We start from the raw sequence: 56,683 nt of genomic DNA, 5'->3' as shown, positions 1-56,683 counted from the left end.
CGGATAATCTGGTTGCGGCTCTTGGCTCCGAGCGCGGTCACAGCCGCCTCCAAACGCTCCAGCGCATCCACTGGCAAACGTACGGAAAATACGGTGGTGTCAGAAGTTTTGCTCTCGCTCAATTCGCAATCAATCTCTAGTTGCATTTGCAATTTGTAACACAACTACCTTATCCTGTCATACTCTCCAAGAGCAAACCGACGCGATTTGAGAAATCTGTATTTTCTTAAATCTCCGCCGGAACAGTTTTGCTCTTGGAGGCAACCTCCACGCCGGGAAAAGGGTCCCGTCCCTTTTCCAGCCAACAGGCGTGGGTGCCGGTGGACCGGCGCAGGGCAATCACGCAAAGCGTGGGCTGCCCGAACAGCGCCTGTCACTTTCCGGCACGTTAAATGCAATCTGCATTTTCCGCGCGCCTGGGCGCGCTCAACTTCCCGACGCTCTGGCGGTGGGAGTGGCAGGGGTGCAAACTGCCGCACTGCGGCGGGCCACCTCCCCTGCCCGGCCGTTAGGCTTTGCGCCACGCGTGGCGCATATGTGATCCGGTTCTTTGGCCGGAGCAGAAGAAAGGGCGGCTTACGCCGCCCTGCCCTCGTGTCATTCGGTGACGGGCTCGTCATCGGTGCGCTTCGGGAAGGCCACCATCTCGACGCCGGGGAACATGCTGTGCCGGACCTGGATCGAGGTGATGTTGCCGGTCTCATCGGTATTGACGAAGAGAACCCCGCAGCGATCCCAGAAAGTCTTGCCTTCTTTTTCACCGGTCTTGACGTTCAGTTTCAGAGTTTGAGTTGCCATTGTTTGATCCTCGCTATGACGTGTTTCGATGAACATGGGAAATGCGGGCATCAAGGGGATGTCAGCAGGGAATTTGGTCCGCGCGGAATGCGACGCAGGCGCAGGGGAAATTCCCTGTTGAAGCGCAGCGCCCGTTCCGGGCACCGCGCGTCTTCCCCGACTGCCCGCTTATGTTCCTCCCTTCGGAAACACGGCAGCCGAGGATCATCTCCGGCAACAGGTTTGAAACTGTCAGGCCAAGTGAAAAGGCAAGACTTTCTGGGATCGCTGCGCACGGGTCATCTGAACAAAGCGATACCGATGAGACCGGCAACATCGCCTCGATCCATCATAGGCGCGTTGCTCAATTCGGAGTGCGTGTGGCCTTTATGGGTCAGAATGACCCTCGAGGCAAAGAATGAAAGATCGCTGGTGGTGCAGGTCGCCCTTTTCAGAAGGCGGAGGCCAAAGACCGGACGGTCCGGCCCTGGTCCGCGCTTGAGTGGACCAGGTTATCAGGCGGACTCAATTTAGCGGAGTGGATATCGCGGTGACATAACCACGACCCGTGCGCCTGGCGGCAGGACCCGCGCATGGAAAAAGGCGGCGCGATGTCGCCCCAAGAAAGAGGCCCACCGAAGCGGGCCACAAGTTTAACCGAAGGAAAATCTGGAGGTATTGAGTACAGGCTAACGCTTGCGCGCGCGATCGACAACACCGTCGGCTGTTATCGTAGCAATCCGGTCCTCAGTGCGCCGGGTCATTTCCACGCCGTCACCCGTCATATGCGCCTCGGCAAATTCAGTGAACTTGAAGATACTGCCATCGGCTTCAACATGGGTTTCATCTTCCGCTGAGCGGCGTTTCACCGACCCGTCATGGCGGATTTCAATGATTGTATTGTCGGCCATGCGGACGGTCACGGAATGCTCGTCAACGGCCACGCCTTGCCACCACATATCCGCGTCGCGCCGAACAACAATTCGGTTTGGATGCAGCTTGATCTGCACGTCCTGTGCGGCTTCCGGGTCAGCGGCTTTGACAACAACAATTGCCTCTTGTGCACTTGGGTCATTGTGGATCGACGCACTTCCGTTCTTGGGGGGCCAGAGCTTTGGCTGCTCGCGCGGCTTGCCTGTCTGATCCGTATGGAAACCGACAAACATCTGCGCGGACTTCCAAACGCGGCGGGCCGCTTTCTCGAGCTTGTTTGATGGGGTTTCCATGGGTCTATCCAAATCCGTTTTGACCAAGTGATCGCTTTTGAGAATGAGCCGGGTGGCCGACCTCTGATAGCTATGCGCGACAGGGTGCTCGCGCAATGCCACTTTGAGTTTTCATCATTGAGGCTGACACAGCCAGAGATTGATAGGCAGGGCGCAAAGCGCCCTGCCCCGTCGGGTTCAGAAGCAATCCGGCACCCAGGCATCGATCCGGGCTTTCTGTGCCTCGGTCACGCCCAGTGCATCCTGATGCTCTTTGTCATTGAAGAGCTTGTGCAGCGCTTCGTTCTTCGTACCTTTCTTGGATTTCGCGAAGGCTTTGAACATGTCGGTATCGACATGCAGGTCCAGCAGCTCTTTGTAGAGATCATCAAGTTGCCAAACTTTTAGACGTTTGAAGCAGTTCTCAGCAGACGGTGTCCAGATCGCACGCATGTCGGCACCAATCTCAGCCTCGATCTCGACCATGAACTCCGGGCGCTGGGTCAGGAACCGCCGGGCCAGAAAGGTTGTGATCTCTCCGTTGCGGGTCTTCTTGCCCAGATCGCGAAACGCTTTGAACGCCTCCACGCAGCCTTTTGCGGCCATCTCCTGGAATTGGACATAAGCTGCCTCTGCCGCAGCGTCCCGTTCCCCGCCAAGACGCGGGTCGAGGATGAACTGGTCGTCGATCTCCGGCGTGTTCCGCTCAGCGCCACCATAGCCAAACCCAAACAGGGTGCTGGTTAGTCCGGAGGCCGGGGTCGCATAGAAGGCAAACAGGCTCAGCACATAATCAGGCTTGTCCAGCAGGGCCGTTTGAACCGCCGCCAGCCGGATCGCCACCATGTCATTGATGAACTTTTGCGAATAGGCCGGTTTTGGCTTCTCTACGGTCTCTGGCTTTTCGACTTGGGCCAGAACCCCGGCCTCAATGGCGGCCTGCACATGTTCTGCCGCGACATAGGCCGACGATGTTTTGATCTCACCACTGTTGCTGACATAGAGGAACACACCGGACAGCTTACGCTGATCGTCGGAATAATACGGCGCGGCATAGTCCTCGAGCGCGGCCAGCTCCTTTTCGCCCTCCGCGTCCAGAGCCTCAGCCTCATAGAGTTCGACAAGTTCGTCATACCGCTCGGCCTGCTCTTCGGTGAACTCCCGGCTCACCATCTCCAGACGGTGCATGCCTTCACTCCCCGAAAACCCAAAGGGAATGTAGCTTTCATCATGGGTTTCCACCCAGTCCCAGCCTTCCGCTTCACGCAGCTTTTCCGCTTCTGCCGCCAGTTTCTCAGCAAACAGACGGTCCAGCAACGCGCCATCATTGAACAGGGTTTCATCGGCAAAGAGATCAGCGGTGACGGTGCCACCTGCTTCAACATAGGCCTCCTGACCCACAAACACGGCCTTGCGGTTGGTGCTGCGGACAGCCTCCGATGTCAGGGCCTGTTTGACATCATGCTCACTGAACCACCGGCATTCCTTGGCCTGTTCCAGCACCTCCAGAATTTTCTCTTCTTCGGTGCTGACGGTCATGGCTTTCGCCAGACCCATGCTGATCTCACCCGCCTTGAGCGCGTCCAATACGGCGGCAGGCAGACCGGCCAATGCGAGGCGACGGCGCACATGGGCTTCGGTCACTCCAAACGCGTTGCTGATCTTGGCAACAGACAGGGATTTCTCCGCCATCTTGCCATAGGCGCGGACCTCGTCCACCGGGTCCAGTTCTTCCCGGGCGGTGTTTTCCGCGTTGGCCCACTGCTCGGCCACAAAGGGGTTATCCGTGACCTTCACCGGAACCTGTCCCAGATCAGCGCGCTCGGACACGGCGATATTCAGAGCCCGCAGGCGACGGCCACCGGCGACAACAGCGACTTTGCCATCGGCATCGCGCAGACCGCTGAGGTTCTGGATAAGGCCGCACATGACCAGACTATCAGCCAGCAGAGCAATGCCTTCCTCAGCAACCTCTTGTCGTGGGTTCAGGTCAGACAGATAGAGATCGGAGAGCGAGATGGTTTCGATGGTTTCCGGTGCGGTGAATGTTTCGACTTTGCTCATTGGGCAAATCCTTGTTTGAGAGTTTCGCTTCGTGTTAAGGGTGCCCTACCCCTCTCGGGGTAGAGCGGGGCCGCTTATGCGGCTGCGTGTTGTTTCAAGAAGCGGAGTGCGATGTTGGCTGACAGGCCTCCCTTCTTGAGCAGCTCAAAGGCTTCGTGCCGTCGTTGCTGCAAAGTTTCCTGACTTATTGTGATCACCCCCTTTCAGGTTTTTGCGGGCATAGGTTCACCCATTGCCCGGCAGGGCATGCTTGCATGTCCCGAGAGGGACCTTTCCTGCGCGGGTTGCGCATGCAGACCCTGCCCCTTTGGGACAGGGCTGGTTTCAGTATTCGCTGGGGCACATGATGGTCAGGACGCGGCGCGTCACTGACGTGTCAAACGGGCGGTCGGACCCGTATGTGTAATCCTTGTCGTAAAGATCGATCTTCCAGAACAGCTTTTGATCGCTGACTGTCACCGTCCCGAATGTGTGATCGCCATAGGGGTCATTGCTTTCGTCGAACTGGTCGTCCGATGCCACTGCCTTCAAAGCTGCGGTCTGGAACTCCATCCCTTCACCTGACACACCGGGCGTGACAAACACCTGTCCCTGAATGCCTTTTGTCTGCATCTCGATCGCCGTTGCCGGATCGATCAGGGCTTTCCGAAACAGGTCATTCTGCGCTGCAATCTCTGCCGCCTGAAGGGTCGCGTCATTTTCGATGTCATTTGTCGCTTCACTGTTCAAAACCGTCTCTCCTTTTGTGGTTCGACCTCCGGGGCTGGTCCCCTTTTGGTGCTGGTTTTGAGCCGAGCCCTGAAAGGGCGTCGTCTCTAAAACCTGCCTCGTGGCGAACGCGGAGAGGGGCGAGACAGGACAAATCGACAAGAGTGGTGCGGCCCGCAGCGCAACGCGCGAGGACACGGTCTTATCTATTTGTCTTGTCCGAGGGGGGAGGCCGCGCCTTCCCCCTGGCGTCGGGGGGCGTTTGGCTTGTCCAAATCCTGCCCGACCACCAAAAGAAGCCAAAGGATCTTCGATCCTGCGGAAGCGCAGAAGGGATCGTCACCCGAATGGGCAGATCACCACGGCGTGGAGCGACCATGACCCAAAGCCCCTGCCCCGGCTCGCAAGAGACGGTTCAGGGGCTACTGGGACAGGGAGATCATGCTGGGGTGTTCTGGGTGGAAGCCGATACGTCGGCTGGAACCTAGAGCCCGGTCACGAGCCAGCAGGCGCGGGATTTGCTACGGAAACAGATTGCAACCCGAAGTCACTCACCGACCGGAACATACCCTCGACGGCGCTTTTTCTTTTCGAGTTTCTGGAGTGCATCAGCAGCCTGGGTTTCATCTTCGTACGTCACCATCATGGCTTGCCCGTTCGTGCCAATACGTCCCCAGGTGCGAAGAACGGACACTTCGCCAAACAGCGTCGGCTGCAACTCTATTCCGTAGAACCGCGCCACGTTGACGTCCGAGTCTACATGGATCAGGTGGACAGGTGTGGTTGCCGTCAGCTCCATGACGCGATTGTCGGCGAACTCAGCCCGTCTGTCCAATGACTTTGCGAAATCAATTCCCGTGAAAGGATTCTGATCCTGAATGGAAAATGACATCGAATGCATCCGCTACTACTATAGCTGACCAATATGCAGGTAATAGGATCGGGATCGAGCCACTCGCTAGTTAAGCAATCAGGAACCAACCGGCTTGTTGGGCAAAGTCGACGGGCTCAACGGACACTGCCGCACTGTTTAAACGCTTCGTAGGGAGCGGTGCGTAAAAGCCGGTACACTTAATGCTAACATCAAACTTGAAAGCTAACAATATCAGTGTTAGCGTTTCGAGATCATGTTAGATACGGATGCGAAACCCTCTCAGGACCTCTTAAAGGCTGCGCAGTCCCACCTGCGCGCGGCTCTACATGTCTCCGCCAGCTTGAAGACCTGGGAGAATGAGAAAGGGCTGCCGCTTTTCCTTGCGAACGGATTCGAGTACCGACAAATAGAGCTCTTAGGGCATTCGATCCTGCTCACAGTACCGAAATCTGACGACACAAAAAATCCTACGGGTCTTGCCAAGCAACTTGGAGTCATCCAGCGCCACTTTGAGGGAATCCTCGTATTGGTCCTGGACCATCTATCCTCCTATCAGCGCAGTCGGCTCATCGAGGAGTCCGCGGCTTTCATTGTACCTGGCAATCAGCTCTTCATCCCGCAGCTTGCAATGGACCTCAGGGAGCACTTTCGACGCAGACGTGACTTCGCGGAGGACCAACTTTCTCCCGCTTCGCAGGCGCTCTTTCTGCGGCACCTGAATCTAAGGGACGTGGAAGACGCGCGACCGAGCGACCTCGCGGAAATCTTGCGATACTCGGCTATGTCGATCGGCCGCGCATTCGAAGAGCTGGAGTCCAGCGAGCTAGCGCATGTGGAAACGCGAGGGCGTAGCAAGCATATCCAGTTTTCCGAAGCTCCTCGCGAACTTTTCGAAGCGGCGGTTCACAAACTGCGTTCGCCCGTCAAGGCCGAGCATTGGTTTCATGCACCCTCCCTGCCGAAGGGCTTCCACGGCAGCCCATTGCCTGAGTATCTGCCAACTGGTGGCGAAAGTGCGCTCTCGGAGCGTTCGACGATGTCCAAACCCCGCATCCTGTGTTTTGCTGCCGGGCCAAAGGACTGGAAGCGAATTCAAAGTGGCGAGTTTGGAAAAGAGGTCGAAAAGGACGAGGAGCCGAACTTCTCGATCGACGTTTGGTGGTACGACCCCGATATCGTGTCAGGTACGCGTGAGGTCGATGTGCTGTCGCTCTACCTGCAGTTCCGCGACAACCCCGACGAGCGGCTGGAAGCCGCTGCGGAACAATTGTTGGAGGAGTTCGCATGGTAGTCGGTCTGGACAAGTTTCGTGAGCATTTTGCGGAACATGCCGACCATTATGCGGTTATCGGCGGCACCGCATGTTCGATGATTCTCGAGGAGGTCGGCATCGATTTCCGTCAGACCAACGACATCGACATGGTGCTTTGCGTCGAAATCGTGGATCCGTCTTTCGCGCAGTCCCTGAAAGCCTTCCTCGATGGGGGGGGTTACCAGGCGCGCGAACGCAGCAACGGGCGACGCGAGTTCTACAGATTCCATAAGCCAACCGACCCAGCGTATCCGGCAATGCTCGAGCTTTTTGCACGAAAGCCCGAAGCGCTGGAAATCCCGGAGGATGCTGGGCTGACGGTAGTAGAGGTTTCGGACGAAACTCTCAGTCTCTCCGCGATCCTGTTGGACACAGACTATTACGAGGCACTCCTCGGGAGCCGTCGCGCTATTGACGATGTTCTTGTTCTCGACGAGCGCCTGCTGATCCCGTTCAAGGCCAGAGCGTTCGTCGACTTGTCTCAGCGAAAGGACGAAGGCGACGCGAATGCCAAGGGGAACGATATCAGGAAGCATCGAAACGATGTGTTTCGATTGCTTCAGCTTCTCCCCACCGATCAGCTAATCGAGGTTACTGACCCTTTGAAGGCTGATCTCAGGGCCTATGTGGAGAGGGTGAACGAACTGCCGGACTTCGACCCGAACGCGTTCGGTGTCCCCATCGATCGAGAAACTGGCCTCGGCCTGATCTCCAGTCTCTACCAGCTCTGACGACCGTTAGCAGACACGTCTGCGAGCCAAGCCGAGAACGTCGCGGGAGCGAAACTCAACGCATACGGCGCAGGCTGCGGCGCAACGCGCGGTTGCCCTCGTCTGGGTCATCCTCTCCAGGGTGTTTTCCCCCGCCTTTCCAGTCGCCCGACACGAGCCATTCCTCGAAATAGATCAGCCATAGATAGGTCCAGGGGATGATGGTGAGGTCCAGACGCTTGCTAGCGTCCCATTGCCCGGTCCCGGGTAAATAGAGACAGAGCCGATCCGGGTTGTGGTAGATATGCGGCAGCTCGCGTCCACCGGCGAGCAACCTCAAGTCAGGTTCTACGACCCGAACATCCGGCGTCCCGTCCCTCTCCAGGAATAGAGTGACCTGATACGACCGGGAAAGCGGCGTCGGTTGCGCCTGAAAACGCCATTCCAACCGGCGCGGACCAAGCACCCCCGCGCCGGCTATCGTCTTGGACCTCCGCAGAAACAGATACTGCTGGGGCAGTGACAGCCGGTTTCTCGTGGTCGATCCCGCCATCGCGCCTAGTCCCCGAAAAACTCGTTCTTGAGAACGGGCGTCGAAGCGGCCGATTTTTGGGTGGTCAGGCCAACACCCGCGCCGAGCATGAGAGCGCCCGTTTTGCGCCCTTCGTTCAGCGCATCCATCCGCCGGTTCATGGTCCGGGCAACAAGTTTGTCGCCCAGGCTGTCCTTCATGGAGCCTACAATCGCGTCGAGGCCAACGAGGTCACGCAGGGATTCGAAATCCGCAAGCGCCTTGCCGTGCCATTTGTAGAAAGCCTCTACCCGCGCGGGTTCTTCATTCCAACGCTCGGCAAAATTTTCGCCCTGCGTGGTCTCGTTCCAGACCGCGTAGATCTGACGACCATTGACCAGCGGGCGTTCGATGAAGACCGGCATCAGACGGATCGTGTCGATCAGCACCTGGAGCTCGTCTGCGAAAACGTAGCGCCTGACGCACATCTCATAGGATCGCATGGCCAGGGTCGTGATGATGATCGAGATCGGCGCGATTTCTTCCTGAACATGCAGGAATTCCAGATCCCGGTGACGCTTCAGGAGCTGCACGGTCCGCCGCAGAATACCCTTGACGGACTGACGTACCGGGAAAGGCTCTGTCGTCGCCGCGTCGCGCTGTGCCGCGATGATCGACTGCGTCATCCTCGGAACCAGGGCCGCCCGTTCGTCGAAGAGGGCCCGATAGGCCCGAGGATTCGTAGCATGCCAGTCTCGCAGCTTGCGATCGGGCACCAGCTCACCACCGTTCATGCAGTTCGGATTTGCAATGGTCGGAGAGATGTCGAGGTGAAAATCACCGGCGTAGTTCAGGCGCCAGCAGCGCTTCTTTTCTTCCAGGATCGACGTGTAGTAGGCATGTTCGCGCAAGCGCTTGCCGATTGCAGCCTTCAGGCGCGCCGGTGCGATTTCCGGGCCGAGGCCGAGGATGAAGCTGATCAGGTCGACATCGAACTCGTCGCGCCCGATCGGTTTGATCGAGGTGCCGAGTGCGCCAGAGCCGTGCAGGTAGACATGAAGGGAGGCAAGCATCGGGTCACTCGATCCGGCCAACCAGTCCGCGACCGCTTCGTAGCTGGTGCCGGCCTTCTCGAACTGGGCCTGGGTCCATTCCAGCTCCTGGCAGATTTCTTCAAGGATCGTGAAGACCTGCGCCCGCCGCTGAATGGCGGTATCGGTGAGAGGGTGCGAGAAGATCTGGTTCATGCTGCGTTCCGTTCGAGTTGATGCACGGGCTCGAACGGCTCGGCAGGTTGCTGGAAGAAGATGGGGGTCAGGGTGGGGCTCGCGTGCCGAGCACTCGAGGCGCCAAGCCCTTTGAGTCTCTGGATCTTGGTGGTGTCGTCGAGGGAAAAGAAACCCTCAGGCACGCTCGGCGAATACCGGTGAACAGCGGTCCGGTCGTGCGGATCGCCTGTCAGATGACGGGCAATGCCGAGCGCTCCACGGGATTGCCCGTCCATGAGAAGACTGAGGGCCTTCAACCCGAGACCGGCCTTGCCGGGGGATTCAGGCAGCATGTAGACCTCGTCGACACAGCCGAGGCTCAGGATGTGCAGGTCCTGCGGAGACCAGCCAAGCATCGAGATCGCTTCTACGGTCGCGACGCCCACCGGATTGTTGCACCAGGTGCCGCCATCGAGAAGCCCGACATCATCCACCGTCTTGTGGCGTGCGAAATAAGTCGGAGCGGCTGACGTCGCCATCGCGGCGTCGAGGGCAGGCTTCCGGTAATCCTTGGTGAGCCGCAGATGATGTGACGTCTTGTAGATGTAGACGCTGCGCTGATCGGCATCCCAGGCCGGGATCAGCAACCGGGTCTCCGCTTCGCCGATGAGCTTGTCACCGAGGACGGCGCGGAGCTCGTCCCGAAGCGTGGATGCTTCGTGCTTGGGCTTGACCAGGTGACGCAGGGCGGCACGCGCATCTCGAGCTTTTTGTCCGAGCCAACTCTTGTCTCCGACTTGCCCGAAAATCGTCGGCCCGCGATTTTCGTAGAGTTCGAGGAGGGTTTTGGCCGGGATTCCGAGGGCAAGGCCGATCGCGAGAATGCCCCCGGTTGACGTTCCCGCAATCAGATCGAAGTAGCGGCCAATCGGTTCATCAAGGTCTTCTTCCAAACCCGCCAGAAAAGCCGCGGGTTGGGTGCCTTTGATGCCACCGCCATCGATGCACAGGATACGTCTCATGGTTCACTTAGCCTTCCGGGGGATAGGGGTCTTTGCCGTAGGTGTTGCGCTCACGGATGCGACCGTTGGTTCCGTGGATCAGCATTTCCGAGCCCTGATTGCGGGCGATGTCCCGCGCCTGGGTGATCGCGGCTTGCTGCGTCGGGTGGATAGCCGTTGCCTTTGCATTGCCGGCGCCTTTCACGGCCCAACCATCTTTGTGAGGAACAACATGCTGATTTTTCTTGGTCATTTTATTCTCCAAGTGTCATTTTTCCTTGACAATTCGTCAATCCTGTGTTGATATATACTACAATAAATGTCGCATATCAACCGACGTTTTCACGGGAGCAGACCATGTTTGGACAACGGTTGCGACTGGCCCGCAAGAAGGCGGGCTTGTCGATGCAGGGGCTTGCCCACCGCACCTCGCCAAGGATCACCGCACAAGCCATCAGCAAGTACGAGGCAGACAAGATGAATCCGTCCTCCTCGGTGTTGGTCGGTCTGAGCAAGGCTCTGGGCGTGTCGCTCGATTTCCTGATGGGAGGTCAGGTCGAAGAGCTGGTCGGTGTCGAATTCCGCAAACATTCCAGCACCTCCGCGAGGGACCGCGCCCATGCGGAAGCCGTCGTCATAGAGAGGTTGGAAGACTATCTGGCGATCGAAGACATCCTGGAAATCGCGCCGCCGGATGACCCGTTCGGCGATCTGGTTAGGGATGTCATCGAGAGCTACGAAGAGCTGGACCTGTTGGCACAAGAGCTGCGAAGGCATTGGAAGCTCGGAAACGATCCAATTCCCAGCATGTCGCGGCTGCTCGAGGACAAGGGCATCAAGGTCATCGAAGTCGATTTCGCCGAGCGCTTCGATGGGCTGGCCTGCGAGGTACGTCGCAGTGCAGGCAGAAGTTCCACCGATGTCGTGGTGGTTTCAAGCCGCACCAATGTCGAGCGCAGGCGGTTCAATCTGGCCCATGAGCTGTCGCACCGTGTCGTTCGAGCGACCGGAAACTCGGCAATCAAGCTCGAGAAGGCGATGAACCGTTTCGCCGGTGCGTTCCTGATACCCACCGATCACCTGATCGAGGAGGCGGGTCCCTCGCGCAGAGGCATGACCTATATGGAGATCATGCGACTGAAGCGGCTCTATGGCGTGTCGGCAGCAGCGATGCTGATGCGCCTCGGACAGGTTGGCATCCTGCCCCAGTCGATGATCGACTATGCGTTCCGGACCTACGCGCGGCGCTGGCGCACCAGCGAACCGGACGAGATACGGGATGACGAAGGGTTCGGTGCTTTCGAGCATCCGCAGCGGTTTGAGCGCCTGGTCTGGCGTGCGCTCGGTGAGGAACTGATCTCGCCGGTACGCGCGGCTCAGATGCTGCACCTCTCTCTGTCCACCGTCGAAGAGAACATCAGGGGATAATCCGTCTCGTGGCCCGCGTGATCGTCAACGATGCTAGCTGCTTGATCGATCTTCGGAAGGGTCGGTTGCTGCACGTCCTGTGCGCCCTTCCCTACGAATTCATCGTGCCACTGCCTGTGCGTGCCAGCGAGATTCTGGATTTTACACCTCAGGAATGGGCGCTCCTCGACGGAAGCGGCATGGCGACGTATGACCTGCCGCCTGCCCAAGTTGGCCAGGCATTCGACATCAAGAAACGGCACGGGCGTCTGTCGGCGAACGATTGCTTCTGCCTCGTGACGGCACAGTCGCACGCGGAAGCTATTTTGCTCACCGGAGACCGTTTGCTGCGGCGCGTGGCGGAGGACAACGGGATCGCAGCGCATGGCGTTCTATGGGTGGTCGACCAACTACTGAGTGAGAGCCTTTGCGATTCTAAACTGCTTGAAACGGCATTGACGCTCTGGCGGGATGACAAGGCGGTCTTCCTACCAAATCAGCTCATCGATAACCTGCTGCGCCGGGTGCGGTAGCCCCAGTCTATCGTTCATCCGAGTTGCGGCGACACGGACTCAGTGCCTCCAAGCAAACTCTGTCTCCTAAGATCCAGTAAGCACAGGCGACGGAGGCTCAACTTCGACAAGCCGCAGCCATGCACCATCTTTAGACGCATCAGCATCGACGACATTGTCAGGGCCGGCAAACAGCACCACATTGGCGGCCGTAGACCCCAAAGCCGAAACGTAGCGAATGCCGTGGGGGTTCCCTCTGGAGAATAACCAGTCCCTGATGAACTCCGTAATGATCTGGGTCGGGATGTAGTCGACATTCACACGATCATCCTGCGCGACCGGCTCCGCCATCTCGCGAGTCAGTTTGTGCAGAAACGACAGGCCTTGACGAACCCGCCGAGGCGCCGTCGAAAAGAACCCCGGAATCCGTGGAAGCTCGGCAAGATCGACCAAGGTCATCGGAATCTCGGTTTGGAAACGCGCCAAAACAGGCTTATCCGCGCGAGCCTCGGCGATTGCGGAGGGTCCATCTTCCGCCCCGTAGAACATGGGGATTCCAGGGGGGTTCATTCGGTTTGACTGCAGACAGATGCGGGAGGGCGGCGGGCCAAGGGCGGCAGCCGAGGGATCGAACGGCGGAACGGTCTGATTCCGCACCCGATAGAACGATTGGCCGACAGGTACCGTGCGCACCAATCCCAGTTCTTCGATAAGCTTTGCGAGTTCCACAAGAAACATGGCGGCAGAGCGTTCATCCGGATGCGACATATCGCTTGCACCGACGGAGTGAAAGAAGAATCTTCGCTCCGACATCGTAATTCGCCGAAAATCACGCCAGCTAAACGCCATGCTGTCGTCGAATTCGAGGGAAAGGTAGTCGTAGTCGCACCAGACATCGTCCTCAATCTCGCCGAGCAGATCGTCCATCAGCCGGTTGTGATCTCGAGCTTCGATCACCAGACCAATCTCATCAAAAAGCAGTTCTTGCGTATCCCAATGCGACCCTAAGTAACCACCTTCACGGGAATTGTAGGGCAGCTGGTCGACCGCAGTGCCGTAGAATGTTCTCATCCGGCCCTCAATGAACTCCGCGATCTCTTCAAGGGGCAAAACCTTCTGGCGACGTGCGCGGCAATAGCTGCACCGGCCGGGGTACCCATCATTCCGTATGATGCCCTTGAGATCTTCTTCACCAAAGCATTTTGTGCAGACGTATCTGTCAGAAACGCTGTCTAGTTGGAAGTTGGCGGGGTCGATGCGGCTCATTTTACTAGGTTATCAACGAATTGGGGGCTCGATAAACTCTGGTGGAAAATATCTTTCTAGTTACATGGATTCGACAACATCCGAAAGCTGGAATGCCAGATCCAGCCGCTCCAGTATCCGGGCAGCCAGAGTCTCGGTCGCCGTCTAGCCCGGTGTGTTGCTATTCGGCGTCAGGCAAAGTGTCAGAACACCGATCTTGCCACGATCCATCGAACCCTTGGGGAACATGATCCTTAAGCGAGAATTCCCAGAACAATGCCGCCCACGCTTCCTGTTTCGGCCCCATCATCGCTCAGTCCTCCCATCATCGGGGAGAATTGATTCAGCAATTTACCTCACGATCGAGCAAGATTTTTCAACGAAGTACGCCCGTTCTTTGGTTTATTAGTTTGTTTAGAACCCTAGGTTTGACGATCTGGGCTGAGCGCAAGTTTTTCATAACTAAGAAATCTGATAATAGATTGATTGCGTCAAATTTCTTGGCGTAAGTTGATGGACGATCTTTGCAGTTTGCTGAGGGGAACCTTAAATCGGATTGGCCTCAGCGAATTTCCGAATGTACGCGAGAAATGCACGGTCGGGGTCTTTAGGTGGTTCCATTCCTGCTGACCAGTCACGCCATTGGCCCTCAATGTAGTAGATGTCATACCCCGGATGACGTAGACGAGCAGTTTCGTAGGTTTCGGTCTTTAAGGCGTCACCTCTTTTTTCTAGCCAGGCCGGACGCGGCTTGATGCTTGGAGCAACAGGCACCTGAACGTTTTCTTCCTGTTCTTGAGCTTTTGCCTTACGTCCAACGGACGAAAACTTTAGAGCGCGTTCCGCAGCCCCCTGCCCTTCTCCGTCCTTTTTCCACCAGCGCAATTCGACATGAGTCACACGGCGCCCGGTCTTTATTGGGTCAATCGCCGCCATGTAATCCGACAGCGCATTGACTTCAGCAATTGCAGGTTCGATCGCGCGTAGTTTCAGGTTGCTCCAGTTGGTTAGCTTACCCTTTGGTACACCTAGAATGCCGCGCAAATCATCGACGGAAAATTTCTCGGATGAGCGCCAGCGCAGATTGCCGCGCTTCTGTACGATCTCATACAACGTCAGCGCATATTTCGAACTCAGTGCGAACATGATCTCGCGCTGTAATCGGGCAAAAACTGTCGAATTGGAAATAATTTTGCGCAACCGCGCCGGGATCTCGTATTCAATTAGCCCATCGCTTCGCACTGTTTCCACGTTACCACCCAACAACTGGACCCGCTCGACCGCAGGTTCGCCATCCCATACGACTTCCACCTTCACAATGGCGGACATCAATCGCTCAATAGACTCCCCTACCCTGTCGTTCGAGTTATGCGACCCACGCAGCATGGATTTCTGGATAACATGGCTGACAGGCTTGTCGATCGCATCCCAAGCGTTTTCCAAAAGCTGATTGTAGATCCGCCGATCATTAAGCGTCAGCGGTGTGACCTCAATCACGTCTACAAGCTCACCAGGCTTGACCAGGCTTTCTGAATTTGGCCGTGCGTCCAAAGTGCGGTATGGTTTTTTTGACATGTGCTGCCCAACACCTAATTATTACTTTTGTATGGCGTGTGATGTAAGCATAGCCATCACTGTTGTCCCGGTCCAGCACCCAATCTGTAATTTTTCGAATCAGCATCGAGTCTCGCGTGATTCGAAGGAAGTCTCACAAACCCCAATAAAACAAGGGTTTTTCGAATCACCTCACCCGTCCCCAAAAGTAGGATTTAGGCCCGTCCCGAAATGTAAGCTTTAACCATCCGAAACGTAAGGCAAAGCACCCCAATCTGTAAGGATTTGCGCCCGATATGTAAGGGAAACATACCACAAAGCATTGATTTTAAAGAAATAACACTCGTATGAACAATTGAATCCAAGAATCTTGAACAAGATTGTTTTTTATATTTGGTTTTTTGGGGGATTGGTACGAGGCAACATCGTCAGATATCAACTTTACCCGTATTAGATGTTCTGAGTTAGAATGTTGTTACTAATGACCTCTGGTTACCCCCAATTTCCGCTCCTGTGGCATTTGCCTTCGAATTTCCCATTTTTTACGTGATCTGCCTCAAAAACCACACTTGAGCCGATTCACCATTCCGGGCATGATTCACGAAAGGCAGATTTCTACAGGACAAAACCTATGACCACCTCCCCCTTGCCCCCTGTTGGGCTGGAAGAGATTGAGCAACTATCTGATCGTGCCAGTACCGTGATGGAGCGATTGCGCGATCGAGTATTCTCCCCTGACACTGAGAAAACGCTAAACCTAAATTTTAATGTTCGCTCCGCAGCCGAGATGGTAGGTCGATCAGAGAAGTTAATCCGTGATGCTGAAGCGGACGGCCGCTTGCCTGAGCCGGAAAAAGACCCAGTCACTGGAAGAAGGACCGGGTACTCACTGTCTGACATAAACCGGATGCGGGAAGTGTTCGGTACACTACCTCATCGTGCAACAGATGATCCGACACTGGTTTTGTCAGTTCAGTCATTCAAAGGTGGCGTTGGAAAGTCGACGGTAACGACCCATCTTGCCCAATTCCTCGCGCTTAAGGGCTATAGAGTTTGCGTTATCGATTGCGACAGCCAAGCTTCAACGACATCGATCTTTGGCCTTAATCCTGACGTTGACGTGGATGAAACTGAAGATACGCTTTACCCATTCTTTCAGCATGGTGGGCCGCAGACGCTTCATTATGCTTTACGCGCTACGTATTGGCCTGGCATTGCGCTCATCCCTGCAAACCTCGGTCTCTATGACGCTGAGTATGAATTCGCAGCTCGGATGGCCAGGGATCAAGTTTTTGTGTTGGACCGTTTGCGAGATGGGATCAGCACCATAGCCGATCAATTCGACGTAATCCTTCTGGACCCGCCGCCTGCGCTGGGAATGATTTCTCTTTCAGTGCTTCGAGCAGCAAACGCGATGGTGATCCCTGCCCCGCCGAACAATATCGACTTTGGATCTACTGCCCATTTCTTGAAGATGATGGGCGCAACGTTGAATGAACTAGCTCAACATGGCGGGGCTCGTGATTATTCATTTGTCAAGATTCTGGCCACCAAGATGAACGACAACAAATCTGCGCATGCAGCCATCAAACGAATGATGGACGCGGTTTTTCCCCAAGACATGTTGGCCAGTGTTCTAAAAGACAGCGCCGAGATTGATAACGCCACAGCGAACTTGGGCACGGTGTACGAGATTACGGGACCAGCAGCTCGTACAGAAACCCACAAACGCTGTCGGGCATATCTGGACGCGGTGGGACGCGAGGTTGAAGTTTTGATGCGCAAAACCTGGCCCAGTCACCATGCTGCATTGCGCAAGGAGGGAGTGTTATGAGTAAGAAACATGACGCAATTTTCGATGACGTACTAAGCGGTCTCGATAGCGGCCCTGCCCCCAAAGCCGAACGCGCTGGCGCTCGCTTTCTAAACCGCTCTAACAGGGTTGCGGAACGGATGTCGGGGGATATCGAGGAGAAGTCCCTGAGGTGGGTTGATCCGGGAGAATGCCGTATGTGGGAACGACATAATCGGGCGTATGACCTACTATCGGAGGACAACTGTCGAGATTTGATTGACGGAATCCGCAGTCAGGGTCGGCAAGAGTTTCCAGCTATCGTGCGCAAGACAAGCGATCCAAATCAGCCGTATGAAGTGATTTGCGGTGCACGGCGGCATTTTGCAATCAACTGGCTACGCGCAAATAACTATCCACAGTTTCGCTACTTGGTGGATGTTCGAGAGTTGACCGATGAAGAAGCTTTTCGATTGGGCGATATCGAGAACCGCGACAGAGAAGATATCTCCGACTATGAGCGTGCTCGTGACTATGCAGACGCTGTGACTCGTTACTACGGTGGTAAGCAAAAGGCGATGGCCGTACGGCTAGAGGTCAGTGAGGCTTGGCTTTCACGTTATCTGCAACTGGCCAAGTTGCCGAACGAGATCGTTGAGGCATTCCCTTCGATCCGAGAGATCAAAGAACTGCACGCCCGTACGCTAAAACCGTTTCTGGGTCGGCCCGAGGATCGTGAGAAACTGTTAGAAACTGCGAGGCAGATGGCAACGGATGGGGTCAGCCGTGACGGCGTGCAAGTCATGAATGTCTTCAAGGCAGCGTTGAAACCTCCTGCTTCGACAAAAGCATATCCAGTGACTCTTCAATCGTCACCCGAAAAGCCTGCGATGACATACAAGCGCAAAGGCAAAAAGATCGTGTTAGAGTTTCCGACCGACGTACGCAAAGATGAACTGCAAGAGGTATTTTCGATCTTCTTGGATAGGCATTTTGACACAGATCGAGACTGATCTACTGAAGCGAAACTGGAAATTGCCAATTGGCAATTTCCCTACAATGTCGGTCTTTCGGAAAAAATTGCCAATTGGCAATTTTGGTAATCCCCTCACTCAGAGGTCGTTTTAACCACTCGAACTGGCTGCATATCTGCCGGCGCAACCGAAACATTTGCCTCAGCCATTGAATAGGCTTTCATCCGGGACAAACCCAATAGCTGAAGATTGGAATTTGATCTGCGTAACTTGAATGGAATCCAGATGAGCGATCACGCTTCAGAAACGAATCCAACTAATGCGCAATCGAATTCTTGCCAGCGAATATTCGGGTTCGGAGCTGTTTGCAGGGAGTAGGGCGGCCTTATGGTGCGAGTTGGTTTTTTGGCAAACGGTTACCCCAACAGGTCCGTCGCCGGGTTTTCTGCGATATCGACGTCGTCATAGTACTTCTGCGCCTGGGCCAGGGAGCGGTGCAGCGAGAGGCGCATGGCAGCCTGGATTGGGGCGCCATCCAGTGCGGCTTGGGTCAGGAACCCAGAACGCAGACCATGCGGCGAGGCGAAGTCCTCCGGCAACCCTGCCAACTGGAGGCGATGTTTGACGATCTGATAGATAGCGTCCGGCGAAAGCCGACGTTTCAGCACACGATCCGCTTTTGAGACTGGTCTGAACAGTGGCCCATTCTTAATCTGTCCAACCTCGATCCAATGGACCAGCGCCTGAGCTGCGCGGCCCTTCAGCACCAGCCGCGGCGTTTCACCTTTGGTCGTCGTCTTGGTCTCCAGCAAGGAAATCCAAACCAGGCTTTTCTCGTCGAACTCCTTTAGCGAGACGTCTTCAAACATCAACCCGGTGATCTCCGAGCGCCGTCTGCCACCAGAAGCCCAACCCAGCATCAAGATGGCGCGGTCGCGGCAATCCCGTCGGGACCCTCGACAAGTGGACAGCAACTGCTCCAGCACATCGCGGGTAATCGGGTGCTGCGACTTCGGGGCAGGGGGGCGGGCCGCAGCGCGCCGCGCCTTGGCACGGGCCTGCTTCACCTGCGGCGCACCGAAAGGGCTGGTCAGGTTCTTCATTCGATGAAAGGCAAGCCAGGAGGCGATGCGCCGGTCCAGCGTCGAAGGGGCAGGGCAGGCGAGGGATTTGCGCAGCCCTTGCGCAATCAATGCTTCCGCTGTCCGGCGGGCGCGATCATCCTCCGGCGCGCCCGCCAGGTCGCGCGCGTGGTCAAGAATGAAGGCCAGTGCCGTCGCCTCACTTTCTGGCCAGTCCAGCGCCGTGCCGAACCGCGCAGCCTTCCAGGCGGTGATGTAGAGCAGATCGCGCTCATACGCCCTGAGCGTATTGGCGGGGGTGCCACGGATATAAAGATCTGTCAGCGCCTCCTGGTCCGCAGCGGAGAGGGCAGGGGAGGCAGGAGGGAGATACGGAGCAGGGGGCTTCATGTCGATTTTCCCAAACCTGTAGACTGCTCTTGCTTGTTTTCACCATGTTTCATGGTTGGCCTTACGCTGAGTTGTTCCTTTAAGTGTAGATGCGGACCAGATTTGTGCCGGTACTTGTTTACAAAATTGCAGGTTACTGTGCTGCATCTACTTAGGTTTGCTGCCGGATCGGGGCAGGGGTCTACGGGTTATGGACCAATGCCGTCGCGAGTCCAGTGGTTGAGGAAAACCGACATCATGGGCCAATTCTGCGCCCAATTCTAGGCGAAATCAATCATTGCCGATAAGCGATACTTATCGAGTGTAACTTGAAACTGATAGCGCAACAAAAGTAACGAGCAAAAGTAACAGATTTTGCGCGTAAAGTAGGTAGAGGGCTTGCGGAATAATAAAATCGGAGGTTCTGTCGCAGGTCTGTAAACCAATTGGCATCGACATTGCGCTGGAACCGTTGGCAAACTAAATGAAATGAACAGATATTTTGCCACTGAATTGCCTTTCTGGAAGTTTGCCAGAAACACGCTGATCGTCAGTTGCCTTGCGTTGTTTCCGCTGTTGGCCATCTTCGTTTTGCGCACGCCGGGCTTTGCGACGCACCTCCTGAACAGTGGTCCCGCGTTTGTTCGGTTTTTGCGTCAGGTGGTGACGAATGGGTTGCCGGTCGTTTTCCTTTTAAATTATCTCAGCTTTTTTCTTTTCGCCGTTGGGGTAAGGGCGCGGGGCAGGGGGGCCATCCCGGCCCGGTATCTGCTAATTGACCTGCTGCTACGGGCCGTCCTGTTCATCGCGCTGCACGCGCTGATCTACGCGCTTTCGGCAGACTGGTTCGGGTCTTTCGGCGGTGATCCCGTAGTGGCGTTGCGGGTAGTCGGTCCGACGCTGGTACGCTCCGCCTACTTCGAGAACATCTCAGGCGTTTACCTGTACGCCACGCTGGTCGGAGCGCTGCCGCTATACCTATCCGTCGTTCAGAGCCAGATCGCCCACGGTACTGGATTTGCAGCCCAACTGGCACGTCGCGTACCTGGGCGCGGCGGACCTGTGACATTGGCCCTGCTACTGATGGCGGTGTCAGTGGTCGTTCTGACCACCGCGGCGGCGCTGATTGTCCGTTTACAGTCGGTTTGGGGCTGAAGGGTCAGAACGCCCTGCGTATCGCGAAGGAGACTGCGTAATCGCGTTCAAGCTGGGGCCCATCCAGATCTTGATACACAGGGATCACGCCCTCGATACCCAGGCGCGTGCCCGCCAAAACGCCCGACCCCGGCACAAGGTAATTCACTCCGATTCCGATACTCAGAAACTGGCCGCCGCGCAGGGTCGGATCAGCGGTGGGCACCATGCCTGGGTTCAGGCGCGCATCCGACCCGTCAATGTTTTCCACGATGTCGCCGACCACCCGCAACGAGGAGCTGAACTGGTCATTCCAGCGCCGTGCACCCCAAACTGTTGCTGAATAGACGTCACCCAAGGTGTAACCGGCATCATTCTCACCCATCCGGATCACGGCGGCCAGCTGGGCGCCCCAAGACCAATCCGCGTTCTGGCCCGTATAGGTGACGCCCGGCAGCAGGTCGTAGGTGCCTGAACCCAGTTGCATGGGGTAGGGCAGCAGCTGGTCCGGCCCAGCTGGCGTGGTGTCGGTCTCGTCTATCGAGCCAGTCGGCAGACTGAGGCCAAGAGATAGTTCCAGCACCTGCCCGTCGGATTTGTAGATATCATATCCGCCGATGATCTTCAGATCGCCAAACCCCTGTGCCCTGGTCTTAAAGGTCTGGCCCATGCGGGTCTGGTGCTTCATCGTCTTGCGGGTATAGGGCAGCATCGCCATCACCGAGATCTCGTCGGTCACACCGTACATCAGGCCGACCATCGCCATGTTCATGCTCATGCTGAGCGGCGCGATCGGATACTGCGACAGAACGTTCGAGGTAGACAGCGACTGCGTTCCGGTACGATTTCCGTCCATCTCCATGTTCATGTAAGAGAACACAGGCATCAAAACACCCTCGGGTGGATGCATACCGCCAACGACACCCGTTGGCGGCACCGCGTCGGGGCGCATCATCCTGGACATGCTTCCCATACCTGACATGTTGCTGGAGGCTTGCGGGTTCATCGCCACGTTGTCAGCCGGACGGGTTTCCGGTTGGGCCATGGCAGTTGACCCAAGGCTCAGCCCCCCAGCCAGTATTACAGCCTGGAGGCGTTGCCAGACGCACGTAATCTTGCTGTTGCTCCGTGTCATGATGCCCTCGTGTTCGTTTGTTTCCTGAGTCCCTGCCCTGAAAACAAAGTGTTCGGTACGTCCATCGGTGAAGTCGAAATGGTGGGGGTCTCCAGCGCTGGAAGGTCAAGGCCGCCGGCCAGATTTGCGCTCGTCAAGCATGCATCAGCCGAAGGGGGTGCGGCAATAATGCGCTTGACCCTCCAGCGCTGGATTGTCGGACAAGGCCGCAAAACCGGAAATCCGGAGGGATTGGAATGATACCGGAAATCGGGCAGTTCGCCCTGGCGCTTGCCCTGGCCGTGTCCTTGGTGCAAAGCGTATTTCCCTTGATTGGAGCAGCACGGAACAATGTCATGTGGATGCGATCGGCATCTGCGACCTCGGTCCTACTGACAGCGCTGGTTGCTATCGCCTTCGCCGCTCTGATGTGGTCCTTCGTGGTCAGCGATTTCACTGTGCTAAATGTGGCCAGCAATTCTCATTCGCTGAAACCGATGCTTTTCAAGGTGGCTGCGACCTGGGGTAGCCACGAAGGGTCGCTGCTGTTGTGGATTCTGATATTGGTGATTTTCGGGCTGGGTGTGTCTCTGTTGGCTCGGAACATCCCACTGAAACTCAAGGCGCGCACTCTGGCAGTGCAGGCCTGGATCAGCGCGGGGTTCCTGTCATTCATGCTGTTCACCTCGAACCCGTTTGACCGGGTGTTTCCGGCACCGCTGGATGGTCAGGATTTAAATCCGCTGTTGCAGGATGTCGGCCTGGCTATGCACCCGCCGTTCCTATACCTGGGTTACGTCGGCTTCTCTATCGTATTTTCTTTCGCCGTGGCTGCCCTGATTGAGGGGCGGGTCGATCCGGCATGGGCGCGGTGGGTCCGACCCTGGACATTGGCGGCCTGGGTGTTTCTGACACTTGGTATCGTTCTGGGCAGCTGGTGGGCCTATTACGAACTGGGTTGGGGCGGCTGGTGGTTCTGGGATCCGGTCGAGAATGTCTCGTTTATGCCCTGGCTTGCTGGCACAGCGCTGTTCCATTCGGCCATTGTGACCGAAAAGCGCGGCAGCTTCAAAAGTTGGACGATCCTACTGGCCGTTTTGACCTTCTCGTTGTCCTTGTTGGGGACATTCATTGTCCGCTCAGGCTTGCTTACATCGGTCCATGCGTTTTCGGTCGATCCCGAACGCGGCATTTACATCTTGGCGCTGTTGGCTGTCGCGATCGGTGGTTCATTGACGCTGTTTGCCATACGCGCACCGGAGATGGAGGGCGGCGGTCTTTTTGCCCCGATCAGCCGCGAGGCCGGTTTGCTTATTAACAACCTGCTGCTGGCCACCGCAACGGCGACGGTTCTATTCGGTACGCTTTATCCGCTTTTGCTTGAGGCTGTGACAGGTGAAAAGATTTCGGTTGGACCACCTTATTACAACGCCAGTTTCGTGCCGATCATGCTGGTTCTAGTCGTTGTAATGGGGATTGGGCCGCTGTTGTCATGGAAGCGGGCGGATTTGCGCGGTGTTCTGTCCCGGCTCAAATGGGTGGCCGGGGTTAGCCTGCTCGTAGCGTTGCTTGTGTGGTATCTGGATACCGGCGGCCCAGCCTTGGCGGTAGTGTCGATCGGCCTTGCGGTTTGGTTGCTGGGCGCTGTGCTGACAGAGTGGGCCAGCCGAATTAAGCTGGGTGAGGCACCGTTGGCCGAGTCCCTGCGTCGGGCCCGCAGCCTACCGCGTTCTCATTACGGCATGGTCGTGGCCCATGCGGGGTTGGCTGTCTGTATGATCGGCTTTATCGGGTCCAGCGCTTGGAAATCCGAGGTCGTGACTTTTGCCGAGCCCGGAACACAGATTGAGATAGCAGGGTTCGACGTGCGTTTTGACGGTGTGGAACAGCTTCGCGGTCCGAACTATCTGTCTCGCGCGGCCACACTGACGGTATTTCGCGATGGCGCTTATGTCACCACGCTTCAACCCGAGCGCAGGGCCTATCTCGTGGCGGGTACCAGTACGACCGAGTCAGCAATTCGAACGACGTTGGCAGGGGACCTTTACGCCTCAATATCGGAACCGGCGGCGGAATCAGAACAGAGCAAATGGACCCTGCGTATCTTGTATGAGCCATTGGTGGTCTGGATCTGGATAGGTTCAGGATTGTTAGCATTTGGTGGTGTCTTGTCACTCTCCGATCGGCGTCTACGCGTCGGTGCACCACGAAAACGGACTGGGCAGAGCTCCGTTGCGGTGGCGGCGGAGTAGGGCAATGAAACGTCTATTTGCACTGTTCCCAATTACGATTGCCGGCATCCTGGGTGCCTTCCTGCTATGGGGACTGAATCCCGATCGCGATCCAAACGAAATCCCGTCTGTTTTGATCTCGCAGCCGGTGCCTGAGTTCGACTTGCCGCCGGTCGAAGGGCTGGATACCCACGGGCTGTCCAGTACCGATCTGGTGGAAAATGACGGGTCAGCTCCGATCGTGGTCAACGTGTTTGCGTCCTGGTGCGTGCCCTGCCGGGCCGAACATGCGGTGCTGACGCGTATGGTACGCGATGAGGGCATTCGCCTGATGGGCATTAACTACAAAGACAAGCCGCAGGACGCGCGGAAATGGCTCGACGATCTGGGCAACCCTTATGAGCGCATCGGTTCCGACCTGGACGGCCGAGCCGGGATCGAATGGGGGATTTCCGGCGTGCCGGAGACCTTTGTGATTGATGGCGCGGGCAAGGTCGTATTCCGTTTTGTCGGCCCGGTGCTGGGCGACGAGGCAATTTCAAAGATGCGCACCGCGCTGGATCAGGCGCGGGCGGCCGGAGGAGAGGCGTCATGATACGTCGCATTGTAATTACCGCGGTCACTCTGGCGATGCTGGTGTCGCAGCCGGCATTCGCGGTTGAGCCCGACGAGATACTTGCAGATCCGGTATTGGAAGAGCGGGCCCGGGCGATTTCGAAACAGGTGCGATGCGTGGTGTGCCAGAACCAAGACATCGACAGTTCTAACGCTGGCGTGGCGCGCGACCTTCGTCTGCTTGTGCGCGAACGGCTGGTGGCAGGCGACACGGACCAGCAGGTTATGGACTTTCTGGTTGCGCGTTATGGCGACTATGTTCTGTTCAACCCGCCATGGAAGCCATCAACTTACATTCTGTGGGTTGCGCCTATCGTCATCCTGGGGCTGGGTGGTATCGCGACTGCAGCGGTATTGACCCAAAATGCGCGCCGATATCGGAAGTCGCGAAAACAAGAGACGGAACGCGGCGCGAGCGAAGAACGGAATCCCGAAAACCATTCACTCACGGAGCCGCACGCATGATCTGGATTATCTTTTCATTCATGGCCGTGGCGGTGTTTCTGACGCTCGCCCTCTCCGGCCTGGGGCGCAAGACCTCGGACTTGTCGAGACGCGAAAGCGCCTCTGCCATCTTTTCCGACCAGATCGGCGAAGTGGAGAAGGACCTGGAACGAGGAATTATCTCAGCCGAAGAGGCCAAGGCCGCCAGAGCCGAGATAGAACGTCGCCTGAAGGCGATTGACCGGCAATCGGACGACAAAGCGATAATGGGCCATTCCGGGCGTGCGCTGATTTTACTTGCCGCGCTGGTAGTTCCAGCGCTCGGAGCCGGTCTTTATTGGCAACTGGGTAGTCCCTACATCCCCAGCCAGCCATTTGCCCAACGCGAGGGGGAGCAGGCCGAAGCCCGTGAAATCGCCGACCTTGCCGTGCGCCTGAAGTCGCGGCTTGAGGCGGATGAAACCGGCGGGCCAACCGAGGGATGGGTGTTGTTGGCTCAGACCTATATGCGTATGGGACGCTTTGGAGATGCCGCAGACGCGTTCGAGGGGTTGCTGGACCGACCCAATGCGAATTCAGCGCTGGTGTCGCAATATGGCGAGGCGTTGGTCTATGCCGATGACGGTGTCGTTACGCCCAAGGCCGATCGGGCGTTTGAACGAGCCTTGGAACTGGACCCATCGAACCCAGCAGCGACATTCTACAAAGCCATTGGTCTGGAGCAGGCTGGATCGCCTGATAAGGCCTATGACCTACTGAAGACGCGGATGGACGCCGAAGAGGAGTTCCGGCCATGGATGGAGAGTTTTGTGGCCCAGCTTAACCGCATCGCCCCGTCGATCGGACGGGCTCCGGTGAATCTGGCGGCTTTTGCCCCTTCCATGCCCGGCCCAACTGCCGATCAGGTGGCGGCGGCCGAGGAGATGTCAGACGAAGACCGGCAGGCCTTCATCCGCTCGATGGTCGAACGGCTTGCGAGCCGGATGCAGGAAAACCCAGGCGATCTGGACGGCTGGATGCGGCTGGGCAACGCCTATTCGGTGCTGGGCGAGACCGACGGCGCCCGGAACGCCTATGGCAGGGCAAGGGATCTGGCGGATGACCTGCCGCAGGGGGATCCGCGCAAGGTGGCAATCGACCGGGCATTGCTGGAACTGGGGGGTTGATTCCCGCAGCCCGGCGTGGATCGGGCCGGCGCCGACTTCGCGCTGATGCCCAGTGAGCCATCTGGAAAATTCCGGTTTAGGCTATCGCATGCCGATCTTTAGGAGGTTGAGACCATGAAAGTTGAAACGTTTTCTGATCTAATTGTCTGGACGCGGGAAATGCATCATTGGCTCGCCGAATGTTTGGCCTACTGTTCGACACAGTCAGAGCAGGAGCTGGCCAGGATGTTGCTTACCTACCTCGCCGATCATGAGGCTGCTCTGGAGAAAATCGTCGATGGTTTCGTGAAACGAGCCGATCCCAAAGCGCTCAACACCTGGGTATATGACTATTTGGGCAATGAGCCGATCGACCCACATCGCGCCTGCGACAGGCCGTTCGCACAGATGAGCGTCGATGAGATCTGCGAAGCGGTCTTCGATCTTCACAATCAGGTGATCGACTTATATCGGTATTTGCACGGGCGTGCCGAGATACCCGAGGCACGCGAACTCTTTCAGGCGATACTGGATATGAAAGAGCACGAGACCATGCGTTTAGCGCAGCAGAGCAACCGCGTCCGGGATATGTGAACTCCGGGGTCAGGATCCGCTTTCCACGGCTCCGCCCGCAATCGGCGCGGCCTGTTCCATCGCGTCGAGAATGGCGTTCGTGGTCAAGATCTCTGGCAGGGCGATGCCTTCGGGGGCCGACGGGCCGTAGACGATGTTGAAGGGGATCCCGAACCGTCCATTGTCCTCAAGGAAACGGGCGATCACATCGTCGGGGCGGGTCCAGTCGGCCTGCATCGGAATTGCTTTGTCCGATTGCAGTGTTGCCAGAACCTCGCCGCGTTCCAGCACCAGCGCTTTGTTGGCCTTGCAGGTCAGACACCAGTCGGCTGTGACATCGACGAAAACCACCTCGCCGCGCGACACAAGGCGGGCGATTTCGGGGCGGCTGAAGGTAATCCAAGGGATCTCTCCGGCTGGTTCAAGCAGCCTGGACCGGTCTTTGCCGGCAATCGCAACCGGTGCGGCAAACGCTGCGGTCAGCGTCAGCAACAGGGCTGTCCAGCGCAAAACGGGTGGCATCATCGTACTTTTCCAGATCAACAGGACCAGAACAGTTGCAGCCAGCACGGTAGCAGTTGCAGCAGTGTCTCCGGCCACCCCGACCATCACCCAGACCAACCAGCCGATCGTGGTCAGCAGTGCCGCCGACAGGGCCCATTTTAATCCCACCATCCAACGCCCCGGTTTAGGCAGAGCGGCGGTAAGTTTCGGGTGCACTGCAACCAGCAGGTAAGGAATGGCCAGCCCGACCCCCATTGCGGTGAAGATCGCCACGATATCCACCGGTCGGCCGGTCAGGGCAAAGGCCACCGCCGTGCCGAGGAAGGGGGCCGAGCAGGGCGTCGCCAGAACTGCTGAGAAGGCTCCGGTCAGGAAATCCCCGACCAGCGACACGCGGCCCTTTTCGACATGGGCAAGCCGGGTGTTCAGCGACTGCGGCAGCGTGATCTCGAACAAGCCCGCGAGGCTGGTTGCAAAAACCGCCAGCACCACGATCATCACCGCAAGGAAAAGCGGATTCTGGAACTGGATGCCCCAGCCGACGGAATAGCCCAGCGACCGCGCCGCAATGGTGATAGCCGCCAACAGCCACATGAATGTCAGGATTCCGGCTGCCGAAGCCAGGAACCCGGCGCGAATCTGAGCCGCAGAGCGGTCGCGAGCCTTTACCGCCGAGGAAAGCTTGATCGAAAGCACTGGCAGTACGCAGGGCATGACATTCAGAATCAACCCGCCGCCCACCGCCAGCAAAATGATCCAGACCAGCGCGCTGGCTGAAGTTTCGGCGGCCGCGATCTCATATGGTGGCGGGGTAGGGGGAGCGTCGGTACGGGGCGAAAACTCGGCCACGCGGTTGGTGTCGGTAACCGTGACGGACAAGGCGGGGGGGTCCTGTGCCAGAGCGAGGACCGGGAACTGCACCCATAGCTGACGCCTGTCGCCAGCGAGCCGGATGTCGGGTGCACCAAACGCGGTGTCACGTCCCATGTCGGGAAAGACATCAGGCGCATCAAAGGGCAGGTCGCTGGTGAAATTCAGCGTCAGCATCTCGGACTCGGTATCCAGGGTCGCGGCGTCGGACTTCATTCCGCTTGTGTTTCCCGTGCTTGGCACCCGCGACAGAAAGGCATTTATAAGCCGGGCCGAGTCCTGATCCCGACCCGTTCCCTGAGTCAGCGACAAGTCCAGCGAAAACTCGACCGGCACACAGATATCGGAACAGATCAGCGTTGTCACAGCGGCCTTCAAGTCAACTGGCGCTCCGGGGTTCTCGAGTGTGACGGTCAGCGGAAAGACCACTTCGTCCTTGTACCCGAAATTCTCGATCCCGAAGGCGCGAAAACGGATCGGCGCGGGCCAGTGAAACTGTACGTCGCTGACGTTTTGCGAGCCGTTCCAAGTGATCTTGGGCGGAATTCCCACCTCACCAGGCGACTTCCAGTAGGTTTTCCAATCTTCGCCCAGTTTCAGATGCAGTCCTGCAGTGATCGTCTTGACGTCAGGCGCGATCCCGTCCTGCGCGGTAATTATGTGTGCGACCAGGGGCTCTGATTCATACGCTTGGGATGTAGCTGCAAGGCTTGTCCCGGCGGAAGTCTGGCCAAAGATTAACCCCAAGATCATAATACATAAATTTAGGAGTGTTCTTGCCATTGCGCGTTGCCATCGGTTGTTTTGCACCCGTCTCTGCCAGATTCCAGCGCTGGAGGGTCAACGAGCCGGAATGTCACATCCCCACGATCAACTCACGAAACCTTCGCGCCCGTCTTCGCAGATGAAATAGGCCCCGCCATCCGCGCCCTCCCATTGAACCCGGCAACCTTGGGGCAGGGCGTATTCAGGCTGCGGCGGTTGCAGCGGGCATAGTTTAGGGCGTGGTGCGCAAGCCGCCAGCGAAAGAGCGGCCAGCGACATGGCGGCCAACCTTGAGCACCAAAGCTTCATGATTGAAGATTATTGCCGGTGTACTGGGTTCGGTCCGACCGCGGCGTCTGTTGCCTTTGGTCTTTCCGATTCAGATTTGTTCGAATGACAGGATTTTTCCATCGCCTTGTGCATAAAGAAATGGGCTCCGAGGCACAGGATCAACGGTGCGAAAAGACCCAAGGAGTCAGAAAGCCCACCAACCGTCCCGCCGGCGATCAAGTAGAGAGCGATCGGCGTTATCATGGCAATGCAACATACCATCATGCCCCATTTCATTATCTTGCCGCCGCTAACCGGTACTGACGCCTGCGGCGCGTTTGCAGTCTGTTTTTCTTTCACATTCAACTCCAAAATTTGGATTGGAGACCTCTGCTAACGCCTTCCCACGATGGAAGGTCAAGCTGTTTTGGCGCGAAGCGAATTTGACGCTGTCAAACCAGTCCAGCATTTGCTTGGGCCTTACTTGGTGCATAGACACGGCCGGAACAGGGAAGTTTTTAGGGGTATGAACAGCAGGCATTGTCGTCCCGACGCCTGGTGAAGTTTCAGGTTAAACACGAAGCTGCCTAGGTCACTTTAAGCCTTGAAAACTCGCGGGTGGGTCGAAGCGATATCGAACGAATAATTGAATGGACAAATCTTCCCCCGTCGCGGATTGTCTAATCCCCTGGGTACTAACTCCAGACACCAACCAGCCAATAGGAGCGCTATCAATGCTGACCAGACGACATTTTGTTGCAGCCTCGCTCGCCATTTTCTCTCAGCCGGTTTTTGGAGTGACGTCGGCGGCGGCCTCGCAATGGTCGGAGTGGGATGCGCAAGTAACTCCAGCCAATTTTGATCCCGCAACATCCAATCCCTGGGGTTTACACCCACGTTTCCTGCCTCAGCGTGTGCAAACCAATCGACCACTTACTCCGGGTGACATTCATGTCGACGCGGTGGCACGATATCTGTATTTCATCGAAGACGGTGGCACAGCAATGCGTTACGGCGTAGCCATTGCCCGAGGCAATCTTTACGAGCCCGGAGTCTACACGATCAAGCGAAAGGCCAAATGGCCGCGTTGGACTCCTACAGCCGAAATGATTGAGCGCGACCCTGATGAATATGCGCAATTCGCAGATGGTGTGCCCGGTGGGCCGACAAACCCATTGGGATCAAGGGCGTTTTATCTGTTCGAAGGTGGTCGCGACACATACCTGCGAATTCACGGAACGCCTTATCCAAGATCTATCGGAGGTCGCGCAAGTTCTGGCTGCGTAAGGATGGCGATGCCACATATCATCGGGCTTTATGATCGTGTCAGGCCAGGGTCCACGGCTCATCTCTACCCTCCCGAGCGGCTTCTGACCGCGACCAGCTGACAGGCGCTTGTCAGGCGCGCGTACAGATTGGGCGCCCTTCAATAGTCCTAAGTGGTAGGTAGGTTGTTTCAACTGGCCCAACATAGCGATACCAATAGCAACCGTCCTCAGGCATGATTTTCACTGCGTTCAGGTCCTGGCCCGGAGCAGCAATCTGGGCTACGGCGTCAGGAACTTGGGAAAGCGTTCCGGGCTCGCTATCTGCAGATATTGACGTTGTTTCGGTACAAGCGCCGATGAACAAAAGTGCGGCCAGTGCTTGGAAAGCTTTCCTGAAGGACATGGTGTTTAGTCCACTGTGATTGTCATTTGTAGTGCCTGCTACCCTCGCATCGACGGGTGATCACATCAATTCACCAAGAACTAAGCAATTGTTAGCGTTGCTTTTTTGTGTTCGGTTGATTCAAGAAAGTCAGGTTTTGCTTAAAGCAGCCTGGAGTTACGTCCAAGAAAAATTGCTTTTCCACAATGACTTGATGATTTGGGTCCGCCTTCTAAGGAAATATCCCTGCGCCAACGGCAACGACAATTCAGACGAGACATCCCATATGAAATGTCATTTGCGTGTTGACCTTCCAGCGCAGGAACCGGGCATACGAGTTATTTGAGTCGGAAAAAAAGAATAAACTTTGGGATGGCAGGCATGAAACGGAGCAAAGAAGGAAAGGTTGTTACGCGACGTGGAGTGATTGCCGCGTTTGCTGCGACGACGCTTTTTCCAGCACCGGCCGTTTGGGCCCAATCAACGGCAACTGAGGGGACGCGCCGCAATGTTTCCTCATTCCGCGTTGCTAAATGGCAGGACCACTTTGATACGCTTAAGAATGGTGTGATCCTGTCCGATACACAGTCCAAGGTCCTGCAATATTGGTCGGAAGACGAAAGCGTCTACCGAATGTATCCAACCAGCGTACCGCTGACGGAAGACCTTACAAGGCTGGGCTACACCACAGTTACTCGCAAGGTCGAAGGGCCGTCTTGGCGACCGACACCAGCAATGAAAAAGCGCAACCCCGCTTGGCCCGATTATGTGGGCCCGGGTCCGGAGAATCCTCTGGGGACACATGCACTTTATTTGAGCTGGCAATACTACCGGATCCACGGCACCAACGACACGCGCAAGATCGGGAGAAGATCCTCCAACGGCTGCATTGGCTTGTACAACGAGCAGATTGCGGAATTGTTCGAACTGGCCACTGTGGGCACTCAGGTAAAACTGATCTGACCTTGGTCAGGCCGATTTTTTTTGCGCGCGTTGAACCTAAGAACTGACAATCATGTGAAGAACAGAGATGGATAAACTTACACTCTTGATCGGCGGAGTAGTGATCGCAGGCGCCGCCGCGTTCGTCTACAACTTAAATCAGCAACCAACAGGTCACTCGATGACGCCGCCCGATACGTCAGCACTGGAGCAAGGAGACCCAATCGAAAACGTCACTCTGCCGGACCAGCTAAGCGAATTTGCGGCCGTCGGCAAAGTGGCATTCGACGCCAAATGCTCGGCGTGCCATGGCGCGAATGCAACAGGTCTGGAAGGCCTTGCACCACCTTTGGTGCATAAAATCTATGAACCAAGCCACCATTCGGACGAGTCATTTTATGTGGCAGTCCAGAATGGAGTTCGGGCACACCATTGGAAGTTCGGCAATATGCCGCCGGTCGATGGCTTGACCCGTGCGGATGTGAAGGGCATCGTGGCGTATATCAGAGAGCTGCAGCAGGAAAACGGGATTTTCTGAAGGTGACGAGCCGAATGGGCAGTGCAATTCGTTACATCATACTGTCAATGGTGCTGACCATTGGCGGGCTGCTTGTGACGGCCGATTCTGCTCATGCACATGGCAGTGGTTCTCAGCACGTGATTGACCAAACGGACTCCGCGGACGTTGAGCATGTCAAGCAGGGTCATCCCGGACATTGTCATGGCGGAACGATTTGCAACGCTGTTGGTCTATTTTCGATGGGTCCACCACCGCCTGGCCCCCAAGATACTGAACAAAGATACTCGATCCCTCGAGCCCAATACCGGGTTCTCGGTATCGCGGCGTTTGACCCACCACCGCCGCGTGTCCTGATCTGACCAGTCGAATTGCGCTCAACCTGGGCGCGTCGAAGCAGACGACAAGGACAAAACAATGAACATTCTGAAAATGACCACAGGCGTTGCCCTGGTTTCTCTGTTTGCAGCCGCCGCCCTGGCGCATGGTGGCGCAACCGGCATCGTCAAAGAACGCATGGATGGTATGTCCGCGATGAAGGACAGCATGAAGATCCTTACGCCGATGATGCAGGGGAAAACGCCCTACAATGCGCAAACGGTACGAAGCGAGGCCAAGAAAATCGGGCGTCACGCTGGCGAGAGCATGACAAAGCTGTTTCCAGAGGGATCTGATGGCAAACCCTCGGAGGCCAAATCGGAGATCTGGCAGGATTGGGGTTCATTTGCAGAGTTAGCCAGGCAGTTGGAATCCTACTCTGAAGGCCTTGTGCTTGCGGCGGACAACGGGTTGATGATGTCCGGGTCGGGCCATGGTTCGGGCATGATGGGCGGCGCATCCATGATGGGTGGCGGTTCTATGATGGGTGCCGGAATGATGGGCGGCAGTCCAAACCAGGCACAACTTTCTGAAATGCCGGCAGATGGTGTGTTCATGATGCTGAGCCAGACATGCTCGGCATGTCACACGCAGTTTCGGTCGGAATAGGAATGCGTCATGAGACCGATATTCCGATTGGGCCTTGCTGCCGCCGTAACGGCGTCAGCGGGACTTGTTGCCGTGATGGCTTGGCCAATTGGCCAGCCCTTACAAGCTCTCGACATTCAGGGTGACGTTAACCGCGGGGCTTATCTGGCAAGGGCAAGTGGCTGTATCGCTTGCCACACAGATTTTGCCAAAGGGGGCGCGCCCTTGGCCGGTGGGGTGGAGTTGGATACCCCGTTCGGCACGCTCTTTTCACCGAACCTGACCACAGATCCCGATCACGGGATCGGTGACTGGACAATCGAGGAGTTTGCTCGCGCTGTGCGTCAAGGCGTGTCACCCGGCGGACAACCCTACTACCCGGCCTTTCCTTATCCGTTCTATGCCAATTTCACGGATCAGGATATCGCCGATCTCTGGGCCGCCTGGCAAACGGTTGCACCGGTAGCGGAACCGTCAAAAGAGCAGGAAATGGCGTTCCCCTTCAATCAGAGATGGGGCCTGAAGCTGTGGCGCGCGGCTTTTCTGGAACCACCCCGTACTGATCCCGTGCCGGGCAATGACGAAGTGTGGAACCGGGGTCGGCTACTGGTCGAAGGTGCTACGCATTGTGCGGCCTGCCACACCGGGAGGAACCTGGCTGGCGCAAGAAATTCGGACACGGAACACTTCAAAGGAAGTGACTCCCTGCCGGGCGGTGACAAGGCACCGGCCATCGACTTTGAGACCCTGCAAAAGCGTGGTTGGACGGTAGATGATTTGGCCTACGCGTTGCGCACCGGCGTCATGCCTGATGGCGATGTCTTCGGCGGCGCCATGGGAGAGGTCGTAAACTATGGCACCAGCTTTCTGACAGACGAAGACCGGAAGGCAATGGCGACCTATCTGCTGGATGTGCACGACGGGGGATAATCGAGTGAGAGATCAAATTTTCTTTGGAGGGAAGTCCTCATGAAGCTCAATCGCAGGCAATTCGTTGCAGGCACGTCGGCACTAATCGCAGTGCCGACTATCGGGAGGGCGGCTACCGCCCCCCGAATAATCGAGGCGCGTTCAGGATTGGCACGTGTTGCCCCCGACAGCTATCCTGAAACCGAGATATGGGGATATGATGGCGGTGTTCCGGGCCCCGAAATTCGTGCCAGGCAGGGCGAAACGGTTCGCCGGACACTCCTGAACTCACTGCCTCAGCCTACGGCAATCCATTGGCACGGATTGCGGGTTCCGAACAATATGGACGGGGTGCCGGGCCTTACGCAGGAGGCTGTACCAACCGGCGGCGAATTTCAGTATGACTTGCCTCTGAAGGACGCGGGGACCTTCTGGTATCACTCTCACAACCAGTCAACGGAACAAGTGGCCAGGGGCCTTTACGGCGCGTTCATCGTCGACGAAACGGACCCGCCGGACACGGACCATGACATCACGATCCTTCTGGATGATTGGCGGTTGGGTAAGGACGCTCAAATAGTAGATGATTTTGGTGCAATGCATGATTGGACCCATGCAGGTCGCATGGGTAACTACGTTCACGCACGTATATCGCCCATGACCGAAGTTTTGACGAACCAGCGTTTGCGAATTCGAATGGTCAACGTGGCAACTGATCGGATCATGTATGTCTCAGTAGGTGGCGCAAACGGGAAACTGGTCGCTTATGATGGCATGCCTGTAAGGCAGCCAGAGGATTTTGAAACCCTTGTTTTCGGGCCTGCACAGCGAGCAGACTTAATTGTTGATGTCACAGCGGAATCGAACGAATCCGTTCAAATAACTCTTCACGAACGCGATGAATCGTTTGTCATCGCTGAGATTCCGGTTTCGGGAAGCGGCACATCTGCTAACCGCGGTGTGATCGCAGCCCTGCCACCCAACCCTGCTTCTTTTCTCGAAGATGTTTCTGACGCTTTGACAGTTCCATTGGTGATGGAAGGCGGGGCGATGGGCGGACTGCGTCAAGGCACTTTTAACGGCCGGGTCATGAGCACCAATGAATTGGTCCAGGAAGGGCAGATCTGGACATTCAACGGTGTCGCCGGGTTACCTGAAAACCCACTTGCTGCCGTTTCGCGTGGCGACATAGTCCGGATTCAGATGCAGAACGACACCGTCTTTCCGCACGCTATGCACTTGCACGGGACGCACTTTCAGGAAGTTCTGCCGAACGGCAGCCTGGGGCCGCTGCGGGACACAATCCTGGTTGACCGGATAGAAACGCGGGAGATTGCGTTCGTTGCGGATAACCCGGGGGACTGGCTGTTTCATTGCCACATGCTGTCGCATCAGGCCGCTGGTATGAAGACCTGGCTGAGCGTGGCGTGATGAACAAGAGCGCGGCGAAATGGGTGTCACTGGCTGCTGTGGTGATCATTGTCGCGGTCGCTGGCTGGGGCCTGGGTGGGCGTGCGCAGAACAGTTCATCGGCGGATTCGGCACGTGGTGCAGTTTTGTACGCCGAAAACTGCGCGTCATGCCACGGGGCAGATTTGGAGGGTCAGCCGGATTGGCAAACACCTGATCCGGATGGCGTCTTGCGGGCGCCCCCGCATGACCGAACCGGGCACACCTGGCATCACGGCGACAAGCTGTTGTTCGACTATACAAAGTTTGGCGGGGACCAAACTTTGAAACAGATGGGTGTCGCTGACGTCAAAAGCGGCATGCCAGGCTTCGGGGACACTCTGTCGGATCAGGATATCTGGGACATCCTCGCCTTCATCAAGGAGAGTTGGCCGGATCGGGAACGCAAGCTGCAAGAGCAACGCACCGAAGCAGAACAAACGGAAGGAAACTGATGTGAAACGAATACTTGCAGGCTTAGTCGCTATCGCCATGTCGATTGGCATTCCTATGGCACGCGCCGACGAGCTGTCTGACTCCGATGTAAAACGGCTGGCTCTCGAAGCCATTTTGGAAAACCCTGAGATCATCATGCAGGCGATTCAACTGCTTCAACAGCGCGAGGATCAGGCAAAAGCCGAAGCAATTGGAAGCGTCTTGGAAAATCAGCGTGAATTGCTGGAACAGGATCCGAATGCGCCTGTCATCGGAAACCCGGAAGGCGATGTAACCGTGGTCGAGTTTTTTGACTACAACTGCCCATATTGCAAACGCGCTGCCCCGGTCGTGAAAAACGTAATCGCAGGCGATTCCGATGTACGAGTTGTCTATCGAGAATGGCCCATACTCGGAGAAGGTTCCGACTTCGCGGCACGCGCCGCGCTTGCCTCACGTAATCAGGGAAAATATGAAGAATTTCATTGGGCGCTTATGGCTCTGAACGGTCGTGCCACTGAGGCCAGTGTACTGAAAGTTGTCCGTGAACTCGGCCTGGACGAGGATCAATTGCGCGCAGATATGGAGGCGCCGGAAGTCGACGCACATATTCAGGTGTCCATGGAATTGGCCCGACAGCTTGGCTTCAGTGGCACCCCCTCGTTTGTGATTGGAGATGCTCTTGCCCCGGGGCTGATCGCCGAAGATGAAATGACCCGGCTAATCGAGGCAGTCAGAGACGCAAGATAAAACCAAGGCGGCGACAGAATGCGCCCCTAAGTGTCTCATGCGACCGTGGCTTCGTATCCCTCGGACTTCAGAGCAGCAAGGATTTGATCAAGTGGATTGGCGCTTAAGACACGTACCCTGCGGTTTTCCATGTCAAAGTCCAACTGTGCGGAGGAATCCACCGTGGCAACGGCTTTTTCGATTGCTGACTTGCAGTGCCCGCAGCTCATATCCGGGATATTTAGGGTCGTCATGGATGTTTGCTCCTGTTTTCCGTTGTCCCGGCTAAAGTATTCCAGCACAGGAAGGTCAAGTCGTGAAAATTGGATCGCCAAAATTAGTGGAAAAGAAAGTCAACCCCATCACTTGACCTTCCACTTGCTGGAACCCTTATGTTGCCCGTCAGCAGAACATTTGTGGTGACAATATGACTGAAATTTCACATGCACGGTTTCAAGTTCAGGGTATGAGCTGCGCTTCTTGCGTAGGGCGCGTCGAGCGCGCGTTGAAAGATGTGCCAGGGGTAGATGCCGCTTCGGTTAATCTCGCCAGCGAAAGCGTTCAGGTCGATTTCCGCGATCCAGCCGATAAAGCGGCCATTGCTGATGCGTTAAACAGCGCCGGATATCCGGCACGGACGGAAGAGGTAACGCTGGATATTCAGAACATGTCCTGCGCATCGTGCGTGGGGCGCGTTGAGCGGGCATTGCAAGCAGATGATGGCGTCTTGTCCGCGTCGGTCAATCTGGCCACCGAAAGTGCAACTGTACGTTATGCTGAGGGAGTCACAACACCCGAAGCCATCGCGGCGCTTGCGGCATCTGCTGGCTATCCGGCGAGCCTGCGATCCGCGACGCAGACCGAACCACAAGACCGCAAAGCCAAAGAGATTCGCCAATTGGCCCGGCGAACAAGCTTTGCCGCCTTGCTCGCTTTGCCGGTCTTTATCCTTGAAATGGGCTCGCATGTTATTCCGGGCATGCACCACCTGATAGCGAGCACGATCGGCATCCAGAACAGCTATTACCTGCAATTCCTTCTGACCACGATCGTTCTTTTTGGGCCAGGTTTGCAGTTCTACACCAAGGGCTTCCCTTCCTTGTTCAAAGGCGCGCCGGACATGAACTCTCTGGTGTCCCTGGGCACTTCGGCGGCCTATGGGTTCTCGCTTGTTTCCACCTTTGCGCCGGGTGTTCTTCCCGCCGGCACCGCAAACGTCTACTACGAGGCCGCAGCGGTGATCGTGGTTCTCATATTGCTGGGGCGGTTCCTCGAGGCGCGCGCCAAGGGGCGAACTGGTGAAGCGATCCGAAAATTGGTCGGTCTGCAGGCAAAAACAGCGCGAGTTGAGCGCGACGGATCGGTTGTCGAGCTACCGATCGAGCAGATCGTTGTAGGGGATATTGTGCACGTTCGACCGGGCGAAAAAATCGCGGTGGATGGTGCCGTAGTGACCGGCGCGTCATATGTCGATGAAAGCATGATCACCGGCGAGCCGGTTCCTGCCGAAAAGACCGAGGGCGCAACTGTGGTCGGCGGAACAGTCAATGGCGCGGGCGCATTGACGTACCGGGCTGAAAAGGTCGGCGCAGACACTATGTTGGCCCAGATCATTCAAATGGTCGAACAAGCCCAGGGGGCCAAGCTTCCGATTCAAGGCCTGGTCGATCGCATCACGCTGTGGTTCGTGCCGGTAGTGATCGCTGTGGCCGTTGTGACTGTGCTGGTTTGGATGTTGTTCGGACCCGATCCCGCGCTCAGCCTGGCGTTGGTAGCCGGGGTTGCGGTACTGATCATTGCTTGCCCCTGCGCCATGGGGTTGGCCACACCCACCTCAATCATGGTCGGCACCGGCCGTGCGGCCGAGATGGGTGTCCTTTTCCGAAAGGGCGACGCCTTGCAAATGCTGCAGGAAACCACTGTTGTTGCGGTAGACAAGACAGGGACCTTGACCGAAGGGCGCCCGGAGCTGACCGACCTTATTGTGGCCGAAGGATTGGCCGAGGATGAGGTTCTGCGCCTTGTTGCTGCCGTTGAGGTCACATCCGAACATCCGATCGCCACGGCCATCGTGCGCGCGGCTGAAACCCGTGGTCTGGAGCTTTCGAAGCCAGAAGACTTCACGTCGATCACCGGTTACGGGGTAAGCGCCTCGGTCGAAGGCCATACAATCTTGATCGGGGCCGACCGCCTGATGAGTCGCGAAGGGGTTGAAATGGGCGCGTTGTCTGATCGGGGCGCTGAACTCGCAATCAACGGAAAGACTCCACTTTATGCCTCCGTAGACGGAGTTATCGCAGCCGTCATCGCCGTGGCGGACCCAATCAAGACCACAACGCCAGACGCAATTGAAGCTTTGCACGGACTGGGGCTGAAAGTAGCGATGATTACCGGCGACAATACCGCTACAGCCAAATCCATCGCGGCGCAGCTTGGCATCGATCATGTCGTGGCCGAGGTTCTGCCCGAAGGTAAAGTATCCGCGTTGCAAGATCTGCGCTCAAATGGCGGAAAACTGGCCTTTGTGGGTGATGGCATCAATGATGCCCCCGCTCTGGCGGCGGCTGACGTAGGAATTGCGATCGGGACAGGCACTGACATCGCCATCGAGGCGGCCGACGTCGTTCTGATGTCAGGCGACCTGACAGGCGTGGTCAACGCCTTCGATATTAGTCAGCGCACCATGCGTAACATCCGACAAAACCTGTTCTGGGCTTTCAGCTACAACACGCTGCTCATACCGGTTGCAGCGGGGGTGCTCTATCCGTTTGGCGGCCCGTTGCTGTCGCCGGTTCTGGCTGCAGGTGCCATGGCGCTGTCCAGTGTATTTGTCCTGACCAACGCGCTGCGGTTGCGCTGGGTTAAGCCGATCAAAGTTGGGCGAGAACAGATCTCGCAGAATGAAGAGCAGGCGCTGCGATCAGCGCCTGCTGAATAGAAAAGGAGAACCGCTGTGAATATCGGAGATGTAGCAGAACGTTCGGGTCTGCCTGCCAAAACCATCCGCTATTACGAGGATATCGGATTCATCAAACCCAGGCGCAGTCTGAACGGGTATCGACATTTCGACGAAAAGGAACTGCACAAACTGGCCTTCATCGGGCGGGCCCGTTCCTTGGGCTTTACCATTGAGGATTGCCGTTCACTACTGGCGTTGTACGAGGACAAAGAACGCGCAAGCGCGGACGTGAAGGATATCGCCAAACAGAACCTAAAAGAGATAGATGCCAAGATCGCGGACCTGAAGGCCATGCATGCTACACTGTCTCATCTGATCGACGAATGTGCTGGCGACCACCGCCCTGACTGCCCGATCCTGAAGAACCTCGGCCAAACTTAGATGCGCTCATCGTATGAACTGCCTCCGATTTTGGCAGTTTGTTACGTGTATTCGCGGGAATCAGCTTCATTTCGATGCAGCGCACCAACTCACCTGTTTTTTTCTCCGACTGGCTTGAACACACGTTACGTTCGTCCTAACTGCACGGGATGGAGTGGAAGTTCTTCTCAGTGTTGCGAATGACGTTTCTGACATGCGTCTGCTTGGCGATGACCTTCGTCGGCACTGTTGTGGTCGCGAGCAGTGACGTCAAAAACAGTAGCACCTCTGAGCCTCACGGCGTTTCAATGGCTGCAAAGTCATCAGACTTCAAACACGACCATAGCGGTTTGCATCCGACGACTGGCCAAATCCACACTGATAGCCACGTAAATCACAGCGGAGAATGTCATTCCGGCATCTGCTGCGTTGGTGAATATCCTACCCAAGTGAGTGTTGCTGTGTTGGCTACAGCTTTCGGGCAGCAAAACCGAAACATGGATTCGGAAACCCATCTGTCTCAGGGACCTCTGACTCCCGATCGTCCTCCTCAAATCTCCTGACATCCTCAGGCCCGCAAGCGCGGGCATTCATGTTGTTTCGGTTCCAGCATTCAATGCGACCGTCGGGAGATTATTATGCGTGGAAGATATGCGGCACTATCAGTACTTGCCTTGGCGTTTGGCCTGGGTGGAGGTGTCATTCTTGAAAGACTGTACCTGAATCCAATTGATCAGGGCCAGTCGAACGAACCAGAGGTCCTTTATTGGGTAGCACCGATGGATCCGAATTTTCGGCAGCCTGGACCTGGAAAATCGCCGATGGGTATGGATTTGATCCCGGTTTATTCTGGGCAGGAACCTACCGGCGACCCTGAAGAAGTCACCCTAAGCGCTGCGGAAATCAACGCAATTGGTGTGCGGACTGCGGTTGCACGCATGACTGATATCGAACCTCGCATCGAGACGGTGGGTTTCGTCGGCTTTGACGAACACCTGACCAATCACGTTCATACGCGTGTTGAAGGTTGGATTGAGCAACTGAAAGTTCGCGCGGTCGGTGATCGGGTTGAGAAGGGGCAAGTTTTATTTGAACTCTTTTCACCATTGATCGCAGCTGCGACCGGCGATCTTGTACGCGCAGTTGAAGCCGGTGACCCGCGGATTTTGGACGCGGCGCGCAATAAGTTGATCAGCCACGGTATGTCCGCACGTCAGGTTGCAGAGATCGAGGCGGGCGGTGAGTTGGTTCGAAATGTGCAAATTGAGGCGCCTCAAAACGGTGTTGTCATAGCGCTGAATGCCGCTGATGGAATGTACCTGCAGCCAGGCACGCTTGCGTTTTCGGTCACCGATCTTTCTGAAGTATGGTTGATCGTCGATGTTTTCGAACGAGATATTGCACGTTTGTCGGAGGACATGCGCGCAATAGCAAGGTTCGAGCACCTACCCGGTCGCACCTTCGAAGGCGAAATCGACTATGTTTACCCTGAGCTTGATCCGCAAACCCGAACTCTTCCCGTCAGACTGAGTTTCGATAACACCGACGGCGTTCTTCGGCCGGGCATGTTTGGCAGCGTTAGCCTTATACCGGATGAAAGCCGGAATGTTCTCACTGTTCCATCAGAGGCGCTAATTCGTACTGGTTCGGCGGAACGCGTCATCTTGAAAACAGGCGATGGTACTTTTCGCCCGAGACTGGTGACCACAGGTCTTCGAGACAGTTTCGGCGAGGGGGGTCGAACAGAAGTTCTGCAAGGGCTTGAACCCGGTGAGGAAGTTGTCGCATCCGCACAGTTTCTAATCGACAGTGAAAGTGCTTTGAGCGCCGGTTTCACCCGAATGGCACCAACGGATACCGAACCAGCACGCGGGGCAGGCACCCTGGTTTCACTCGATGCCGAAAATCGTATGGCAACTGTTCGTCACGATGTTCTCGAAAGCCTCGATTGGCCCGCAATGACTTCGCAGTTTCCGGTTAGGTCTGGTGTTTCGCTCGACCGTTTGAATGCTGGCGACGCGGTTGCTTTCGTGATCGCGCGGGGTGCGGATGGGCTTCTGAGCCTGATGGAGCTTGCGCCGGACGACGGTATTGCCGGAACTGGAGCTGGTGTTGCGCGCGCCGTCACTTCCGATGGCAAATTGACGCTTGAGCACGGACCAATCCCCGAGCTCGGTTGGCCGGCCATGACAATGGATTTGTCGGTTGTCGGAGTAGATCTCACTACCGTGCCTATCGGCATGCCAATTGAGTTTGATCTGGCTGAGGGAGAAGGGGGGATGTTCTCGATTGTGGCAATTCGCGAAGAGGGCTCCACGCCAACGGATTCTGTTGAACCTGAAGAAACCAAGACGCCTTCTGCTCCACCGATTGTGGTCACCGGCACGATCAACCTCGTTAATGCTGAGGCGGGAACTGCAAGCATCACTCACGGGCCGATGACTGAGATTGGTATGCCGGGGATGACCATGGATTTCCCATTAGAGCCGTCATTGGACCCTAACATGCTCGAAGTCGGTTCTGAAATGACTCTGACTTTCGCGCGTGCAGATGGCATGACAATGGTATTGGCCGAGGCAACGCCTATTGCGCCGCCGCTTCAGGTTTCTGGCCGGATTAACAGTATCGACGCAAACGCGCGGACCGCGAATGTAACACACGGTCCGATGACTGAGATCGGCATGCCGGGCATGACCATGGATTTCCCGGTTGCGGAGGGGATTGAGGTTTCTAACTTGCCTGTAGGGATTGATGTTTCTTTGATCCTTCGCCGCAATCCCGACTTTTCGATGACGCTGTTAGAGGTCGCGCTTGATGGGAGTGTTACGCAGTGATCACGGCCATCATTCGTTCTTCTCTTGCCAACAGGTTCGTCATCTTGGCCCTCGCATTCATGATAGGAGTTGCGGGTATTTGGGCCATTCGTGAGACGCCGGTTGATGCAATCCCGGATCTTTCGGATGTCCAGGTAATTGTTCGCACGCCATATCCCGGGCAAGCACCTCAAGTTGTCGAAAACCAAATCACATATCCACTTGCGACAGCCCTATTGGCCGTACCCGGTGCAAAAGACGTTCGCGGGTTCTCGTTCTTTGGAGACAGCTTTGTATATGTCGTCTTTGAGGACGGGACGGACCTCTACTGGGCTCGGTCGCGTGTGCTCGAATATTTGGGCCAGATTACCGGCAGCTTGCCTGAAGGCGTGTCACCACAACTTGGCCCAGATGCGACTGGGGTCGGGTGGATTTATCAGTATGCGCTGGTTGACAGAACCGGAAATCATGATCTGGCTCAGCTCAGGACTCTGCAGGATTGGTTTCTGAAATACGAATTACAAGCCGTGGAAGGCGTCTCAGAAGTCGCCACCATCGGCGGAATGGTCAAACAGTACCAGGTCGTCGTCGACCCAAACAAACTACGTGCCTATGACATAACACTTGCACAATTGAGGACGGCTATTCAGGCGGCCAACCGCGAGACGGGCGGCAGCGTCATTGAGATGGGTGAAGCCGAATTCATGGTCAGGTCATCGGGCTACATCGATGAATTGTCAGACCTTGCAAGCGCGCCATTGATGGTCAACGAGCGCGGCGCCGCTCTGACGCTTGGAGACGTCGCTGAAATCCGCCTGGGGCCTGAAATGCGGCGCGGTGTCGGAGAACTCGACGGGCAAGGAGACGCGGTTGGTGGAGTAGTCATTCTGCGATGGGGTGGGAATGCGTTGGCAACGATCAAAGCGGTGGAGGCGCGCATCGAAGAGTTGCGCTCAAACCTGCCGGAGGGGGTCGAAATCATAACGACCTACGACCGATCTGGTGTGATCGAGCGTGCTATCGATAACCTCCAGAAGAAACTGACGCAGGAATTCATTGTCGTTGTTCTTGTGTGCGCGGCTTTTCTACTTCATCTGCGGTCATCCCTCGTAATTCTTCTGTCGCTCCCTCTGGGAATCTTTGCCGCATTTATTCTGATGAAGGCGCAAGGAGTAAACGCAAACATCATGTCGCTCGGCGGCATAGCCATCGCTATTGGTGCGATGGTCGACGCATCGATTGTGATGATCGAGGCGATGCACAGGCGGTTGGAAAAAGAAAAGCTCACAGCAGAGAACCGATGGCGGATTGTGCAAGAGTGCGCTTCTGAGGTGGGACCAGCCCTTTTTTATTCTCTGGCGATTATCACGGTTAGTTTTTTGCCTGTTTTCGTTCTGGAAAATCAGGAAGGTAGGCTCTTCTCGCCACTCGCTTATACCAAAACCTACGCCATGGCTGCAGCCGCCATCCTTTCGATAACGCTGGTTCCGGTCTTGATGGGTTACTTTGTAAGGGGGCGTATTCTACCGGAGCGAAAAAATCCGCTAAATCGCTTGGTTGTGTTCGTGTACCGCCCATTTCTGGACGCGGCAATTGCCTGGCCATGGGCAACAACACTGTTGGCCGGCGTTCTGGTGACGTCCATGTGGTACCCGTACCAGAGAATTGGCTCTGAATTCATGCCCGAGTTGAACGAAGGTGATTTTCTCTACATGCCGAGCTTCTACCCCGGGATCTCGACGGGAAAAGCCCGTGAGGTACTGCAGCAGACCAATCGCCTGATCGCGACCGTGCCTGAAGTCGAAACTGTTCACGGTAAAGTTGGGCGTGCGGAGACTGCAACCGATCCAGCACCTCTAACGATGGTGGAGACCACAATCCAACTCAAGCCGGAAGAAGAATGGCGCCCCGGCATGACAATGGAGAAAATCCGGAATGAGCTCGATCGTATCGTTCAGGTTCCGGGCGTTACAAATGTTTGGATCCAACCTATCAAGAACCGCATCGATATGCTTGCGACAGGTATCCGTACTCCTGTCGGTGTCAAAATATCCGGCACCGACTTGGAGGTCATTACAGATATAGGGATCGAAGTAGAGCGTGCGGTCGCTGATATTGATGGAACGGCTTCCGCCTACGCAGAGCGACCTGTTGGCGGGCGTTTCATCGAAATCGACGTCAAACGAGATGCCGCCTCCCGATACATGATGAGTGTTCGAGAAGTTCAGGACGTAGTGCAGACCGCAATTGGCGGTATGCAAGTGTCGGAATCTGTGGAGGGGCTGGAGAGGTTTCCTATAAACCTTCGGTACCCTCAGGCATGGCGAGACAGCCCGGAACGGCTCGAAAATCTTCCTGTCGTCACGCCGTCGGGTGCTCATGTGCCACTGTCCGCTCTCGCCGATATTCGAATAGTTGACGGGCCGGGAATGATACGATCAGAGAACGCTCGACGAACTGGGTTCGTGTTCATCGACATCGCGGGGCGCGACCTGGGCGGCTATGTGGCCGAAGCACAAGAGGTGGTTACAGAAAAGGTCGACCTGCCTCCAGGTTACTCGCTGACTTGGTCAGGGCAGTATGAGTACATAGAGAGAATGCAGGACAGGTTGACGATCGTTGCTCCTGCAACCCTGCTAATTATCACGCTCATGCTTTTCTTGGCGTTCAATCGGGTGATTGAGGTCGGGATAATTCTTGCGGCGCTCCCGGTCGCATTGGCAGGTGGGGTTTGGTTCTTATGGTATCTTAACTTCGATATCTCAATTGCTGTGCTCGTGGGCTTCATCGCGCTGGCGGGAGTTGCCGTGGAAACAGCGATTGTCATGTTGTTGTACCTCAATCTTGCTTGGGAGAAACGTCGAGGGCTGGCGCAATCGGAACAGCGAAAGCTGACACGTGACGATATCGAAGACGCGGTGTTCGAAGGAGCCGTTCTTCGGGTTCGGCCGAAGGTAATGACTGTAGCCACGATCTTTGCAGCACTGATACCCATCATGTACGGCACCGGTACAGGCTCTGAAATCATGCAGCGGATCGCTGCGCCGATGATTGGGGGCATGGTGACAGCGACCCTTCTTACGCTTTTTGTCATTCCCGCAATATTCGTGATTTGGAAACGGCTCGCGCTCAATCGCGTGAACCGAGAGATCTCCCACACGATCCAGGAAGTGCCCCCTGCGCTTCCGGCAGAATAATACCCACAACCTTGAAACAGGAGCATCTGATGAAAACTTTGACTGCAATTTTGGCCCTATTGGCCGTGTCTACAACATCCGGCATCGCGCAAACGAACCACGGCATGGACCATTCCAACATGCCCATGTCTTCCGAACAGATGGAAGGTGCGGTCCACGCAAAGGCTTTGGTGAACTCAATTGGCGACGAAACCGCTAACGTCAGCCATGATCCGATCCCCGAGATCGGGTGGCCCGCGATGACGATGGATTTGCAGCTTCTTGAGAATGCCCAGATGATGGGTGAGATCAGCGCAGGTGACGAAGTCACACTGATGTTGGTCAAAAGCGATGATGGTATGTATGCGATCGGCGCGATCATGAAAAACTGAGTCTGTTGATGCGGCAGCTATTCACCAATGATGTGATTGTTCGCCGTTTCAACGACTGTAGGAAATTCTATGAACTAAGAGAAATGGAGTAGGAGCCACTCAAGAACCAAATCGTATTTCAACGATCTGTGGCTCTGCTCATAAGTTATCAGTCCATTGTCGGTTAAAGGCGCTTTAAGCAATTCGTTGACTGATTGAAGCTCCAAAGCTCAGAAAATCTTCCGGCTATACTGATTGAACAGAGCAATCCAGGCAAGCAGTACACAAACTGCCAACGCTTCGGTATCTCCGGCCCGCGCCACTGCAGTTAAACTGCGCAAAATTCTGGAGCTACTTGCGCAGCCCAGTGGAAATCTGACCGACAAGCAAATCCCACCTAAAACATTTCACAATTGGAATGTGTGTACTACATTGTCGCCGAGATGACTTCACGCGGCCATTCAACGGACCAGCGTCGAATTGTCTGGGGCGTTGCCTTGTTGGTTTTTGCTTCAGTCGAAAACGCAGCGCGGAGCGGTCAAAATGAGGATATCTCCAGGGCGACGACTTGGGAAAACGATACGACATGACAGCTAACACAAGAGAGCACTGGGACGATGTCTATGGCGAGAAGTTTGACACCCAATTGAGTTGGCACGAGGATGATCCAGAGATATCGCTTGAACTCATCGAGTTGATCAGAGTGTCTAAGCCTTCATCCGTCATCGACATTGGTGGAGGTACATCTCGTCTTGCTGGAGCGTTGCTTGCGAAGGGGCTCCATGACGTGACAGTTCTCGATCTATCGCAGGTCGCGTTGGACACGGCCCGGGAAAGGTTGGGGCGCGCCGCTGAAACAGTCACTTGGATTTCTGCAGATATAACTTCTTGGGTCCCCGATCGCAGATATGACGTCTGGCATGATAGGGCGGTTTTTCACTTTCTCGTGGATACATCGCAACGCGCGGCCTATCTGGAAAGCGTGAAGAAAGGGGTAAAAATTGGCGGCCATGTGATCATTGCTACGTTTGCACTTGATGGGCCGGAGACTTGCAGTGGTCTCCCTGTCGCCCGCTATAGTCCGAGCGATATCGCCGTGCTTTTTGAGGAACACTTTGAACTCGTCGCGCATCGCCATCACCTGCACCAAACCTCTTGGGGGGAAAGTCAGTCTTTCCAGTTCAGTGTTCTCCGCCGCTGCGTTTGAGCCCACACCTGAAACTGGCCCAAAGCGGTACGCTTCCAATAAGCTTTCGGGGCATGCCGATTGTGTTCACAAGTTACGTTTGGCCCTCAAAAACTGGCAGAACCACCTTAGCGCACAAGCCGCCAGTTTCCCCGTTTAGCAATTCTATCGTGCCACCGTGCGACTGGATGATCGTACGTGCGATCGACAGCCCCAAGCCGGTTCCGCCAGTCTCTCGCGAGCGGGATGTTTCAAGCCGCACGAATGGGTCGAATACCGCATCGAGCATATGCTCGGGGATGCCGGGCCCCTGATCCTGGATCAATATTTTTGCCTCATTCCCCTCTTGCATGACTGAGACGTTGGCCCGGGCACCATACCGGCAGGCGTTTTCAATGATATTGCGCAGAGCTCGCTTCATCAGCATCGGCCGAAGCGTGACGGCCGGATTGTCTGCGACCGATACTTCAACCGTGTCACCGGCTTGCACAATGTCTTCGGTCGTTTTGGTTACGAATTCACCAATTGGGACGGTACTGGAAGGTTCGCGCGTGGCCACGCCCTTGGCAAATGACAGGGTGGAGTCCACCATCTCCTGCATTTCCTCGATGGTCTCGATCAGATGGTCACGGGTCTCCTCTTCCTCCACCAGTTCGGCGCGAACCCGCAATCCCGTCAGTGGCGACCGCAAATCGTGACCCAGCGCCCCCAATAGTCTGGTCCGATCGGCAACATAGCGAGTCAGCCTATCACGCATATGGTTGAACGCCTGCGTCAAATCTCGCACCTCGGTCGGACCAGAAACCGTCAGTTCCTGGACGTCTTCACCGCGACCAAACTGGTCTGCAGCCAGTGACAGGCGGCGCAACGGGCCGGTCAGCCGTGTCAGTAGAAACCAAATGGCTGCTCCAAGAATTAAAGTTGCAGTGAAACCGAAGCTGACGAAGGACTGCAAAGGCCATTGCAGAGGAGGGTTATGGAACCGGGTATCCACGTTGAGCCATTGATCGGTCGTCAGAGCGATCGACAGCTGCATTTCAATTGCGGAAACGTGATCACGCATCATTGCCATGTGCATTTCAGCCATTGTAGACGGAACACCTTCAACCGGCAGCATATCGGGAGAGAACTCATGCAACTCTACCCGGATGGGACGGTTTTCATAGCCTGGCAGAATTCTGCGGATTGTGTTTTCGACCGTCCCACCAGCGCTATGTCCGGTGTGATCGACTGCGGGCGTATCTGTAAGGCTGAAACGCACCAGTGGAGAACTTGCCGCCCGCAGGATCGCGTCGTGCATCTCGGGTGGAGCTTCTTCAATCAGCCGCGCGATGTTTGCGGCGCGTCCGGCGGTTTCCAGGCCAAGGGCCATGTGCACTGCCATTGAGCGTTCGTCGACGAACAGCCACAGGCTGACCAGTTGCGCGGCAGCCAGCGCGGCGATGATCAAAAGGATAAGCTGACCGCGCAGACTTTGGGCAAAGGCTTTCATCCCGTAAGCTCGCTCACGTCGGTCGACAGGCAATAACCGCCACCTCTTATCGTGGTGATGAGCTTCGGCCGCGTTGGGTCAGCTTCGATCTTGCGACGCAAGCGGCTGACCTGGTTGTCGATCGTACGGTCGAACAAGTGCGGGCTGCGGCCGGCGGTCAAATCCAGCAGTTCGTCTCGCGACAGGAGTTTGCGGGGCCGCTGCAGGAATACGGCCAGCAGCCGGACATCGGCGGTGGTCAGACTTTCTTCGGCCCCTTCGGCGGATATCAAGGTGCGACTGTCGGCATCCAGAACCCAGCTTCCAAAGGCGATCCGTTTGCCGCTCAGATCGCCAGCCGGGGGGACGGTGGTTTCGGAACGCCGCAGGATCGCCTTGATCCGGGCCAGCAATTCACGTGGGTTGAATGGTTTGGGCAGGTAGTCATCGGCGCCGATCTCTAAACCCACGATACGGTCGGTGTCATCGCTGAGGGCTGTCAGCATCAGGATCGGCGGGCCACCGGCCGCGGACAGGCGGCGACAGACCGACAATCCGTTTTCGCCCGGCATCATGATGTCGAGTACGATAAGATCAATCCGACCGGCCGCCAGTCGTGCGTCCATCTCGGTTGCGTCGCGCGCGGTACTGGCGCGCAACCCATTCTTTTCCAGATAGCGGCTGACAGCATCACGGATTTCGCGGTGGTCGTCGACAATCAAGATATGTGGTGCTTCAGTCATGGCGCAATCATAAGCCCCGGCGCGGTACAAATCCCGGCTTTTTTGTATCCCTTTGTATCAGTTGGGCGGGCTGCGACACAACGATACAAACCGGGTTGAGCAGGGGGGTGGTGGCGCGACCGAGGGCGGCCATATGCTTTGTGTAGAAACAAAAACCCGAGAGGTGAAAGTCATGAAACGTACCTTCACGCTGGCCGCTGGAGCCATTGCCGCGACTTTGATGGCGCTGCCCGCGCTTGCCGCCGGTCAGCATGGCAGCAGCGCGCAGATGCAGGGCCATGAGGGCGGCATGATGCAGGGTGCGCCCGGCGGCATGATGGGCGATCACGCAGGCATGATGCAAATGATGGTGAAAATGCATGGCCAGATGATGGGCGGCAACTGGCTGGCGGTTCTGGACATGGACGAGGACGGTCGCCCGAGCGAATCTGAGATCGCCGAAGGTCTGAAGGCCCGGATGCAGGCGCATGACGTCAATGGAGATGGCAACCTGTCGATTGATGAGTTCGAAGCGCTGCATTCCGGGATGATCCGCGAAACCATGGTGGACCGATTTCAGCATCTTGATGCCAATGGCGATGGCGTTGTGACCACAGGGGAAATCGAGAAAGGCGCAAAGACGATGTCGCCGAAACACGGCATGAAGGCCTCGAAACCTGTGACAAAGGCTTCTGAAACCAACAACTGAAACGCAACCGTGTAGCCGGGTCATCGCACTCGGCACAAACCACTGAGGAACAAAGCGATGATGGGCTATGGCGCTGGAATGGGGTTTGGAATGATCTGGATGTTGCTGATCGCAGTGTTGATCGTTCTGGCGATCGTAGCGCTGATCAAATACATCGCTAAGTGACCTCGGAATCCGTCACTCCCGTTTAGGGGTGGAGGGCTATGTCATAGGAGGAACGAAAGCTGGAGGGCCTGCACAGCAATAGCCGTTTGGTTTTCATCGCGGTTTTGATCGCGTTGCTGATCGCCACCATCTGGTTGTGGCTGTCTGGCGCGTTGGACGCAGGACTATCGCGCGAAGTCATTACTGCGTGGGTGGATTGGGCCGGCCCGTTCGGACCCGTTGTCATCATCGGCTTCATGACAGCCGCAGTGGTTGCCAGCCCAATCCCCAGCGCTCCGATCGCTGTCGCTGCCGGGGTGGCATATGGGCATGGGCTGGGAACCGCATTGGTTGCTATCGGAGCGGAGTTGGGGGCGCTGCTGGCGTTCCTGATAGCCCGTTGGTTGGGGCGCGACGCGCTGCGCCAGTGGTTCGGCGACAAGCTGGACTTGGGGTTGCTTGGATCGCAGAATGCCCTGATGTTGACCGTGTTCACCAGCCGCCTGATGCCTTTCGTTTCTTTCGACATGGTCAGCTATGCCGCCGGTCTGACCCGACTTCAATTTTGGCGGTTCGCACTGGCCACCTTGGCTGGACTCCTGCCGGCCAGTTTCGTTCTGGCCCATCTGGGCAGCCAGATTACCGAAACCGCGACAGGCGGCACCAGCCTTGCGGTTATCGGGCTTGGGCTGTTGACGGGGGCGCCACTTATCTGGTTGGCTTGGAAACGCAAGATGCCTGTTGGCTCTTCAGACCACGAATTGAGCCAGATCAATGCGACCGGTCCAAGCGGCCCTAAACTGTTGGAGAATGGAGGAAACCCTAAGTGATCCGCGCACAATGGATATCAACTGCGACACGGACGGCCCGAGCCATGGGCCGGCTGCAGGTCCTGTTGATCTGTGCGTTGGTGGTTTCGATGCTGATCTCTGTTGTGCCGTCCCATGCCGGGCATGACATCGCGAAGGCCGCCACCCAGGCCGAGCTTGTGATCGATGACAGCGGTGGGTATCCCGCGTCTCATCCATCAGAAGAATTAGACTGCTCAGTGCACCCGGGCTGCTATGCGATGGCAGTTATGGCGGCACCTGAATTGCTCTCGATGCGTATTGCTACGCCCGTGGCGCCAGAACGGTTCCGGCCACGCGCAAGCCTGCCGGTCGCACCACTACCACATCCGCCAAACCTGTCCTGAACGTGACCGGCAATGGCTCCGGAATCGCTCCGGGGTCTTGCCCAAGCCGTTGATTGCGGCCCAACTCAGTTCAGGACACTTACCATGCTTACCATTCTGTACTTTTTCGTCACGGGCGTGGTGCTATTCGCACTGTTGCGCCTGACCTGTGGCCCCTGTGTGATGGGGACACAAGAACATCATCCCGGTGTTCCGGTGACAACCCTTGGCTGGGCGCTCAGCCTGTTTCTGGCCGCAACCTACCTGCTGTGCGTGGCCTTTGACCTGATCTTTCCAAGTTTTGCCATGTACCGGGCTTGGATCGGCCTGATGCCCGGAATGACTTGGCTCAGCCTGCCCTCATTCCTGTTGGGACTGTTATGGGCGTTTCTCTACGGCTGGTACGCCGCGTTGCTGTTCGGCGGACTGTTCAATGTCTTTGCGGCTCGCACAAAACTCAACTGATTGAAAGGACAAAGCCATGAAGGCCATCGCTCTGACCCTGCTTTTGACGCCCTTCCTGATGGCCGTCATCTACCGGATTTTTCTGCACGTGCCCGCCAATGCGCGCGTTTCAGTTGACGAAAGGAAACCTAAATGACCCTGTTCAATCTGGCCGCAGGCCTGTCCGTCGCAGCTTTGACTGCGCCTTCGCTCACGCTGGCGGCAACCGTGTTCATTCCCGAAGGCAGCGCGGACTCGGTTCTGGTGATCGACTCCGAAACCGGCAAGACCGTCGAGCGGCTGCCGAGGCTCGTGGCGGTCCATGGGCTGGCCGGCGCGCCCGGCTTTAAGTACCTGGTCGCGGGCAGCTACGCAGAAACCGAGGCCACAACGCCACCAAAACCCGAAGGTATGTCCAAGGATGAACACGCTGCGCACCACGCCAAGCGCGATGTCACTGCGTTGCCCAAAGACAAGGGGCGGAGCCTGCTGACGATCCTTGATGCGGAAACACGCGAGGTCGTCCGCCAGATCGAGGTTCCAGGTGCGGTGCATCACACTGCGGTGTCGCCCGACGGGCGGTTCGCGGTGGCGACCCATCCGGGCGGTGACGGTATTTCGATCGTCGATCTCGATAAGCTCAGCTTCCTTGGTTTCGTAGCAACCGGGCCAATGCCCAACTATGCGGTATTCGCGCCTGACGGCGACAGGGTCTATGTCACCAATACCGGCAATGGTACACTTAGCGAAGTGGATGTCGTCAAAGGCTTCGTCGTACGCAACATGCCCGTCGGCGAAGGCCCTGAGCATCTTGTACTTAACGCCACCGGCAGCGCCGCCTTCGTAGCCGACAGTGATGGTGGCAAGGCCTTCCGCGTAGATCTTGCCAGCGGTTCTGTCACCGAAACCTATGACATTGGAGGCGAGTTGCACGGGATCGGCCTGTCCGACCGCGAGGGCGTACTGTTCGTGGCCGCCAAAGGCACCGACCGGTTGTTGTCGATTGATCTTGCTACGGGCAAACAGCGCTCGACCAACCTGTCACCGGCACCTTATCACCTGACGACCATACCGAACTCAGGCAAAGTGATGGTATCAAGCCGAACCGAACCGAAGGTCTGGATCGTCGATCAAGTCAGCCTGACGGCTATTACCGAAATGCCGATACTGGGTGAGGGCCACCAGATGGTTGTTCTGCCCTGAAGGACTGTGCCCGGCATTGCGTAATTAAACGGCTCTACGACCAAAGCTTAAACCAGGGAGCAGAACATGACAGAAGACCACGACATCAGAATCCACGCGAACGGCCCGACCGAGGTCGCTTACGTCTGCCCCATGCATTCTGACGTGCGTCAATCTGGGCCCGGCGACTGTCCCAAATGCGGGATGCACCTTGTGCCCGAGGGCGAGGTGGATGCGCATGCGCATCACCACCATTCCGCGCATCATGGCGCGACGGACGAGAACGGTGAATATGACATCGTTCCGACAGGCTATGACGGACCCGTATATACCTGCCCGATGCATCCGCAGGTGCGGCAAACCCATCCCGGGTCCTGTCCACTCTGCGGCATGGGGTTGGAGCTGGAAAGCGCGGCGATGGTGGACGAGGGGCCGAACCCGGAACTGGTGGATTTCACCCGGCGCCTATGGGTAGGTGCGATTCTGACGCTTCCACTTTTGGTTTTCACGATGGGCCCCTACGTTGGGCTGTCTGGTGTGCGAGAGATTTTTGGTGAGCGAACAACCCTATGGATTGAACTGATACTTGGCACTCCGGTTGTTCTTTGGTGCGGTTGGCCATTTCTGGAACGAGGGTGGAATTCGTTTCGCACCATGAACCTGAACATGTTCTCGTTGATTGCCATGGGGGTTTCGGCCGCGTGGCTGTTCAGCGTTGTCGCCGTATTGATGCCCCACATATTTCCGGACGGTTTTCGAGATTCAGAAGGCCATGTTGGGGTCTATTTCGAAGCGGCCGCAGTTATCGTTACACTTGTTCTGCTCGGGCAGGTGATGGAACTGCGGGCACGCGAAGGCACAGGAAAGGCAATCCGCGCTTTGCTGGACATGGCCGCAAAGACCGCCCGCATTATCCGCCCTGACAGCAGTGAAGAGGAAATTCCGCTTGAAGAAGTACAGGTAGGTGACCGCCTTCGCGTACGCCCCGGCGACAAGGTGCCAGTAGACGGCATTGTACTCGAAGGGCGCTCATCTGTTGACGAAAGCATGATCTCTGGCGAACCGGTTCCGGTCGAAAAGGTACAAGGCGAGCCGGTCACAGGGGCCACAATCAACGGCACCGGTAGCCTTGTGATCGAAGCAACCCGAGTGGGCTCTGACACAATGCTGTCCCAGATTGTCGAAATGGTGGCCAACGCGCAACGCTCGCGCGCACCAATTCAGAAATACGCTGACAAAGTGGCGGGCTGGTTTGTACCGGCGGTCATAAGTATAGCTGCGCTGGCCTTTATTGCATGGGCAATTTGGGGACCGGCTCCGGCGCTCTCCTACGCCTTGATCGCAGCGGTGTCGGTACTGATCATAGCTTGCCCGTGCGCGCTTGGCCTGGCCACTCCGATGTCGATCATGACGGCCACGGGGCGCGGGGCGCAGGCCGGAGTGCTGATCAAAAATGCCGAAGCGCTGGAGCGGTTCGAGAAGATCGATACTTTGATCGTCGACAAAACTGGCACGCTGACCATGGGCAAGCCAAAGCTTGTGGCTGTATTACCCGAACCTGGCCATGACGAGGTCGAGGTGCTGCGGCTGGCCGCAACGCTGGAGAAGGGCTCGGAGCACCCGTTAGCTGAGGCAATCGTCACAGGAGCCGAGGAACGTGGCGTAGCCCTGTCCGACGCCAGTGACTTCGAGGCGGTGACTGGTAAAGGCGTGAAAGGCACGGTGGATGGCCGCCCCGTCGCGCTCGGCAATCTGAAACTGGTCACCGATCTCGGACTCGAGGCGGCCGAACTGACGGCCAAGGCCAATGCGCGTCGGGATGACGGCGAAACGGTGATGTTCGTGATGCTTGATGGTTCAGTGGCGGGGTTGGTCTGCGTCGCCGACCCGGTCAAGGAAACAACACCAGCCGCACTCAAGGCGCTGCACGAACTGGGTTTCCGGATCATCATGGCGACTGGCGACAACGAACGCACTGCAAAGGCGGTGGCCGAACGTCTGGGTATCGATGAGATTCGAGCCGACGTACTGCCCGAGGACAAGGCCCGCATAATTCGCGAACTGCAGGAGAAAGGCGCAAAGGTCGCCATGGCGGGTGACGGAGTGAACGACGCACCCGCGTTAGCGCAGTCCGATGTGGGCATCGCCATGGGGACCGGTGCCGACGTGGCGATCGAAAGTGCAGGCTTCACGCTGGTCAACGGAAGCCTTGATGGCATCGTGCGCGCCCGTAGGCTGGCCCGCGCTACCATGCGCAATATCCGGCAAAACCTATTCTTTGCCCTGATCTACAACGCCTCGGGCGTTCCGGTGGCGGCGGGTCTTCTGTTCCCGCTTTTCGGCATCCTGATCAGCCCGATGTTTGCGGCCTTCGCTATGAGTGCTTCATCGATTTCAGTGGTGTTGAATGCGCTGCGATTGCGGGGGGCGAAGATTTGAGCACGCACGAGCATAGTACCCACGGCGCCAGTGGCGCGCTGAAGCCCGGATCAATCTCGCTGACCGGAGCCGTCGCCATGGGGACCGGCGTGATGATTGGCGCTGGGATCTTTGCACTTACCGGACAGATCGCCGGGCTGGCGGGGCCATGGTTTCCGCTGTCCTTCGTGGTCGGGGCCGTGGTGACGGTTTTCAGCGCCTATACCTATATCGCCATGTCCAACGCCTGGCCCTCATCAGGCGGCATCGCCATGATCCTGACCAAGGCATATGGGCCCGGGGCGGTTGCGGCGGCGGCCTCGCTGCTGATGGCACTGTCGATGGTGATCAACGAAAGCCTCGTCGCGCGTACTTTCGCGACCTATGCGCTCCGCCCGTTCAACATCGAGAGCGGACCGCTGGTGTCTTTGGTCGCTGTTGCGCTGATCGTCTTTGCCTATGCGGTGAACCGGTCGGGCAACCGGTCGGTGGGGTTGTGGTCGATCATCATGTCGGCGCTCAAGATAGGCGGGATCGCAATATTCGGCATCGCCGCACTTTGGGCTGCGGGCGGAACCTGGCAGGTTCAGGGCTCGGAACCGGCCGCGCCGCTGGGGTTCGTCGCCTCGGTAGCCCTGTCGATCCTCGCCTTCAAGGGCTTTACCACCATCACCAACAGCGGGGCCGAGATCGTCGACCCGCACCGCAATGTCGGGCGCACCATCATGATCTCGATCGCGATCTGCGCGGTGGTCTACCTGCTGGTCGCCCTTGCCGTCGGTGTCAGCCTGCCGCCCGAGCAAATCCGCGCGGCGCAGGACTATGCCCTGGCCGAGGCTGCCAGGCCGGTGCTGGGGCAGGGCGGGTTCTACCTGACCGTGGCGCTGGCGATGGTGGCGACGGCCTCGGGGCTGATCGCCAGCGTTTTCGCTGTGTCCCGGATGCTGGCGATGCTGACCGACATGAAGATGATCCCGCACAGCCATT

General features: G+C 56.7%; 52 protein-coding genes (1 of these 52 running past the window's edge). 33 read left to right on the top strand and 19 right to left on the bottom strand.

The features are described from left to right. Window positions 1-597: 597 nt before the first annotated feature. From ACR0D9_RS18745 to ACR0D9_RS18725, 5 genes are all read right to left on the bottom strand, one after another. Window positions 598-798, bottom strand: coding sequence for a hypothetical protein (locus ACR0D9_RS18745; protein WP_480539817.1), 201 nt, complete (start codon window positions 796-798; stop codon window positions 598-600). Window positions 799-1,466: 668 nt separating this feature from the next. Next, on the bottom strand, window positions 1,467-2,003 hold the full coding sequence (locus ACR0D9_RS18740) for a hypothetical protein (protein ID WP_480539816.1): 537 nt from the start codon (window positions 2,001-2,003) through the stop codon (window positions 1,467-1,469). A 177-nt stretch (window positions 2,004-2,180) separates the two neighbouring features. Continuing rightward, the gene (locus ACR0D9_RS18735) at window positions 2,181-4,046 is read right to left on the bottom strand and encodes a ParB/RepB/Spo0J family partition protein (protein ID WP_480539814.1); all 1,866 of its coding nucleotides are present in this window, start codon (window positions 4,044-4,046) and stop codon (window positions 2,181-2,183) included. 324 nt (window positions 4,047-4,370) lie between these two features. Then, window positions 4,371-4,775: a DUF3768 domain-containing protein gene (locus tag ACR0D9_RS18730; RefSeq protein WP_480539812.1), complete on the bottom strand. Its 405-nt coding sequence runs from the start codon at window positions 4,773-4,775 to the stop codon at window positions 4,371-4,373. 526 nt (window positions 4,776-5,301) lie between these two features. Further along, a complete protein-coding gene (locus ACR0D9_RS18725; RefSeq protein WP_480539810.1) occupies window positions 5,302-5,646 on the bottom strand; it encodes a WGR domain-containing protein in 345 nt (114 codons plus the stop codon). Window positions 5,647-5,881: 235 nt separating this feature from the next. Between ACR0D9_RS18725 and ACR0D9_RS18720 the strand changes: the two genes are divergently transcribed. Both ACR0D9_RS18720 and ACR0D9_RS18715 read left to right on the top strand, forming a co-directional pair. Then, on the top strand, window positions 5,882-6,919 hold the full coding sequence (locus tag ACR0D9_RS18720) for a hypothetical protein (RefSeq protein ID WP_480539808.1): 1,038 nt from the start codon (window positions 5,882-5,884) through the stop codon (window positions 6,917-6,919). Beyond that, window positions 6,913-7,671, top strand: a complete 759-nt coding sequence (locus ACR0D9_RS18715; RefSeq protein WP_480539806.1) for a hypothetical protein — start codon at window positions 6,913-6,915, stop codon at window positions 7,669-7,671. The genes ACR0D9_RS18720 and ACR0D9_RS18715 overlap by 7 nt, the downstream gene beginning before the upstream one ends. Before the next feature lie 55 nt (window positions 7,672-7,726). On the opposite strand, the gene ACR0D9_RS18710 is transcribed toward ACR0D9_RS18715, so the two are convergent. From ACR0D9_RS18710 to ACR0D9_RS18695, 4 genes are read right to left on the bottom strand one after another with little or no spacing between them, the layout of a single operon-like run. Continuing rightward, window positions 7,727-8,203 carry a type II CBASS E2 protein gene (locus ACR0D9_RS18710; RefSeq protein WP_480539804.1) on the bottom strand — a complete coding sequence of 159 codons (477 nt, stop codon included), beginning with the start codon at window positions 8,201-8,203 and terminating at the stop codon, window positions 7,727-7,729. A gap of 5 nt (window positions 8,204-8,208) precedes the next feature. Further along, complete coding sequence (locus ACR0D9_RS18705) at window positions 8,209-9,408, bottom strand: nucleotidyltransferase domain-containing protein (RefSeq protein WP_480539802.1); 1,200 nt, start codon at window positions 9,406-9,408, stop codon at window positions 8,209-8,211. After that, entirely contained in the window at window positions 9,405-10,391 is a 987-nt protein-coding gene (locus ACR0D9_RS18700) for a CBASS cGAMP-activated phospholipase (protein ID WP_480539801.1), read from the bottom strand. The genes ACR0D9_RS18705 and ACR0D9_RS18700 overlap by 4 nt, the downstream gene beginning before the upstream one ends. A 7-nt stretch (window positions 10,392-10,398) precedes the next feature. Then, window positions 10,399-10,623 carry a DUF2188 domain-containing protein gene (locus ACR0D9_RS18695; RefSeq protein ID WP_480539800.1) on the bottom strand — a complete coding sequence of 75 codons (225 nt, stop codon included), beginning with the start codon at window positions 10,621-10,623 and terminating at the stop codon, window positions 10,399-10,401. A gap of 104 nt (window positions 10,624-10,727) precedes the next feature. On the opposite strand from ACR0D9_RS18695, the gene ACR0D9_RS18690 reads away from it, so the two are divergent. Both ACR0D9_RS18690 and ACR0D9_RS18685 read left to right on the top strand, forming a co-directional pair. Beyond that, window positions 10,728-11,798, top strand: coding sequence for a helix-turn-helix domain-containing protein (locus ACR0D9_RS18690; protein ID WP_480539798.1), 1,071 nt, complete (start codon window positions 10,728-10,730; stop codon window positions 11,796-11,798). An 8-nt stretch (window positions 11,799-11,806) separates the two neighbouring features. Further along, window positions 11,807-12,310: a PIN domain-containing protein gene (locus ACR0D9_RS18685; RefSeq protein WP_480539796.1), complete on the top strand. Its 504-nt coding sequence runs from the start codon at window positions 11,807-11,809 to the stop codon at window positions 12,308-12,310. Window positions 12,311-12,376: 66 nt separating this feature from the next. Here ACR0D9_RS18685 and ACR0D9_RS18680 read toward each other — a convergent pair whose 3' ends face one another. Both ACR0D9_RS18680 and ACR0D9_RS18675 read right to left on the bottom strand, forming a co-directional pair. Continuing rightward, window positions 12,377-13,555 (bottom strand): HEPN-associated N-terminal domain-containing protein, encoded by a 1,179-nt coding sequence (locus tag ACR0D9_RS18680; protein ID WP_480539794.1) that lies wholly within the window; start codon window positions 13,553-13,555, stop codon window positions 12,377-12,379. A gap of 525 nt (window positions 13,556-14,080) precedes the next feature. Then, the gene (locus ACR0D9_RS18675; protein WP_480539792.1) at window positions 14,081-15,109 is read right to left on the bottom strand and encodes a RepB family plasmid replication initiator protein; all 1,029 of its coding nucleotides are present in this window, start codon (window positions 15,107-15,109) and stop codon (window positions 14,081-14,083) included. A gap of 610 nt (window positions 15,110-15,719) precedes the next feature. Between ACR0D9_RS18675 and ACR0D9_RS18670 the strand changes: the two genes are divergently transcribed. Beyond that, the gene (locus ACR0D9_RS18670) at window positions 15,720-16,922 is read left to right on the top strand and encodes an AAA family ATPase (RefSeq protein WP_480539790.1); all 1,203 of its coding nucleotides are present in this window, start codon (window positions 15,720-15,722) and stop codon (window positions 16,920-16,922) included. Beyond that, window positions 16,919-17,893 carry a ParB/RepB/Spo0J family partition protein gene (locus ACR0D9_RS18665; RefSeq protein WP_480539788.1) on the top strand — a complete coding sequence of 325 codons (975 nt, stop codon included), beginning with the start codon at window positions 16,919-16,921 and terminating at the stop codon, window positions 17,891-17,893. Before ACR0D9_RS18670 ends, ACR0D9_RS18665 begins: the two co-directional genes overlap by 4 nt. 377 nt (window positions 17,894-18,270) lie before the next feature. Here the strand turns inward: ACR0D9_RS18665 and ACR0D9_RS18660 are convergent, their stop codons facing one another. Then, on the bottom strand, window positions 18,271-19,326 hold the full coding sequence (locus ACR0D9_RS18660) for a tyrosine-type recombinase/integrase (protein ID WP_480539786.1): 1,056 nt from the start codon (window positions 19,324-19,326) through the stop codon (window positions 18,271-18,273). A gap of 468 nt (window positions 19,327-19,794) precedes the next feature. Between ACR0D9_RS18660 and ACR0D9_RS18655 the strand changes: the two genes are divergently transcribed. Beyond that, entirely contained in the window at window positions 19,795-20,460 is a 666-nt protein-coding gene (locus tag ACR0D9_RS18655; protein ID WP_050605729.1) for a hypothetical protein, read from the top strand. 4 nt (window positions 20,461-20,464) lie between these two features. On the opposite strand, the gene ACR0D9_RS18650 is transcribed toward ACR0D9_RS18655, so the two are convergent. Beyond that, entirely contained in the window at window positions 20,465-21,574 is a 1,110-nt protein-coding gene (locus tag ACR0D9_RS18650) for a transporter (protein WP_170417865.1), read from the bottom strand. Window positions 21,575-21,810: 236 nt separating this feature from the next. On the opposite strand from ACR0D9_RS18650, the gene ACR0D9_RS18645 reads away from it, so the two are divergent. The 5 genes from ACR0D9_RS18645 to ACR0D9_RS18625 all read left to right on the top strand — a co-directional run bounded on the left by ACR0D9_RS18645 (window position 21,811) and on the right by ACR0D9_RS18625 (window position 26,582). Continuing rightward, window positions 21,811-23,805, top strand: a complete 1,995-nt coding sequence (locus ACR0D9_RS18645) for a heme lyase CcmF/NrfE family subunit (protein ID WP_170417870.1) — start codon at window positions 21,811-21,813, stop codon at window positions 23,803-23,805. A gap of 4 nt (window positions 23,806-23,809) precedes the next feature. After that, window positions 23,810-24,379 carry a DsbE family thiol:disulfide interchange protein gene (locus ACR0D9_RS18640; RefSeq protein WP_170417873.1) on the top strand — a complete coding sequence of 190 codons (570 nt, stop codon included), beginning with the start codon at window positions 23,810-23,812 and terminating at the stop codon, window positions 24,377-24,379. Beyond that, the gene (locus tag ACR0D9_RS18635) at window positions 24,376-24,864 is read left to right on the top strand and encodes a cytochrome c-type biogenesis protein (protein ID WP_170417876.1); all 489 of its coding nucleotides are present in this window, start codon (window positions 24,376-24,378) and stop codon (window positions 24,862-24,864) included. Before ACR0D9_RS18640 ends, ACR0D9_RS18635 begins: the two co-directional genes overlap by 4 nt. Then, entirely contained in the window at window positions 24,861-26,009 is a 1,149-nt protein-coding gene (gene ccmI, locus ACR0D9_RS18630; RefSeq protein WP_170417878.1) for a c-type cytochrome biogenesis protein CcmI, read from the top strand. The genes ACR0D9_RS18635 and ccmI overlap by 4 nt, the downstream gene beginning before the upstream one ends. A 114-nt stretch (window positions 26,010-26,123) precedes the next feature. After that, window positions 26,124-26,582, top strand: a complete 459-nt coding sequence (locus ACR0D9_RS18625) for a hypothetical protein (protein ID WP_480539784.1) — start codon at window positions 26,124-26,126, stop codon at window positions 26,580-26,582. A 9-nt stretch (window positions 26,583-26,591) separates the two neighbouring features. Here ACR0D9_RS18625 and ACR0D9_RS18620 read toward each other — a convergent pair whose 3' ends face one another. From ACR0D9_RS18620 to ACR0D9_RS18610, 3 genes are all read right to left on the bottom strand, one after another. Next, a complete protein-coding gene (locus ACR0D9_RS18620) occupies window positions 26,592-28,688 on the bottom strand; it encodes a protein-disulfide reductase DsbD family protein (protein WP_480539782.1) in 2,097 nt (698 codons plus the stop codon). Window positions 28,689-28,805: 117 nt separating this feature from the next. Further along, window positions 28,806-28,979: a hypothetical protein gene (locus ACR0D9_RS18615; protein ID WP_170417885.1), complete on the bottom strand. Its 174-nt coding sequence runs from the start codon at window positions 28,977-28,979 to the stop codon at window positions 28,806-28,808. A 39-nt stretch (window positions 28,980-29,018) separates the two neighbouring features. Continuing rightward, window positions 29,019-29,330, bottom strand: a complete 312-nt coding sequence (locus ACR0D9_RS18610) for a DUF2933 domain-containing protein (RefSeq protein WP_255612174.1) — start codon at window positions 29,328-29,330, stop codon at window positions 29,019-29,021. Window positions 29,331-29,704: 374 nt separating this feature from the next. Here ACR0D9_RS18610 and ACR0D9_RS18605 point away from each other — a divergent pair, with 374 nt between their 5' ends. The 8 genes from ACR0D9_RS18605 to ACR0D9_RS18570 all read left to right on the top strand — a co-directional run bounded on the left by ACR0D9_RS18605 (window position 29,705) and on the right by ACR0D9_RS18570 (window position 36,588). Then, a complete protein-coding gene (locus tag ACR0D9_RS18605; RefSeq protein WP_050605720.1) occupies window positions 29,705-30,358 on the top strand; it encodes a L,D-transpeptidase in 654 nt (217 codons plus the stop codon). Between the two features lie 634 nt (window positions 30,359-30,992). Continuing rightward, window positions 30,993-31,583, top strand: a complete 591-nt coding sequence (locus tag ACR0D9_RS18600) for a L,D-transpeptidase (protein ID WP_170417888.1) — start codon at window positions 30,993-30,995, stop codon at window positions 31,581-31,583. A 67-nt stretch (window positions 31,584-31,650) separates the two neighbouring features. Beyond that, window positions 31,651-32,100: a c-type cytochrome gene (locus ACR0D9_RS18595; RefSeq protein ID WP_170417891.1), complete on the top strand. Its 450-nt coding sequence runs from the start codon at window positions 31,651-31,653 to the stop codon at window positions 32,098-32,100. A 396-nt stretch (window positions 32,101-32,496) separates the two neighbouring features. Beyond that, on the top strand, window positions 32,497-33,066 hold the full coding sequence (locus tag ACR0D9_RS18590; RefSeq protein ID WP_170417895.1) for a c-type cytochrome: 570 nt from the start codon (window positions 32,497-32,499) through the stop codon (window positions 33,064-33,066). Between the two features lie 9 nt (window positions 33,067-33,075). Further along, the gene (locus tag ACR0D9_RS18585; protein ID WP_050605716.1) at window positions 33,076-33,975 is read left to right on the top strand and encodes a c-type cytochrome; all 900 of its coding nucleotides are present in this window, start codon (window positions 33,076-33,078) and stop codon (window positions 33,973-33,975) included. Window positions 33,976-34,014: 39 nt separating this feature from the next. Beyond that, complete coding sequence (locus ACR0D9_RS18580) at window positions 34,015-35,385, top strand: multicopper oxidase family protein (RefSeq protein ID WP_170634718.1); 1,371 nt, start codon at window positions 34,015-34,017, stop codon at window positions 35,383-35,385. Continuing rightward, a complete protein-coding gene (locus ACR0D9_RS18575) occupies window positions 35,385-35,858 on the top strand; it encodes a c-type cytochrome (protein ID WP_170634716.1) in 474 nt (157 codons plus the stop codon). The genes ACR0D9_RS18580 and ACR0D9_RS18575 overlap by 1 nt, the downstream gene beginning before the upstream one ends. A gap of 1 nt (window position 35,859) precedes the next feature. Then, window positions 35,860-36,588, top strand: a complete 729-nt coding sequence (locus ACR0D9_RS18570; protein WP_475190680.1) for a DsbA family protein — start codon at window positions 35,860-35,862, stop codon at window positions 36,586-36,588. Between the two features lie 35 nt (window positions 36,589-36,623). Here ACR0D9_RS18570 and ACR0D9_RS18565 read toward each other — a convergent pair whose 3' ends face one another. Continuing rightward, window positions 36,624-36,821: a heavy-metal-associated domain-containing protein gene (locus tag ACR0D9_RS18565; protein ID WP_170634714.1), complete on the bottom strand. Its 198-nt coding sequence runs from the start codon at window positions 36,819-36,821 to the stop codon at window positions 36,624-36,626. Between the two features lie 173 nt (window positions 36,822-36,994). On the opposite strand from ACR0D9_RS18565, the gene ACR0D9_RS18560 reads away from it, so the two are divergent. The 6 genes from ACR0D9_RS18560 (at window position 36,995) to ACR0D9_RS18535 (ending at window position 47,453) form a co-directional block, all read left to right on the top strand. After that, complete coding sequence (locus ACR0D9_RS18560; protein ID WP_170634712.1) at window positions 36,995-39,505, top strand: heavy metal translocating P-type ATPase; 2,511 nt, start codon at window positions 36,995-36,997, stop codon at window positions 39,503-39,505. Window positions 39,506-39,520: 15 nt separating this feature from the next. Next, a complete protein-coding gene (gene cueR, locus ACR0D9_RS18555) occupies window positions 39,521-39,907 on the top strand; it encodes a Cu(I)-responsive transcriptional regulator (RefSeq protein ID WP_152460772.1) in 387 nt (128 codons plus the stop codon). 653 nt (window positions 39,908-40,560) lie between these two features. Further along, complete coding sequence (locus ACR0D9_RS18550; RefSeq protein WP_480539780.1) at window positions 40,561-42,720, top strand: efflux RND transporter periplasmic adaptor subunit; 2,160 nt, start codon at window positions 40,561-40,563, stop codon at window positions 42,718-42,720. Then, window positions 42,717-45,896 (top strand): efflux RND transporter permease subunit, encoded by a 3,180-nt coding sequence (locus ACR0D9_RS18545; RefSeq protein WP_170602099.1) that lies wholly within the window; start codon window positions 42,717-42,719, stop codon window positions 45,894-45,896. Before ACR0D9_RS18550 ends, ACR0D9_RS18545 begins: the two co-directional genes overlap by 4 nt. Window positions 45,897-45,925: 29 nt before the next feature. Further along, window positions 45,926-46,267, top strand: a complete 342-nt coding sequence (locus tag ACR0D9_RS18540; RefSeq protein WP_170417920.1) for a copper-binding protein — start codon at window positions 45,926-45,928, stop codon at window positions 46,265-46,267. A 565-nt stretch (window positions 46,268-46,832) separates the two neighbouring features. Next, window positions 46,833-47,453 carry a class I SAM-dependent methyltransferase gene (locus ACR0D9_RS18535; RefSeq protein ID WP_170417923.1) on the top strand — a complete coding sequence of 207 codons (621 nt, stop codon included), beginning with the start codon at window positions 46,833-46,835 and terminating at the stop codon, window positions 47,451-47,453. 73 nt (window positions 47,454-47,526) lie between these two features. On the opposite strand, the gene ACR0D9_RS18530 is transcribed toward ACR0D9_RS18535, so the two are convergent. Together ACR0D9_RS18530 and ACR0D9_RS18525 are read right to left on the bottom strand one after the other, a co-directional pair. Beyond that, entirely contained in the window at window positions 47,527-48,957 is a 1,431-nt protein-coding gene (locus ACR0D9_RS18530) for an ATP-binding protein (protein WP_237217564.1), read from the bottom strand. Continuing rightward, window positions 48,921-49,646, bottom strand: a complete 726-nt coding sequence (locus tag ACR0D9_RS18525; RefSeq protein WP_170417925.1) for a response regulator — start codon at window positions 49,644-49,646, stop codon at window positions 48,921-48,923. Before ACR0D9_RS18525 ends, ACR0D9_RS18530 begins: the two co-directional genes overlap by 37 nt. 172 nt (window positions 49,647-49,818) lie before the next feature. On the opposite strand from ACR0D9_RS18525, the gene ACR0D9_RS18520 reads away from it, so the two are divergent. The 7 genes from ACR0D9_RS18520 to ACR0D9_RS18490 form a co-directional block, all read left to right on the top strand. Then, complete coding sequence (locus ACR0D9_RS18520) at window positions 49,819-50,334, top strand: EF-hand domain-containing protein (RefSeq protein ID WP_170417928.1); 516 nt, start codon at window positions 49,819-49,821, stop codon at window positions 50,332-50,334. Between the two features lie 251 nt (window positions 50,335-50,585). Further along, the gene (locus ACR0D9_RS18515; protein WP_331252139.1) at window positions 50,586-51,308 is read left to right on the top strand and encodes a TVP38/TMEM64 family protein; all 723 of its coding nucleotides are present in this window, start codon (window positions 50,586-50,588) and stop codon (window positions 51,306-51,308) included. Then, complete coding sequence (locus ACR0D9_RS18510; RefSeq protein ID WP_157054266.1) at window positions 51,305-51,673, top strand: hypothetical protein; 369 nt, start codon at window positions 51,305-51,307, stop codon at window positions 51,671-51,673. Before ACR0D9_RS18515 ends, ACR0D9_RS18510 begins: the two co-directional genes overlap by 4 nt. An 84-nt stretch (window positions 51,674-51,757) precedes the next feature. After that, window positions 51,758-52,117, top strand: a complete 360-nt coding sequence (locus ACR0D9_RS18505) for a hypothetical protein (RefSeq protein WP_152460765.1) — start codon at window positions 51,758-51,760, stop codon at window positions 52,115-52,117. 132 nt (window positions 52,118-52,249) lie between these two features. Beyond that, window positions 52,250-53,299: a YncE family protein gene (locus ACR0D9_RS18500; protein WP_170417931.1), complete on the top strand. Its 1,050-nt coding sequence runs from the start codon at window positions 52,250-52,252 to the stop codon at window positions 53,297-53,299. 132 nt (window positions 53,300-53,431) lie between these two features. Beyond that, window positions 53,432-55,717 (top strand): copper-transporting P-type ATPase, encoded by a 2,286-nt coding sequence (locus ACR0D9_RS18495; RefSeq protein WP_170418025.1) that lies wholly within the window; start codon window positions 53,432-53,434, stop codon window positions 55,715-55,717. Further along, window positions 55,714-56,683, top strand: partial view of an APC family permease gene (locus ACR0D9_RS18490; RefSeq protein WP_255612171.1) — the 5' portion only. It continues 365 nt past the right edge of the window; only the first 970 of its 1,335 coding nucleotides appear in the window; the start codon lies at window positions 55,714-55,716; its stop codon lies off the right edge, out of view. Before ACR0D9_RS18495 ends, ACR0D9_RS18490 begins: the two co-directional genes overlap by 4 nt.

The sequence above is a fragment of the Ruegeria sp. AK11 genome (genome assembly GCF_056541095.1).
Note: the sequence above shows the minus strand (reverse complement) of the source record. Positions and strands in the feature narration are given on the sequence as shown.

Coding starts and splice junctions, on each gene's coding strand:
- ACR0D9_RS18745 (WP_480539817.1), bottom strand. CDS start 798: ATGGCAACTCAAACTCTGAAACTGAACGTCAAGACCGGTGAAAAAGAA.
- ACR0D9_RS18740 (WP_480539816.1), bottom strand. CDS start 2,003: ATGGAAACCCCATCAAACAAGCTCGAGAAAGCGGCCCGCCGCGTTTGG.
- ACR0D9_RS18735 (WP_480539814.1), bottom strand. CDS start 4,046: ATGAGCAAAGTCGAAACATTCACCGCACCGGAAACCATCGAAACCATC.
- ACR0D9_RS18725 (WP_480539810.1), bottom strand. CDS start 5,646: ATGTCATTTTCCATTCAGGATCAGAATCCTTTCACGGGAATTGATTTC.
- ACR0D9_RS18720 (WP_480539808.1), top strand. CDS start 5,882: ATGTTAGATACGGATGCGAAACCCTCTCAGGACCTCTTAAAGGCTGCG.
- ACR0D9_RS18715 (WP_480539806.1), top strand. CDS start 6,913: ATGGTAGTCGGTCTGGACAAGTTTCGTGAGCATTTTGCGGAACATGCC.
- ACR0D9_RS18710 (WP_480539804.1), bottom strand. CDS start 8,203: ATGGCGGGATCGACCACGAGAAACCGGCTGTCACTGCCCCAGCAGTAT.
- ACR0D9_RS18705 (WP_480539802.1), bottom strand. CDS start 9,408: ATGAACCAGATCTTCTCGCACCCTCTCACCGATACCGCCATTCAGCGG.
- ACR0D9_RS18700 (WP_480539801.1), bottom strand. CDS start 10,391: ATGAGACGTATCCTGTGCATCGATGGCGGTGGCATCAAAGGCACCCAA.
- ACR0D9_RS18695 (WP_480539800.1), bottom strand. CDS start 10,623: ATGACCAAGAAAAATCAGCATGTTGTTCCTCACAAAGATGGTTGGGCC.
- ACR0D9_RS18690 (WP_480539798.1), top strand. CDS start 10,728: ATGTTTGGACAACGGTTGCGACTGGCCCGCAAGAAGGCGGGCTTGTCG.
- ACR0D9_RS18680 (WP_480539794.1), bottom strand. CDS start 13,555: ATGAGCCGCATCGACCCCGCCAACTTCCAACTAGACAGCGTTTCTGAC.
- ACR0D9_RS18675 (WP_480539792.1), bottom strand. CDS start 15,109: ATGTCAAAAAAACCATACCGCACTTTGGACGCACGGCCAAATTCAGAA.
- ACR0D9_RS18670 (WP_480539790.1), top strand. CDS start 15,720: ATGACCACCTCCCCCTTGCCCCCTGTTGGGCTGGAAGAGATTGAGCAA.
- ACR0D9_RS18665 (WP_480539788.1), top strand. CDS start 16,919: ATGAGTAAGAAACATGACGCAATTTTCGATGACGTACTAAGCGGTCTC.
- ACR0D9_RS18660 (WP_480539786.1), bottom strand. CDS start 19,326: ATGAAGCCCCCTGCTCCGTATCTCCCTCCTGCCTCCCCTGCCCTCTCC.
- ACR0D9_RS18655 (WP_050605729.1), top strand. CDS start 19,795: ATGAACAGATATTTTGCCACTGAATTGCCTTTCTGGAAGTTTGCCAGA.
- ACR0D9_RS18650 (WP_170417865.1), bottom strand. CDS start 21,574: ATGACACGGAGCAACAGCAAGATTACGTGCGTCTGGCAACGCCTCCAG.
- ACR0D9_RS18645 (WP_170417870.1), top strand. CDS start 21,811: ATGATACCGGAAATCGGGCAGTTCGCCCTGGCGCTTGCCCTGGCCGTG.
- ACR0D9_RS18640 (WP_170417873.1), top strand. CDS start 23,810: ATGAAACGTCTATTTGCACTGTTCCCAATTACGATTGCCGGCATCCTG.
- ACR0D9_RS18635 (WP_170417876.1), top strand. CDS start 24,376: ATGATACGTCGCATTGTAATTACCGCGGTCACTCTGGCGATGCTGGTG.
- ccmI (WP_170417878.1), top strand. CDS start 24,861: ATGATCTGGATTATCTTTTCATTCATGGCCGTGGCGGTGTTTCTGACG.
- ACR0D9_RS18625 (WP_480539784.1), top strand. CDS start 26,124: ATGAAAGTTGAAACGTTTTCTGATCTAATTGTCTGGACGCGGGAAATG.
- ACR0D9_RS18620 (WP_480539782.1), bottom strand. CDS start 28,688: ATGATCTTGGGGTTAATCTTTGGCCAGACTTCCGCCGGGACAAGCCTT.
- ACR0D9_RS18615 (WP_170417885.1), bottom strand. CDS start 28,979: ATGTCGCTGGCCGCTCTTTCGCTGGCGGCTTGCGCACCACGCCCTAAA.
- ACR0D9_RS18605 (WP_050605720.1), top strand. CDS start 29,705: ATGCTGACCAGACGACATTTTGTTGCAGCCTCGCTCGCCATTTTCTCT.
- ACR0D9_RS18600 (WP_170417888.1), top strand. CDS start 30,993: ATGGCAGGCATGAAACGGAGCAAAGAAGGAAAGGTTGTTACGCGACGT.
- ACR0D9_RS18595 (WP_170417891.1), top strand. CDS start 31,651: ATGGATAAACTTACACTCTTGATCGGCGGAGTAGTGATCGCAGGCGCC.
- ACR0D9_RS18590 (WP_170417895.1), top strand. CDS start 32,497: ATGAACATTCTGAAAATGACCACAGGCGTTGCCCTGGTTTCTCTGTTT.
- ACR0D9_RS18585 (WP_050605716.1), top strand. CDS start 33,076: ATGAGACCGATATTCCGATTGGGCCTTGCTGCCGCCGTAACGGCGTCA.
- ACR0D9_RS18580 (WP_170634718.1), top strand. CDS start 34,015: ATGAAGCTCAATCGCAGGCAATTCGTTGCAGGCACGTCGGCACTAATC.
- ACR0D9_RS18575 (WP_170634716.1), top strand. CDS start 35,385: ATGAACAAGAGCGCGGCGAAATGGGTGTCACTGGCTGCTGTGGTGATC.
- ACR0D9_RS18565 (WP_170634714.1), bottom strand. CDS start 36,821: ATGACGACCCTAAATATCCCGGATATGAGCTGCGGGCACTGCAAGTCA.
- ACR0D9_RS18560 (WP_170634712.1), top strand. CDS start 36,995: ATGACTGAAATTTCACATGCACGGTTTCAAGTTCAGGGTATGAGCTGC.
- ACR0D9_RS18540 (WP_170417920.1), top strand. CDS start 45,926: ATGAAAACTTTGACTGCAATTTTGGCCCTATTGGCCGTGTCTACAACA.
- ACR0D9_RS18535 (WP_170417923.1), top strand. CDS start 46,833: ATGACAGCTAACACAAGAGAGCACTGGGACGATGTCTATGGCGAGAAG.
- ACR0D9_RS18525 (WP_170417925.1), bottom strand. CDS start 49,646: ATGACTGAAGCACCACATATCTTGATTGTCGACGACCACCGCGAAATC.
- ACR0D9_RS18520 (WP_170417928.1), top strand. CDS start 49,819: ATGAAACGTACCTTCACGCTGGCCGCTGGAGCCATTGCCGCGACTTTG.
- ACR0D9_RS18505 (WP_152460765.1), top strand. CDS start 51,758: ATGCTTACCATTCTGTACTTTTTCGTCACGGGCGTGGTGCTATTCGCA.
- ACR0D9_RS18500 (WP_170417931.1), top strand. CDS start 52,250: ATGACCCTGTTCAATCTGGCCGCAGGCCTGTCCGTCGCAGCTTTGACT.
- ACR0D9_RS18495 (WP_170418025.1), top strand. CDS start 53,432: ATGCATTCTGACGTGCGTCAATCTGGGCCCGGCGACTGTCCCAAATGC.